The 57,476-nt window shown below is 55.8% G+C and carries 54 protein-coding genes, 1 tRNA gene and 1 pseudogene; 24 read left to right on the top strand and 32 right to left on the bottom strand.

Annotated features, from left to right (window positions below; translation table 11 throughout):
* From ACILP3_RS05695 to msrA, 9 genes and pseudogenes are all read left to right on the top strand, one after another.
* Positions 1-140: pseudogene (locus ACILP3_RS05695) on the top strand (S-(hydroxymethyl)glutathione dehydrogenase); the annotation flags it as partial.
* An 18-nt stretch (positions 141-158) separates the two neighbouring features.
* Positions 159-539 carry a VOC family protein gene (locus tag ACILP3_RS05690; RefSeq protein WP_395615690.1) on the top strand — a complete coding sequence of 127 codons (381 nt, stop codon included), beginning with the start codon at positions 159-161 and terminating at the stop codon, positions 537-539.
* 13 nt (positions 540-552) lie between these two features.
* A complete protein-coding gene (locus ACILP3_RS05685) occupies positions 553-1,059 on the top strand; it encodes a prolyl-tRNA synthetase associated domain-containing protein (protein WP_395615689.1) in 507 nt (168 codons plus the stop codon).
* Positions 1,056-1,901: an S-formylglutathione hydrolase gene (gene fghA, locus ACILP3_RS05680; protein WP_395615688.1), complete on the top strand. Its 846-nt coding sequence runs from the start codon at positions 1,056-1,058 to the stop codon at positions 1,899-1,901. Before ACILP3_RS05685 ends, fghA begins: the two co-directional genes overlap by 4 nt.
* Positions 1,902-1,954: 53 nt before the next feature.
* A tRNA-Gly gene (locus tag ACILP3_RS05675) sits at positions 1,955-2,028 on the top strand.
* Positions 2,029-2,042: 14 nt separating this feature from the next.
* Positions 2,043-3,794: an aminodeoxychorismate synthase component I gene (gene pabB / locus ACILP3_RS05670; RefSeq protein ID WP_395615687.1), complete on the top strand. Its 1,752-nt coding sequence runs from the start codon at positions 2,043-2,045 to the stop codon at positions 3,792-3,794.
* A 67-nt stretch (positions 3,795-3,861) separates the two neighbouring features.
* Positions 3,862-5,064, top strand: a complete 1,203-nt coding sequence (locus ACILP3_RS05665) for a pyridoxal phosphate-dependent aminotransferase (RefSeq protein ID WP_395615693.1) — start codon at positions 3,862-3,864, stop codon at positions 5,062-5,064.
* Positions 5,065-5,159: 95 nt separating this feature from the next.
* Positions 5,160-5,315 (top strand): hypothetical protein, encoded by a 156-nt coding sequence (locus ACILP3_RS05660; protein ID WP_395615686.1) that lies wholly within the window; start codon positions 5,160-5,162, stop codon positions 5,313-5,315.
* Positions 5,312-6,013 (top strand): peptide-methionine (S)-S-oxide reductase MsrA, encoded by a 702-nt coding sequence (msrA, locus tag ACILP3_RS05655; protein WP_395615685.1) that lies wholly within the window; start codon positions 5,312-5,314, stop codon positions 6,011-6,013. Before ACILP3_RS05660 ends, msrA begins: the two co-directional genes overlap by 4 nt.
* On the opposite strand, the gene ACILP3_RS05650 is transcribed toward msrA, so the two are convergent.
* From ACILP3_RS05650 to ACILP3_RS05600, 11 genes are all read right to left on the bottom strand, one after another.
* Positions 6,014-6,607 (bottom strand): trimeric intracellular cation channel family protein, encoded by a 594-nt coding sequence (locus ACILP3_RS05650; protein ID WP_395615684.1) that lies wholly within the window; start codon positions 6,605-6,607, stop codon positions 6,014-6,016. It abuts the gene before it with no gap.
* Positions 6,608-6,639: 32 nt separating this feature from the next.
* Positions 6,640-8,049: a dihydrolipoyl dehydrogenase gene (lpdA, locus tag ACILP3_RS05645; RefSeq protein WP_395615683.1), complete on the bottom strand. Its 1,410-nt coding sequence runs from the start codon at positions 8,047-8,049 to the stop codon at positions 6,640-6,642.
* Between the two features lie 12 nt (positions 8,050-8,061).
* Complete coding sequence (gene odhB, locus ACILP3_RS05640) at positions 8,062-9,294, bottom strand: 2-oxoglutarate dehydrogenase complex dihydrolipoyllysine-residue succinyltransferase (protein WP_395615682.1); 1,233 nt, start codon at positions 9,292-9,294, stop codon at positions 8,062-8,064.
* A 10-nt stretch (positions 9,295-9,304) separates the two neighbouring features.
* Entirely contained in the window at positions 9,305-12,136 is a 2,832-nt protein-coding gene (locus ACILP3_RS05635) for a 2-oxoglutarate dehydrogenase E1 component (protein WP_395615681.1), read from the bottom strand.
* Positions 12,137-12,293: 157 nt separating this feature from the next.
* A complete protein-coding gene (gene sucD / locus ACILP3_RS05630) occupies positions 12,294-13,178 on the bottom strand; it encodes a succinate--CoA ligase subunit alpha (RefSeq protein WP_333568262.1) in 885 nt (294 codons plus the stop codon).
* 29 nt (positions 13,179-13,207) lie between these two features.
* Positions 13,208-14,170, bottom strand: coding sequence for a malate dehydrogenase (mdh, locus tag ACILP3_RS05625; protein ID WP_395615680.1), 963 nt, complete (start codon positions 14,168-14,170; stop codon positions 13,208-13,210).
* A 147-nt stretch (positions 14,171-14,317) separates the two neighbouring features.
* Positions 14,318-15,709, bottom strand: coding sequence for a M20/M25/M40 family metallo-hydrolase (locus ACILP3_RS05620; RefSeq protein ID WP_395615679.1), 1,392 nt, complete (start codon positions 15,707-15,709; stop codon positions 14,318-14,320).
* Positions 15,710-15,733: 24 nt separating this feature from the next.
* Positions 15,734-16,846 (bottom strand): cell division protein ZapE, encoded by a 1,113-nt coding sequence (gene zapE, locus ACILP3_RS05615; protein WP_395615692.1) that lies wholly within the window; start codon positions 16,844-16,846, stop codon positions 15,734-15,736.
* Positions 16,847-16,854: 8 nt separating this feature from the next.
* Entirely contained in the window at positions 16,855-17,307 is a 453-nt protein-coding gene (locus ACILP3_RS05610; protein ID WP_395615678.1) for a PaaI family thioesterase, read from the bottom strand.
* Between the two features lie 44 nt (positions 17,308-17,351).
* On the bottom strand, positions 17,352-18,131 hold the full coding sequence (locus ACILP3_RS05605) for a succinate dehydrogenase iron-sulfur subunit (protein WP_395615677.1): 780 nt from the start codon (positions 18,129-18,131) through the stop codon (positions 17,352-17,354).
* 71 nt (positions 18,132-18,202) lie between these two features.
* On the bottom strand, positions 18,203-19,540 hold the full coding sequence (locus ACILP3_RS05600; protein WP_395615676.1) for a hemolysin family protein: 1,338 nt from the start codon (positions 19,538-19,540) through the stop codon (positions 18,203-18,205).
* Between the two features lie 151 nt (positions 19,541-19,691).
* On the opposite strand from ACILP3_RS05600, the gene ACILP3_RS05595 reads away from it, so the two are divergent.
* The gene (locus ACILP3_RS05595; RefSeq protein ID WP_395615675.1) at positions 19,692-20,357 is read left to right on the top strand and encodes an OmpA family protein; all 666 of its coding nucleotides are present in this window, start codon (positions 19,692-19,694) and stop codon (positions 20,355-20,357) included.
* A gap of 7 nt (positions 20,358-20,364) precedes the next feature.
* Here ACILP3_RS05595 and ACILP3_RS05590 read toward each other — a convergent pair whose 3' ends face one another.
* Positions 20,365-21,588 (bottom strand): FAD-dependent monooxygenase, encoded by a 1,224-nt coding sequence (locus ACILP3_RS05590; RefSeq protein ID WP_395615674.1) that lies wholly within the window; start codon positions 21,586-21,588, stop codon positions 20,365-20,367.
* A 165-nt stretch (positions 21,589-21,753) separates the two neighbouring features.
* On the opposite strand from ACILP3_RS05590, the gene ACILP3_RS05585 reads away from it, so the two are divergent.
* From ACILP3_RS05585 to ribA, 4 genes are all read left to right on the top strand, one after another.
* The gene (locus tag ACILP3_RS05585) at positions 21,754-24,078 is read left to right on the top strand and encodes a DNA translocase FtsK (protein ID WP_395615673.1); all 2,325 of its coding nucleotides are present in this window, start codon (positions 21,754-21,756) and stop codon (positions 24,076-24,078) included.
* 64 nt (positions 24,079-24,142) lie between these two features.
* Positions 24,143-24,766 carry an outer membrane lipoprotein carrier protein LolA gene (locus ACILP3_RS05580; RefSeq protein WP_395615672.1) on the top strand — a complete coding sequence of 208 codons (624 nt, stop codon included), beginning with the start codon at positions 24,143-24,145 and terminating at the stop codon, positions 24,764-24,766.
* Positions 24,767-25,049: 283 nt separating this feature from the next.
* A complete protein-coding gene (gene xth / locus ACILP3_RS05575; protein ID WP_395615671.1) occupies positions 25,050-25,856 on the top strand; it encodes an exodeoxyribonuclease III in 807 nt (268 codons plus the stop codon).
* Positions 25,857-25,897: 41 nt separating this feature from the next.
* Positions 25,898-26,917, top strand: a complete 1,020-nt coding sequence (gene ribA, locus ACILP3_RS05570; RefSeq protein WP_395615691.1) for a GTP cyclohydrolase II — start codon at positions 25,898-25,900, stop codon at positions 26,915-26,917.
* Between the two features lie 41 nt (positions 26,918-26,958).
* Here ribA and ACILP3_RS05565 read toward each other — a convergent pair whose 3' ends face one another.
* The 6 genes from ACILP3_RS05565 to ACILP3_RS05540 all read right to left on the bottom strand — a co-directional run bounded on the left by ACILP3_RS05565 (position 26,959) and on the right by ACILP3_RS05540 (position 33,991).
* Positions 26,959-28,971 carry a transglycosylase domain-containing protein gene (locus ACILP3_RS05565; RefSeq protein ID WP_395615670.1) on the bottom strand — a complete coding sequence of 671 codons (2,013 nt, stop codon included), beginning with the start codon at positions 28,969-28,971 and terminating at the stop codon, positions 26,959-26,961.
* 44 nt (positions 28,972-29,015) lie between these two features.
* Positions 29,016-29,408 carry a peptide-methionine (R)-S-oxide reductase MsrB gene (gene msrB, locus ACILP3_RS05560; protein WP_395615669.1) on the bottom strand — a complete coding sequence of 131 codons (393 nt, stop codon included), beginning with the start codon at positions 29,406-29,408 and terminating at the stop codon, positions 29,016-29,018.
* A 104-nt stretch (positions 29,409-29,512) separates the two neighbouring features.
* Positions 29,513-30,535, bottom strand: coding sequence for a DNA polymerase III subunit delta (gene holA / locus ACILP3_RS05555; RefSeq protein ID WP_395615668.1), 1,023 nt, complete (start codon positions 30,533-30,535; stop codon positions 29,513-29,515).
* Complete coding sequence (gene lptE / locus ACILP3_RS05550) at positions 30,532-31,020, bottom strand: LPS assembly lipoprotein LptE (RefSeq protein ID WP_395615667.1); 489 nt, start codon at positions 31,018-31,020, stop codon at positions 30,532-30,534. The genes holA and lptE overlap by 4 nt, the downstream gene beginning before the upstream one ends.
* Positions 31,017-33,542, bottom strand: a complete 2,526-nt coding sequence (gene leuS / locus ACILP3_RS05545; protein ID WP_395615666.1) for a leucine--tRNA ligase — start codon at positions 33,540-33,542, stop codon at positions 31,017-31,019. Before leuS ends, lptE begins: the two co-directional genes overlap by 4 nt.
* Positions 33,543-33,547: 5 nt before the next feature.
* A complete protein-coding gene (locus tag ACILP3_RS05540) occupies positions 33,548-33,991 on the bottom strand; it encodes a DUF3576 domain-containing protein (protein WP_395615665.1) in 444 nt (147 codons plus the stop codon).
* Positions 33,992-34,241: 250 nt separating this feature from the next.
* On the opposite strand from ACILP3_RS05540, the gene ACILP3_RS05535 reads away from it, so the two are divergent.
* Positions 34,242-34,997 (top strand): hypothetical protein, encoded by a 756-nt coding sequence (locus tag ACILP3_RS05535; RefSeq protein WP_395615664.1) that lies wholly within the window; start codon positions 34,242-34,244, stop codon positions 34,995-34,997.
* Here ACILP3_RS05535 and ACILP3_RS05530 read toward each other — a convergent pair.
* Complete coding sequence (locus ACILP3_RS05530; RefSeq protein WP_395615663.1) at positions 34,994-35,542, bottom strand: thiamine phosphate synthase; 549 nt, start codon at positions 35,540-35,542, stop codon at positions 34,994-34,996. The two genes, ACILP3_RS05535 and ACILP3_RS05530, sit on opposite strands and share 4 nt — an antisense overlap.
* Before the next feature lie 23 nt (positions 35,543-35,565).
* On the opposite strand from ACILP3_RS05530, the gene ACILP3_RS05525 reads away from it, so the two are divergent.
* Positions 35,566-36,252 (top strand): YggS family pyridoxal phosphate-dependent enzyme, encoded by a 687-nt coding sequence (locus ACILP3_RS05525; protein ID WP_395615662.1) that lies wholly within the window; start codon positions 35,566-35,568, stop codon positions 36,250-36,252.
* Here the strand turns inward: ACILP3_RS05525 and pdeM are convergent.
* Positions 36,223-36,918, bottom strand: a complete 696-nt coding sequence (pdeM, locus tag ACILP3_RS05520; RefSeq protein WP_395615661.1) for a ligase-associated DNA damage response endonuclease PdeM — start codon at positions 36,916-36,918, stop codon at positions 36,223-36,225. The two genes, ACILP3_RS05525 and pdeM, sit on opposite strands and share 30 nt — an antisense overlap.
* A gap of 59 nt (positions 36,919-36,977) precedes the next feature.
* The gene (locus tag ACILP3_RS05515; RefSeq protein WP_395615660.1) at positions 36,978-37,910 is read right to left on the bottom strand and encodes a retroviral-like aspartic protease family protein; all 933 of its coding nucleotides are present in this window, start codon (positions 37,908-37,910) and stop codon (positions 36,978-36,980) included.
* Between the two features lie 195 nt (positions 37,911-38,105).
* On the opposite strand from ACILP3_RS05515, the gene ACILP3_RS05510 reads away from it, so the two are divergent.
* On the top strand, positions 38,106-40,022 hold the full coding sequence (locus tag ACILP3_RS05510; protein WP_395615659.1) for a S9 family peptidase: 1,917 nt from the start codon (positions 38,106-38,108) through the stop codon (positions 40,020-40,022).
* A gap of 45 nt (positions 40,023-40,067) precedes the next feature.
* Here ACILP3_RS05510 and ACILP3_RS05505 read toward each other — a convergent pair whose 3' ends face one another.
* Positions 40,068-42,485, bottom strand: a complete 2,418-nt coding sequence (locus ACILP3_RS05505; protein ID WP_395615658.1) for a ligase-associated DNA damage response DEXH box helicase — start codon at positions 42,483-42,485, stop codon at positions 40,068-40,070.
* Between the two features lie 76 nt (positions 42,486-42,561).
* On the opposite strand from ACILP3_RS05505, the gene ACILP3_RS05500 reads away from it, so the two are divergent.
* Positions 42,562-43,746, top strand: a complete 1,185-nt coding sequence (locus tag ACILP3_RS05500) for a Fic family protein (protein WP_395615657.1) — start codon at positions 42,562-42,564, stop codon at positions 43,744-43,746.
* On the opposite strand, the gene pgmG is transcribed toward ACILP3_RS05500, so the two are convergent.
* Genes pgmG through ACILP3_RS05485 form a run of 3 tightly spaced genes read right to left on the bottom strand, consistent with a single transcriptional unit; the run spans position 43,743 to position 46,359 of the window.
* A complete protein-coding gene (gene pgmG / locus ACILP3_RS05495) occupies positions 43,743-45,128 on the bottom strand; it encodes a phosphoglucomutase/phosphomannomutase PgmG (protein WP_395615656.1) in 1,386 nt (461 codons plus the stop codon). The two genes, ACILP3_RS05500 and pgmG, sit on opposite strands and share 4 nt — an antisense overlap.
* Positions 45,129-45,163: 35 nt before the next feature.
* Positions 45,164-45,577: a molecular chaperone DnaJ gene (locus ACILP3_RS05490; RefSeq protein ID WP_395615655.1), complete on the bottom strand. Its 414-nt coding sequence runs from the start codon at positions 45,575-45,577 to the stop codon at positions 45,164-45,166.
* On the bottom strand, positions 45,577-46,359 hold the full coding sequence (locus tag ACILP3_RS05485; protein ID WP_395615654.1) for a division plane positioning ATPase MipZ: 783 nt from the start codon (positions 46,357-46,359) through the stop codon (positions 45,577-45,579). The genes ACILP3_RS05490 and ACILP3_RS05485 overlap by 1 nt, the downstream gene beginning before the upstream one ends.
* A gap of 113 nt (positions 46,360-46,472) precedes the next feature.
* Here ACILP3_RS05485 and panC point away from each other — a divergent pair, with 113 nt between their 5' ends.
* The 4 genes from panC to ACILP3_RS05465 all read left to right on the top strand — a co-directional run bounded on the left by panC (position 46,473) and on the right by ACILP3_RS05465 (position 48,958).
* Complete coding sequence (gene panC, locus ACILP3_RS05480) at positions 46,473-47,312, top strand: pantoate--beta-alanine ligase (protein ID WP_395615653.1); 840 nt, start codon at positions 46,473-46,475, stop codon at positions 47,310-47,312.
* Between the two features lie 93 nt (positions 47,313-47,405).
* Complete coding sequence (locus ACILP3_RS05475) at positions 47,406-47,681, top strand: BrnT family toxin (RefSeq protein ID WP_395615652.1); 276 nt, start codon at positions 47,406-47,408, stop codon at positions 47,679-47,681.
* Entirely contained in the window at positions 47,647-47,934 is a 288-nt protein-coding gene (locus ACILP3_RS05470) for a helix-turn-helix domain-containing protein (protein ID WP_395615651.1), read from the top strand. The genes ACILP3_RS05475 and ACILP3_RS05470 overlap by 35 nt, the downstream gene beginning before the upstream one ends.
* Positions 47,935-47,971: 37 nt before the next feature.
* Positions 47,972-48,958: an NAD-dependent epimerase/dehydratase family protein gene (locus ACILP3_RS05465; protein ID WP_395615650.1), complete on the top strand. Its 987-nt coding sequence runs from the start codon at positions 47,972-47,974 to the stop codon at positions 48,956-48,958.
* Here ACILP3_RS05465 and ACILP3_RS05460 read toward each other — a convergent pair.
* The 4 genes from ACILP3_RS05460 to rplU all read right to left on the bottom strand — a co-directional run bounded on the left by ACILP3_RS05460 (position 48,955) and on the right by rplU (position 51,200).
* The gene (locus ACILP3_RS05460; RefSeq protein ID WP_395615649.1) at positions 48,955-49,587 is read right to left on the bottom strand and encodes a TetR/AcrR family transcriptional regulator; all 633 of its coding nucleotides are present in this window, start codon (positions 49,585-49,587) and stop codon (positions 48,955-48,957) included. The two genes, ACILP3_RS05465 and ACILP3_RS05460, sit on opposite strands and share 4 nt — an antisense overlap.
* Positions 49,588-49,712: 125 nt before the next feature.
* On the bottom strand, positions 49,713-50,303 hold the full coding sequence (locus ACILP3_RS05455; protein ID WP_395615648.1) for a GNAT family N-acetyltransferase: 591 nt from the start codon (positions 50,301-50,303) through the stop codon (positions 49,713-49,715).
* Between the two features lie 200 nt (positions 50,304-50,503).
* Positions 50,504-50,773: a 50S ribosomal protein L27 gene (gene rpmA / locus ACILP3_RS05450; RefSeq protein ID WP_395615647.1), complete on the bottom strand. Its 270-nt coding sequence runs from the start codon at positions 50,771-50,773 to the stop codon at positions 50,504-50,506.
* 31 nt (positions 50,774-50,804) lie between these two features.
* Positions 50,805-51,200, bottom strand: coding sequence for a 50S ribosomal protein L21 (rplU, locus tag ACILP3_RS05445; protein ID WP_125231335.1), 396 nt, complete (start codon positions 51,198-51,200; stop codon positions 50,805-50,807).
* A gap of 227 nt (positions 51,201-51,427) precedes the next feature.
* Between rplU and ACILP3_RS05440 the strand changes: the two genes are divergently transcribed.
* Entirely contained in the window at positions 51,428-51,934 is a 507-nt protein-coding gene (locus tag ACILP3_RS05440) for a hypothetical protein (protein WP_395615646.1), read from the top strand.
* Positions 51,935-52,064: 130 nt separating this feature from the next.
* A complete protein-coding gene (locus ACILP3_RS05435) occupies positions 52,065-53,897 on the top strand; it encodes a DUF885 domain-containing protein (RefSeq protein ID WP_395615645.1) in 1,833 nt (610 codons plus the stop codon).
* 94 nt (positions 53,898-53,991) lie between these two features.
* Here the strand turns inward: ACILP3_RS05435 and ACILP3_RS05430 are convergent, their stop codons facing one another.
* From ACILP3_RS05430 to ACILP3_RS05420, 3 genes are all read right to left on the bottom strand, one after another.
* A complete protein-coding gene (locus ACILP3_RS05430; protein WP_395615644.1) occupies positions 53,992-54,810 on the bottom strand; it encodes a hypothetical protein in 819 nt (272 codons plus the stop codon).
* 7 nt (positions 54,811-54,817) lie between these two features.
* The gene (locus tag ACILP3_RS05425) at positions 54,818-56,185 is read right to left on the bottom strand and encodes a cytochrome P450 (protein WP_395615643.1); all 1,368 of its coding nucleotides are present in this window, start codon (positions 56,183-56,185) and stop codon (positions 54,818-54,820) included.
* Positions 56,186-56,637: 452 nt separating this feature from the next.
* Positions 56,638-57,398 (bottom strand): IS5 family transposase gene (locus ACILP3_RS05420; RefSeq protein WP_395615642.1). Its coding sequence is split into 2 segments (ribosomal slippage): positions 56,638-57,065 and positions 57,065-57,398, totalling 762 coding nucleotides; the frame shifts between segments, so codons are not numbered across the junction.
* Positions 57,399-57,476: the final 78 nt, after the last annotated feature.

The following is a 57,476-nucleotide window of genomic DNA, read 5'->3' as shown; positions in this document are numbered from 1 at the left end:
CCAAGATTGTCGACATGTATATGACCGGCAAGATCGAGATTGACCCCATGATCACCCATGTCATGGGTCTGGAAGAGATCAACAAAGCGTTCGAATTAATGCATGCGGGAACAAGCATCCGCAGCGTGGTGGTGTTTTAATCCAAGGGAGAAAAGAAGATGTTTAGTCACATGATGGTCGGCAGTAATGATATTGCCCGTTCAAAAAAATTCTACGATGCAACCTTTGCCGCCATGGGCGGAAAGCCAGGGGTCCAAGATCCTAAAGGCCGTTTGATCTATATGCACAATGGATCGTTGTTTCTGGTGACAGCACCAATCGACGGCAATCCGGCAACGCATGGCAATGGCTCGACGGTTGGTTTTGCTATGACCCCAGACCAAGCCAATGCATGGCATCAGGCCGGCGTCGACAATGGCGGCGTGGCGATTGAAGATGCGCCCGGCATTCGCGAAGGCGGCGGCATGAAAATGTATCTCGCTTATTTGCGCGACCCCGATGGCAACAAGCTGTGCGCCTTGCATCGCATCACAGACTGATAAGATTAAAGCTATGACCGATGCCGAAGCGCAGCTTTATAATGACCTAGCTGCGCTCGGCGTCGCCCATAAGGTCTATGAACATCCAGCGGTGTTTACCGTGGCCGAAAGTAGCGCGCATAATGATGCAATCCCCGGTGCGCATACCAAGAATCTGTTCCTCAAGGACAAAGCGGGGGATTATTATCTCGTGACCGTTCCAGCAGATGCCCGCGTTGACCTAAAGGCGTTGCCTGCTGCAATCGAGTGCGGCCGCGTCAGCTTTGGCAAGGCGGAGGATATGGAGCGCTTGCTGGGCATCACGCCAGGATCGGTCACGGCATTGGCCGCGATCAATGATTCCGCTGGCGTCGTCCGGTTCGTCCTAGATGAATCGTTGATGGCAGCAGAGCTTATCAATTGCCACCCGCTGCGCAACAATGCGACCCTTGGGCTGGCGCCCGATGACCTTGTTCGGGCGCTGACCTTTTGGCGCCATCCCCCTCTCATAAAATCTATCCCGACATTGGAGTCCGCATGACCATAGAAACTGTGTCCACCAACGTTGCTTTTGGCGGCGTTCAAGGTGTGTATCGCCACGCATCGGCGGTCACGGGTACCGACATGACCTTTTCGGTCTATGTACCCCCACATAAAGAGGGCGCAAAGCTTCCGATCGTTTGGTTTCTGTCGGGCCTAACCTGCACCCACGCTAATGTCACCGAGAAGGGTGAGTTTCGCCGGGCATGTGCCGAACTGGGCTTGATCTTCATCGCGCCGGACACCAGCCCCCGTGGTGAGGGTGTCCCTGACGATGCCGAAGCCGCTTATGATTTCGGTCTTGGCGCGGGCTTTTACGTCAACGCGACGCAAGCGCCATTCGACCAGCACTACCGGATGCAAGATTATATCGAAAATGAACTGCCCACCATCATTGCGGCACATTTTCCCGCCGATATGCAGCGGCAAGCGATTATGGGGCATTCGATGGGCGGACATGGCGCGTTGACCATCAGCCTGCGGAACCCAAAGCGGTTCCGCTCAACATCCGCGCTTGCGCCGATCGTGTCGCCTTTAAACTGCCCTTGGGGTGAAAAAGCGCTGGGCGGCTATATCGGGCAAGACCGAGCGCAGTGGCGCGCGTATGACAGCGTTGCGTTGATTGCCGACGGTGCGCGCCTGCCTGACCTTTTGGTTGACCAAGGCAGCGATGACAATTTCTTGGAGGCACAGCTCAAGACGCATTTGCTTACCGAGCAGTGTGCTGCGGTAGGTCAGCCAGCGACTATCCGCATGCAGCCAGGATATGACCACAGCTATTATTTCATCTCAACCTTCATGGGCGAGCATCTTACTTGGCATGCTGAGCGCTTGAAAGGCTAGGATTTTGGGCATTGGCAAAATCCTATCCGACAGGGTAAAATACCAAATGTTGCGCGGGTGTAGCTCAATGGTAGAGCAGCAGCTTCCCAAGCTGAATACGGGGGTTCGATTCCCCTCACCCGCTCCAAATACCACCACCGCATGATCCCTGCGGAGGGGCCTTTCGTTCTGCTCGATGATGCACGGACGCACGGTGCATCACCTGCGCGGCTTTATATAAATCCGGTCGAAGTTCTAACAGCTTATAATGCTGACGGGCTAAGCGCTTTACTGGACGCGCTTGGGCAAGCGCGAAAAGATGGCCTGCATGCAGCCGGATTTTTCGGCTATGAGGCTGGTGTGCATCTGTTGCCCAACCTGACCCCTGCGCCATCCGGATTGCTGGCATGGTTCGGATTATTTAATGATTTCATAGCGATATCTGCAGATGCTGTGCCACCACTTTTGCCCGACACTGCGGGCATTTGGCTGTCTGAACTGCGTCCGAGCATATCGCGCGCCGACTATAGTCGGGCCTTTGCCACGGTGCAGGAGTATATCTGCGCTGGGGATATCTATCAGGCCAATCTGACCTTCCCGCTGACAGCTGATTATGCTGGCGACCCGTTGGCTTTATACGCCGCATTGCGCGCCCGCGCCCGCGCTGGTTATGGAGGCGTAATCTGGACCGGACACACGCATTATCTGTCGTTCTCTCCAGAGTTGTTTTTTGCGTTGAAAGACCAAAGGATTACAACAAAGCCCATGAAGGGGACGGCGCAGCGGCTGACCGATTCAGTCGCAGATGCACTTGCAGCCGAGCATTTGCGCATGGACCCCAAGCAACGGGCCGAAAATCTGATGATTGTTGATCTGTTGCGTAATGACTTATCGCGCGTCTGCTCGGCGGGCAGCGTGAAGGTACCGGAACTCTTCCATGTTGAAAGCTACCCCACCGTTCACCAGATGACCTCTACGGTCACTGGCGTGCTAGCCGATGGGCGGGATGCCATTGACGTTATAAAGGCGTTGTTTCCCTGCGGCTCCATCACAGGGGCACCAAAAATCCGCGCCATGCAAGTGGTCAAAGAGGTCGAAGCTGCGCCACGTGGCATATATTGCGGCTCCATCGGCCGGATAGATGCCAATGGCGACGCGGCATTCAACGTTGCTATTCGTACATTTACGGTGTGTGAAGAAACAAAGTCCCTCTCGCTTGGCTTAGGATCTGGCGTGGTGGCTGATTCCATCGAAGCAGATGAATGGGCCGAGTGTTTGGCTAAGGGGAATTTCGCCAAAGTCGAAAATCATGGTTTTGACCTTATCGAAACGATGCGGTTTGAACCGATGACAGGTATCTTGCGGTTAGAGGATCATCTGGAACGGATGAAATGCAGTGCGGCGGCCTTTGGTTTTGAATTTGACCGGCACGAACTGCGCAACCGCTTACACGCAAGTATTTTCCACCTCGAGCGTCTCTCCAAAATACGCCTGATGGTATCGCGGCATGGCGCGCAGGCAGTTGAGATTTGGCCGTTGGAAGATGTAACCGAGTGGCGGGTTGGTGTAGTGCCATTGCCCGTCGATGCAGGTGATTATCGGTTGCGGCATAAAATTTCCGACCGAGCCTTTTACGATGAAGCCCGCAAATCACGGCCTGATTGCGATGAAGTGGTTTTTGTGGGCCGCGACGGCTTGCTTACCGAAGGCAGTATCACCGCTGTCTTTGTCGAGCGCGATGGCAAGTTATTGACCCCGCGCTTAGAAACCGGATTGCTGCCTTCCATATTGCGTCGTGAACTGCTTGCGTCGGGAAAAGCGTTCGAAGCCGATCTGAGAATAGAAGATTTGTCTGACGGTTTTTGGGTCGGCAACAGCGTGCGCGGATTGATTAGAGCCAACAGGGTTGCGTAACTTTTGATGAGCCATTAGGGGCAGACACGCAATTTCTGTTCAATAATTCCGCGAAAGTATGATGATGATTGACCATCTGTCGGCTGCCCTCGGGCGGATTGCTCCTTCTGCGACACTTGCCATGTCAGGCCGCGTCATTGACCTGAAATCGCAAGGCATTGATGTCATCGGCCTGTCTGCTGGAGAGCCCGATTTTGACACGCCAGACTTCGTCAAGGATGCTGCCATTCAGGCGATCCGCGATGGGATGACGAAATACACTGCCGTTGACGGCATTGCGCCCCTCAAGCAGGCAATCATCGCCAAGTTCAAGCGCGACAACAATATCGATTATACGCCAAAGCAGATTACTGTAAATTCGGGCGGTAAGCACACTTTGTTCAACGCGCTTGTCGCCACCATTGATGTCGGCGATGAGGTCATCATCCCCGCGCCATATTGGGTGAGCTATCCCGACATTGTGCAATTTGCGGGTGGCACACCAGTCATCATCATGGCCACTGCGGCGCAAAATTATAAAATCACCCCCGATCAGCTTGATGCCGCCATCACGCCAAAGACACGCTGGCTCATCTTGAATTCGCCATCAAACCCCACAGGTGCGGCTTATGATGCGGAGGAACTTAAGGCGCTTGGAGAAGTGCTGCTGAAGCATCCGCACGTCATGCTGTTGTCCGACGATATGTATGAGCATATCTGGTATGCGCCCAAGCCGTTTGCGACGATGCTGCAAGTGTGTCCTGACTTATATGACCGCACGCTGACCATGAATGGCGCATCCAAATCCTATGCGATGACGGGTTGGAGGATTGGCTATGCAGGGGGGCCAGCGTGGCTCATTAAGGCCATGGCCGATTTGCAGTCGCAGTCGACCAGCAACCCTTGCTCGATCAGCCAATATGCAGTGTTGGCGGCGTTGAACGGCCCGCAAGATTTCCTGCGCGAACGTAACATCGCTTTTCGTGAACGCAGGGACCTTGTGGTGGCGATGTTGAACGATGCGCCAGGGTTGAGCTGCCCCACGCCCGAGGGTGCCTTTTACGTATATCCAGACGCATCGGGCGTGATGGGTAAGAAAACGCCCCAAGGTAAAATTATTCAAACAGACGCCGATCTTATCGATTATTTTCTCGACGAATATCGCGTTGCCGCGGTGCATGGCGGGGCTTTTGGTTTATCACCAGGTTTCCGGATTTCTTATGCCACATCAGCGGACATTTTGAAGGAAGCATGCCTGCGTATTCAAGCGGCCTGTGCTGCATTGACCTAAGCGCGCCAAATAGGGGAAATGGATTGCGTTCAGCTGCGTTTAATCCCGCTTCTGCTCTGGACTTCAAATTGGACGGCGGAAAAGAGAGGTAAGAGATGGCCAGCATTTTCAACTTTCTGCGATCAGACCTGTTCCTAAGTCTCTTGGGTGGCTTTGCTCTTGGCATTGTCGGCCTGACGCTCATAAAGCCTGCCGTTGCAAACCATACAGCGGCCGAAGCCGCGCATTCCATTACCATCGACGCATCATGAAAAGTCGGCACAGCGCCGCTAAACATATCATTCACACGTTGAATGCGGCGTTGCTACTTTGCCTCGTGACGGCTTGCGGGTCCGACGCAGGAACGCCAATCGGCAGCGCGCATGCCACTGAGGGCCTTCGCATAGCCGCACCTGTCGCTCGCATTGTCGAACCCAAAACACAACAGGTTGCAATATTCGCCGGTGGCTGTTTTTGGGGCATTGAGGCTGTATTTGAGCGTGTGAAGGGCGTGACCCGCGTTGAGTCCGGCTATTCTGGGGATACCAAAGCGACTGCCGACTACGACCTCGTCAGTGCCGGTCGCACAAAGCACGCGGAATCCGTGCGCATTTATTATAATCCGGCGATTGTCAGCTATGATGATTTACTGCACATTTTCTTTTCGGTGTCGCACGACCCGACCCAATTAAACCGGCAGGGCCCCGACCGTGGCAGCCAATATCGCACGGCCATTTTCCCCGCCAATGCAGCGCAGGAAAATGCGGCACGCGCCTATATCGCGCAATTGGATAAGGCTGCTTATTGGAAGAAGCCTATTGCCACAAAGCTTGAACCTTTCAGCTTCTTTCCTGCCGAAACCTATCATCAGGACTTCATGGCGAAGAACCCGCGGCATCCCTATATTGTCCAATGGGATAAGCCGAAAATCGCCAATCTTAAACGACTATTCGGCAACCGCCTGCGTTAATCATCCGCGGTAGGCGGGGATAGCCCAGCCCTTCCAAATGGCCATGGCGCGTAAGGCAAAGCCTGCCAGCGCGCTAATCCCCGCAGCTGGCAACACGGATATGCCTAGATATATCAATAGCCCGAACAGGCCTGAGGCGAGCGCCGCCGCAGTCACGTAAATTTCAGGTTTAAGTAGAATGGAAGGCTCACCCGCCAAGACATCACGGATGATGCCGCCAACACAAGCGGTGATGACGCCCATCATCATTGCGGGCAATAAAGGCACCCCAAGCGTGAGCGATTTCCAGGTGCCAAACACCGCGTAAATGGCAATCCCTACAGCATCAAACCAATCGAGTGCGCGGGCGTTCCAGACATGGCGCGGTGTGACCCAAACCAACCCTGCCATCAACAGGCATGTTGCGGCAAAACGCCAATCCTGAACCCAGAAAACCGGCGCACCAATCAACAAGTCGCGCACGGTACCGCCGCCAACACCCGTAATCAGCGCAAAGAAGGAGAAGGTCACCAACGTCTGTTGCCGCTGTGCCGCTGCCAGCGCGCCAGATGCCGCAAAAACAGCGATACCAAATAGGTCCAGCCATGAAATCATGGCCGGCGCGATTTGGACCGCTTGCGTTACCATTACATATGGATCGGCTTGCCCGTCACCGCCATGGCCGCTTCCTTCAATGCTTCGGCATGTGTCGGGTGTGCGTGGCAGGTATAAGCAATATCTTCGGATGTTGCGCCAAATTCCATCGCCGTGCACGCTTCGGCAATCATGGCTCCAGCAATTGACGCAATGATGTGGACGCCCAAAACGCGGTCGGTTTTCGCGTCGGCAATGACCTTCACAAAACCGTCGGTGTCACGGTTGGTCTTTGCTCGGCTATTCGCCATCATTGGGAATTTACCGACCTTGATTTCACCACCCGACGCAGCCGCTTTTTCCTTGGCTTCTTCTTCGGTCAAACCAACACTAGCGATTTCAGGATAGGTATAGACCACCCCTGGAATGACGTCATGGTTAACGATTCCGGTCAGGCCAGCGACAAATTCTGCCGCCGCAATACCTTCATCCTCTGCTTTGTGCGCAAGCATTGGGCCAGGGCAGACGTCGCCCACGGCATAAATACCGGGAACGCTCGTTTGGAAATCATGGCCGATCTCAATCTGGCCGCGCGCATTAACGGTAAGCCCAGCCTTATCCAACGCAAGGCCATCGGTGTTCGCGCGGCGACCAATGGCGACTAGGACGCAATCGGCTTCAATTGTTTCGCTAGCGCCGCCCGCAGCGGGTTCAACGGTGAGTGTTGCAGTTCCGCCCTTGATGGTTGCGCCTGTGACCTTTGTACCCGTGCGGATATTGAAGCCTTGCTTCTTGAAAATCTTTGCCGCTTCCTTGCGGACTTCGCCGTCCATACCAGGCAAAATCTGGTCGAGATATTCAACCACGGTGACTTGTGCGCCAAGGCGCAGCCATACGCTGCCAAGCTCAAGGCCAATAACCCCGCCGCCAATGACCACCAAATGCTTTGGCACCTTTGGCAAGGTAAGCGCGCCAGTGGAATCAACAATAACCTTCTGGTCAATCTCGACGCCGGGCAATGGCGTAACCGACGACCCTGTTGCGATCATGATATTTTTTGCGGTGTAGCTTTTACCACCAACATCCAGACTGTTGGCAGAGGTAAACGCCGCATGGCCTTTTAACCAATCGACCTTGTTCTTCTTGAACAGAAACTCAATACCGCCAGTCAACTCACCAACGGCTTTTGCCTTTTCGGCATGCATTTGGTCGAGGTTGAGCGATACGCCCGAAAAATCGATGCCGAATTTCGCCAGCGAACCCGATTGCGCTTCATGAAACATTTCCGACGCATGCAGCAAAGCCTTGGATGGAATGCATCCGACGTTCAGGCAAGTGCCACCCAAGGTCTCGCGGCTTTCCACACAGGCGGTCTTCAGCCCCAATTGGGCGGCGCGGATTGCGGCGACATAGCCACCTGGACCTGCGCCAATAACGATCAGGTCATAATCATGTTCTGCCATGGCTCAGGCTCCTTAAAGGTCGATCAACAACCGGGTCGGGTCTTCAATCGCCTCTTTGACGATCTTCAGGAAGGTAACAGCCTCACGCCCATCGATGAGGCGGTGGTCATAGCTTAACGCCAGATACATCATCGGGCGGACAACAACCTGTCCATCACGGACAACGGCGCGGTCTTCAATACGATGCAGGCCGAGCACTGCCGATTGTGGGGGGTTGATGATGGGCGTCGACATCAGACTGCCGAACACGCCGCCATTTGAAATGGTAAAGGTCCCGCCGGACATGTCATCCATCGTCAAGGTGCCGGCCTTGGCCTTTGCACCGAAGTCACCAATTGCTTTTTCAATCTGCGCAAAGCTCATGGCATCGGCATTGCGCACGACAGGCACCACAAGGCCGTTGGGTGCGCTCACTGCGACAGATACGTCGAGATAATTGTGATAGACGATTTCATCGCCTTCAATCTTCGCATTAACCGCTGGCACATCGCGCGCAGCCAAGGCTACGGCCTTGGTGAAGAAGCCCATGAAGCCCAAGCGGACTCCATGCTTCTTTTCAAACAAATCTTTGTAGGTCGCCCGCGCTTCCATCACCGCTGACATGTCGACATCGTTGAACGTCGTCAGCAAGGCTGCAGTGTCTTGCGCGGACTTCAGGCGCTTGGCGATGGTCTGGCGCAAACGTGTCATTTTCACGCGCTCTTCCTGACGTCCGCTGGTTGCCTGCGTCGTTAGCGCAGCGGCGACGGTTGCGTCGGCAGATGGCGCAGGCGCGCCCTTGGCCGCGGCCAATACATCTTCCTTCGTTAGGCGACCGTCCTTACCCGTGCCTTTGATCTTGCTTGGGTCAATGCCCAGTTCCAACACGAGGCGGCGCACGGCGGGTGAAAGTGGCAGGTCGCTATTTTCTGCATCGGCGGCGGGTGCAGCGGTTGTTGTCACCGCTGGTGCGACTGCCGCTGCGGCTGCAGGGCGTGCTGGGGCAGCAACGGGCGCGGCCGCACCGGTTCCTGCATCAATGGAGCCAATGACTGCGCCCACATTCACGGTCGCGCCTTCTTCGACGGCATAAGCGCCCATGATGCCGGCAACAGGTGACGGCACTTCGACCGCAACCTTGTCGGTTTCAAGGCTGGCAATCGGTTCGTCAACAGCTACCGCTTCGCCCGGTTTCTTCAACCATTGACCAAGCGTTGCTTCAGTGATGGACTCGCCCAATACGGGGACTTTGACTTCAGTGCTCATAATCTAATCCTCACGCGGATGGAGGGGTGATTGGTTTCTTGCCACCGGAACGCTGGCGGCGGATTTCTTCGCGGACATTATGGCCTAACGCTTCAGCAACCAATGCGGCCTGCTCGGCCTGATGGCGCTTCGCAAGACCGGTTGCCGTCGCTGCTGCGGCCCTGCGTCCGGCGTAACGTGCGCGTGTGGGGCCAACATTGGCTTCGATAAGGCATTCTTCCAAATACGGATCAACGAATGACCAGCTTCCGGCGTTGCGCGGCTCTTCTTGTGCCCAAACCAGTTCTTCCAAATTGGTCATACGCTTCAAGCGGACGATCAACGGCTCTGTTGGAAACGGATAAAGCTGCTCAATACGCACAATGCTGGTATTCTTGTCACCTGATGCGTCGCGGGCTTCCATCAGGTCATAGGCGATCTTGCCAGAGCATAAAATCAGCCGCTTCACATCCTTGTCGGCAGGGGCATTCGTATCGGACAATATCCGCATGAAGTGGCTTTCGCCTTGGAAATCCTCTGCCTTGGAAACTGCGAGCTTATGCCGCAAAAGAGACTTTGGCGTCATGACGACAAGTGGCTTGCGGAATGGCCGCGCCATTTGACGGCGCAGCAAATGGAAATAATTGGCTGGCGTGGTGCAATTGGCGACTTGGATATTGTCCTCTGCGCATAATTGCAGAAAGCGTTCCAACCGCGCCGAGCTATGCTCTGGTCCTTGGCCTTCATAGCCATGCGGCAACAGCATCACCAAGCCATTGGCGCGCAGCCATTTGGCTTCACCCGACGCAATAAACTGGTCGATCATTGTCTGCGCGCCATTCACGAAGTCGCCAAATTGCGCTTCCCACAGAACCAATGTTTTAGGCTCAGCGCCTGCATAGCCATATTCAAAACCGAGTACGCCGAATTCGGATAAGGGGCTGTCGAGGATTTCAAACCGGCCATGCGGCAAGGTGGACAGCGGTACATATTTTTCTTCGGTTGTTTGATCCACCCAGACACCGTGCCGCTGGCTGAATGTGCCGCGACCGGAATCCTGACCCGACAAACGCACCCCATAGCCCTCGGAAAGCAGCGACCCGAAGGCAAGCGCTTCGCCCGTTGCCCAATCGAAATTTTCGCCAGAGGTGAACATCGTTTTCTTGGCATCCAGCACACGGTTCAATGTCGGGTGGATGTTGTGGCCTTCGGGCACAGTGGTGAGCGTGCGGCCAAGGCTGTCAAACAATTTGCGCGTGATACCTGTTGGCACGTTACGCCGAGCCGTTTCGGGATCAGCGGGTTTGGATAGGCCAGACCAGCGGCCACCAAACCAATCGGCAGCGTTCGCTTTATAGTCTGCGGCACTGGCAAATTCTTGCTCAAGCGCTTGGACAAAGCGCATCGCGTGTTCATCTGACCAATTGGCGTCGATGACGCCTTCGGCCTGAAGGCGCTGTGCGTAAAGAGTGCTTACCGCAGGATGGTTCTTGATGACTTTGTACATCAATGGTTGCGTGAAACCGGGTTCATCGCCTTCATTATGGCCAAAGCGGCGGTAGCACCACATGTCGATGACGATATCGCGATGGAACGTCTGGCGAAACTCAATCGCAATCTTGCAGGCGAATGTTACCGCCTCGGGATCGTCGCCATTGACGTGGAAAATTGGCGCCTGGACCCCCTTTGCAACGTCGGACGGATAAGGCGATGATCGCGCATATTGCGGGCTGGTGGTAAAACCGACCTGGTTGTTCACGATGAAGTGCAAGCAACCACCGGTATTATATCCACGAATGCCGGAAAAGCCGAGGCATTCCCACACAATGCCTTGTCCAGCAAATGCGGCATCGCCGTGTAGCAGCACGGGCAACACTTGCTCATGCTTGCCCAAATCATCGCGCGCCGTCTGATTGGCGCGTACCTTGCCCAAGACCACGGGATTTACGGCCTCAAGGTGCGACGGGTTCGGCACAAGGCTCATATGCACTTTGATACCGTCAAACTCGCGGTCGGTGCTGGTGCCAAGATGGTATTTCACATCGCCTGAGCCGCCGACATCATCGGGGTTCGCGCTGCCGCCGGAAAATTCGTGAAAAATGATGCGATATGGCTTGGCCATCACGTTGGCGAGCACGTTCAAACGGCCACGATGCGGCATGCCATAGACGATTTCACGCACGCCAAGCTGACCACCATATTTGATAACAGCTTCTAACGCCGGTATCATGGACTCGCCGCCATCAAGACCGAAACGCTTGGTGCCGACATATTTGCGACCAAGGAATTTCTCATACTGCTCGGCTTCGATAACCTTGCCGAGAATGGCTTTTTTGCCTTCGGGTGTGAATTGGATAGCGGCGTCCTTGCCCTCCATCCGTTCCTGCAGGAACCGGCGCTCTTCGACGTCGGAAATATGCATATATTCAAGACCGACAGCGCCGCAATAATTGGCGCGCAGCGTATCGACGAGCTCGCGGACCGTGGTCCATTCCAGCCCAAGCGTGCCGCCAACATAGACCCGTTTATCCAAGTCTGGACCTGAAAAACCATGATATTCTGGCGTTAGATCAGCAGGGATATCCTGTTTTGACAGGCCCAGCGGATCAAGATTGGCGGCCAAATGTCCGCGCACCCTGTATGTGCGCACGAGCATCATCGCGCGAATGGAATCGCTCGCCGCAGCAACGGCGTCGGCCTCTGCCATTGGCTTGCCAGCGGCCTTTGCTGCAGCCTTCACCTCGACCGCCATCTGCGTGGGGTCAAGCGAGGCGGTTAAATCGTCCGTCGCCGACAATGGCCAGTTGGCACGTTCCCAGCTCGGCCCGCGCTCTATTTCGAAATCCTGGTTTTCTACACCCATCCAACTTCTCCAATTCCTCCCCGTGAGCGGGGAGGGGAACCATCCAAAGGATGGTGGAGGGGGTATGCCGCTCTAACCCAGCGTCAGACGGAAGGCCCCCCGTCATCCGGTGCTTGCGCGCCGGTTGCTACCTCCCCGCAAGCGGGGAGGATGAAATTCAACCCTTTAAAACCTCGACCAATGTCTTGCCGAGCAAGGATGGCGATGGCGATACGCGAATGCCTGCGGCTTCCATCGCTGCAATCTTGCTCTCGGCGTCGCCCTTGCCGCCCGATACGATGGCGCCAGCATGGCCCATACGGCGACCTGGAGGCGCGGTGCGTCCGGCGATGAAACCAGCCATTGGCTTTTTACGGCCCTTCTTGGCTTCGTCGATCAGGAACTGCGCAGCTTCTTCTTCCGCGCTGCCGCCAATCTCGCCGATCATGATGATCGACTTGGTGGCATCGTCTGCGAGAAACAGTTCAAGGCAATCAATGAAGTTTGTGCCGTTGACCGGATCACCACCAATGCCGACCGCAGTCGTTTGGCCAAGGCCTTCTGCGGTTGTCTGGAATACGGCTTCATAGGTCAAGGTACCCGAACGCGACACAACGCCAACCGAGCCTGCTGAGAAAATGCTGCCAGGCATGATGCCGATTTTGCATTCGTTCGGTGTCAAAACGCCAGGGCAGTTTGGACCAATCAGGCGCGACTTCGAACCCGAAAGCGCGCGCTTTACCTTCACCATGTCGAGCACAGGAATGCCTTCGGTGATGCAGACGATCAAAGGAATTTCTGCGTCAATGGCTTCAAGGATTGAGTCCGCAGCAAAGGGTGGTGGTACATATACAACCGATGCATCCGCGCCCGTTACTTGCTTGGCTTCAAGCACGGTGTCGAACATTGGCAGGCCGATATGCGTTGTTCCACCCTTACCCGGGGTAACGCCGCCAACCATTTGCGAGCCATAAGCCAGCGCCTGTTCGGTATGGAATGTACCTGTAGCGCCGGTCATGCCCTGCGTGATGATCTTAGTATTTTTATTGACGAGGATGCTCACAAACGTCTCCTGAAATTTATGGGTTGCGCTTAGTTAAGCGACGGGTCGATGGCCTTGCAGGCTACCAGAAGTTCCTTCACCGCATCCACGCTCACGGCGAGGTTGGATTTGGCTTCGTCATCCAGCGCGATTTCGACGACCTTTTCGACGCCGCCTGCGCCGATCATTACAGGAACCCCGACATATAGATTGTCGACGCCGTACTGGCCGGTCAAATGCACTGCCGCTGGAAGGACACGCTTTTGATCGTAAAGATAGGCTTCGGCCATTGCGATGCCGCTGGTTGCGGGCGCGTAATAAGCCGAGCCGGTTTTCAGCAACGCAACGATTTCGCCGCCGCCGCTGCGCGTGCGTTGTACGATGGCGTCAATCCGCTCCTGCGTCGACATGCCCATTGCGATCAGGTCAGGCACTGGAATGCCGGAGACCGTTGAGTATTGAATGACGGGCACCATTGTGTCGCCATGGCCGCCGAGAACGAAGCTGGTCACGTCCTTCACTGACACGTTGAATTCATCCGCGAGGAAATGGCTGAAGCGCGCCGAGTCCAGCACGCCCGCCATACCAACCACCATATGGTGCGGTAGGCCCGAAAATTCGCGCAACGCCCAAACCATCGCGTCGAGCGGGTTGGTGATGCAGATGACAAATGCGTTTGGCGCGTTGGCAGCGATGCCTTCGCCGACGGCCTTCATCACCTTCAGGTTGATGCCAAGCAAATCATCACGGCTCATACCCGGCTTGCGGGCGACACCAGCGGTGACGATGATCACATCTGCGCCGGCGATATCGGCATAATCATTGGCACCCGTGATCGTGGCGTCAAAACCTTCAACGGGGCCGCATTGCGACAGGTCAAGCGCTTTGCCCTGCGGCACACCTTCGACAACGTCGAAAAGGACGACGTCGCCAAGGCCCTTTAATGCTGCGAGATGGGCGAGGGTGCCGCCGATGTTACCGGCGCCAATGAGTGCAATTTTCTTGCGAGCCATGAAAAAACTGTCCTTCCCTTGAGGCTTTAATAGCGGAATTGCAGCGGCGTTACGCCGAATCGCTAGGGATGACAACCCAATAAAGGTTGAAAACAAGGGTTTTTATGATAATAGTTCGCAATAGCGTTAGTGGGTGGAGTGCAGCCTTCAGGTGCCAGCCACCCGTCGCAACATCTCCATCCAGATGGGCACTTGGCCGTGAAAGCCTTCTGCCCAGACGCGTTCATCTAACCCATGGGCGCCTTCCCGCTGACCAACGATGCCCCACAAGCCGCCAAAGCCATAAACGGGGATACCTGCGGCGCGCAAAAATGCGCCATCGGTTGCGCCAGCGGACTGGAATGGCAGCACGGGCGCATCTGGGAAGCGTGTGGCAACCGCCGCGCGGTAAGCCTGCAATATGTCGTCGCGCATGGGCGATGGTGCAGTTTCGGGGGTCTGCGACCCCTCAATGGCGGAAACGGATACATCCGGCCCTGCTAGCAGCTGCAGTTGCTGACGGACCTCTTCGATTTTGACGCTTGGAAAGATGCGACAGTTCACATTGGCTTCGGCCTTTTGCGGTAAGGCATTTGGCGCATGCCCGCCCGACAGCATGGTCGCAACGCAGCGTGTTCGGGTGCTTCCGGGGTCCATCGCTTCTAGCAAATCAGCCGTCTCGCGGTCCTGCGGGTCGGTAAGGAAGCGGCGCACCAGCTCGCCATATTGGCCGCTATCGCCCTTGGCGAGCTTGTCGTAACTGGCGCGGGTGGCATCGTTGATCATGGCCGGAAAGCGGTGGCGTTCAACCGCGGTCAATGCATTGGCAAGTGCATAAATGGCGTTATCAGGGCGTGGAGCGCTGCTATGTCCGCCGCGATTGACTGCCGTCAGACGAAAATCTGCATAGGTTTTTTCGGCAATCTGAATGCCGAAGCCTTCGACGCGCCCATCTGGAAATACCGTGCCGCCACCCGCATCGCCATTCAACGCATATTCGGCGTCAATCAGGTCACGCCATTCATTCACCGCCCGTCGTGCACCGTTGCCGACAGTTTCTTCATCCCCTGTAAACAGGACGATGATGTCGCGCGTTGGCGCAAATTTTTCAGCGCGCAAATATTGCAAGGCGAGGACAATGCCCGTCAACGCCGCCTTATTGTCATTCGATCCGCGTCCCAGATAATAGCCACCCTCTTCGCGGAATTGGAACGGCGGATATTTCCAATCGCTTGCCTTGGCCGCAACGACATCCATGTGCGCCATAAGCAAGATGGGCTTTTTGCCCGACGGCTTGGCCGCGGGCCAGCGGGCAATCAATGTTTGTGTGTTGTCATGATCCTTGACGACAACATTTGTGATTCCGGCTTTGCGGAATTCTGCCGTCAACAGGCTGGTTAGCTTTTTGAACTCTGCAGGTTGCCCCTCTACCGTCGGAATTTCGACAATCTTTGCAAACAGGTCACGCTCGGCGGCATGCTTTGGGTCCGGTGTCTGCGCGTGCCCAGCACTGGCGACGGCCAATAAGCCTGCGAATAACCATGTCTTGTGCCTGATCATGTCTCTCTCCCTTATTTGGGGATGTTAGCGCGGACCATGCCCCTCCGCCAGATAATCTTCGGACTGCATCTCCATCAGGCGGGACACGGTGCGGTCGAATTCAAACCGCCCGTCGCCTTGCGGGTATAGATGGTCCGGCTCCGCATCCGCGCTCGCCAGAAACTTCACCCGATATTCGTATAACGCATCGATCAACGTCACAAAGCGCGCGGCTTCATTTCGATTATGGGGTCCCAAAACGGGTATGCCGACCATGATGACCGTATGAAATCGACGGGCGATGGCAAGATAATCTGCTGCCCCGCGCGCTTCGGCACAGAGGCGCTTGAACGAAAATACCGCGACACCCTTTAACGCCTTGGGCACCTGCAACATCCGCCCGCCGCCAACATCCAATTCTAGGGTTGGGACATGCGCGCGGTCTTCGGGTGGATAATCTGTCATCTTGAAAAAGGTTTCGGACAGCGCGGCGGTGGCATCGGCGCCATTGGGTATTAGCCAAGTTTTGGCTCCCCCCAACCGGTCGCGCCGGTAATCGGTTGGGCCATCCAGCGCCATGATATCGAGGCTTTCCTTCACAAGCGCGATAAAGGGCAGAAACAATTGCCGGTTCAGGCCATCCTTATAGAGATCATCAGGGCGGCGGTTCGACGTGGTCACAACGGTAACACCGGCTGCAATCAAGCCGGAAAAGAGCCGTGACATGATCGCTGCGTCCGCCATATTGTTCACGACCATTTCATCAAAGCACAACAACTGCGCTTCGTCGGCCAGCGCTGCGACGATGGGAGGGATTGGGTCGCCTTTTTCTTTCACACGCTCGGCCTTTAGCCGCGCATGAATGTCGATCATGAATTCATGGAAATGTGCGCGGCGCTTAAGCTGGATTTGCACACTGTCGAAAAACAGGTCCATCAGCATGGATTTACCGCGCCCAACACCGCCCCATAGATAAAGCCCACGGGCAGGGTCGGGCTTGCGCCGCAAGAGCCCCCAAATCCCGCTGCTACGTGGCGGAACCGCCTCCAACTCGGATTGCACCTTGGCAAGCGCGGCGACTGCACTCGCTTGGTCGGCGTCCGCTTTTAGTTCGCCCGCGACGACCAGCGATTCATATCTAGCAATGACGCTAAGCATGCGTGGCTTCATCTTTTTGTCGGCTTACGGATGGTGCCAGAAAATGCGGCAATCCTGCCTTCATTTTGCGTGACAACACCGCGCAGAAAAAGCAGCCTGCCCGTTTCCTTCAGCAGCTCAACCTCTGCTTCAAGCGGTGTTCCAATGACGCCGGCTCCCATGAACTGCACCGAGAGGTCCAAGGTTACGGCGGTACCAGCCTCAATCAGGCCAAACATGCGCGAAGCTGCAAACATCGCCACATCGATAAAGCCAAGCGTGACACCGCCGTGCACAGAGTTTTGGAGGTTAGTATGCCGATGCTCGGGAAACATCCGTAACCGGACATCATTATCACCTTCCCGCCGCACAAGCATTTTGCCAAGCACGGTACCGTTATAGCGGCTGGCATCTGTCATCTGCCATTTTAGCCACCCAGGATTATCAGGGTCAGGGCTGCTGTCAAAGGCTGGTTTATCCAACGGCAATCCTAAACGATCAAAGGCCTTTGATGTAACCTAAGCGCCTAAAGGTGGCGCTCGGCTACCATCTTTTTCGTTTCCGCAATCGCCTTGGCTGGGTTCAGCCCCTTGGGGCATGCGTTCGCGCAGTTCATAATGGTGTGGCAGCGATACAAGCGGAATGGATCTTCCAGCTCGTCCAGGCGCTCACCTGTCATTTCATCGCGACTGTCAGCCAACCAACGATAGGCTTGCAGCAAAATGGCAGGTCCTAAAAACTTGTCGCTGTTCCACCAATAAGAAGGGCAGCTGGTCGAGCAACATGCGCACAATATGCACTCATACAGCCCGTCAAGCTTGGCGCGGTCCTCTGGTGATTGCAGGCGCTCCTTACCCGATGGCTCTGGTGTTACCGTCTGCAGCCATGGTTTAATCGACGCATATTGTGCGTAAAAATGCGTGAAGTCAGGGACAAGATCCTTGATGACTTCCATGTGCGGCAGCGGGGTGATGGTTACTTCGCTTTTGCAGTCTTCAATCGCCGTCGTGCAGGCGAGGCCGTTCTTGCCATCGATGTTCATTGAACATGAACCGCAAATACCTTCGCGGCATGACCGACGGAAGGTCAGCGATGAATCCTGCTCACCCTTCATCTTGATCAGCGCGTCGAGCACCATGGGACCGCAATTTTCGGTATCTACCTCAAACGTGTCGTACCGTGGGTTCTCCCCGCTATCGGGATCATATCGGTAGACCTTAAATTTTTTGGTCTTGCCGCTGGTTTTTGCGGTATGAACAGTGCCCTTCTGGACTTTGCTGTTCTTAGGGAGAAAGAAATCGGCCATATCAATATCCTGTGGACGCTAACAACTTAATATTCCGTGTGATGCAACGCCCTAACCAAGCGATTAAGCAATCACAAGCCCTCAACTGCGTCTTCTCTAATTGCTTTTTCTGCAAGTCGAACACGTAGCTTGTCTATTTTGCGACCATCCATGTCGACAACTTCAAAGTGCCAGCCTTGATCTGTGAACGATTCACCTTCCGACGGCAAATGCCGCAATATGTGCAGGACATGCCCCGCTGCGGTTGCATAATCGCGATCCTCGGGCAGGTCGATTGATAGCGCCTCGGCCATTGCATCGGCCGACATAGAACCTGAAACCAGCATCGATCCGTCATCCAGCGTGATGATATTTGGCGCGCTGCCTTGCGCTTGGTCCGATGCAAATTCGCCTGCAATGGCGGCCAAAAGGTCGTTTGGCGTCACAATCCCCTCGAAATGGCCATATTCGTCATGCACCAAAAGCATTGGGACATCGGATGATCGCAGGATTTCGAGTGCGTCCATGGCATCCAGTTGATCTGGAATAATCTCGGCGCGGCGCATCAATTTACGAATGTCGAGAACTTCGCCGCGAATTTGCGCCGCGACGATGTCACGTGATTGGACTACACCAATGATGTCGTCGCCGTCTTCGCCCGTCACAGGCAGCCGAGTGTGAAGTGAATTCAAGAGCGAATCGCGCACCGCTTCTTCGGATGCATCGGCGGAAATGCGGTCCACATCGGTGCGCGGCGTCATGACCTCACGCACCGGACGGTCCGCAAGGCGGACAACGCCCGCAATGACCTTATGCTCATGTTCCTCAATGATGCCAGCATGCGTGGCTTCTGCAAAGACCATGCGCAATTCTTCGGCGCTCAGCGCGTCGCGCGTGTCGCGGCGAAGACCAAGTGCGCGAAAGATGGTCGCGCTTGATTTGTCGAGTGTCCACACGATGGGAGCCGTTATTCGCGCAAGCAACTCCATTGGGCCAGCCATGATAACTGCGATTCGCTCAGGCGCGATCAGCGCAAATTGCTTGGGCACCAGCTCGCCTATAACCAGCGACGCATAAGTCGTGATGCTGATGACGATCCCGAAACCCATGGTTTCGGACCATTCACGGTCGACACCCCATAAGGCAATGCGATCAGCAACTGGCCCGCCAAGCGTGGATCCTGAATAAGCGCCGGCGATTATACCAATGAGCGTTATGCCGATTTGTACAGTAGACAGGAACTTTCCTGGGTCGCGACCCAACCTAAGTGCCGCCGAAGCGCCCCGCTTTCCGTCTTCCGCCATAGCTTTCAGCTTCGCCGTGCGTGCGGATACGATGGCGAGTTCCGACATGGCGAACACACCGTTTAAGGCGATGAGCGCTAGTATCGTTGCGGCATCAAACCACGGGAAAGGGACAAGAGGTTCCATAAGGACATTTCCGCCATAATGCCAAAAATGGGCCTTTGGCAACAAAATGCACAAAAATAGGTTATGGTTACATGATGCTGCCGGTTTAAATAATCATCGCAGGTTCATCATCGGTGTCGTTTAAACGACGCTTTAGTTGAAAGGGAAAGTTATGAAGAAAAGCCAAATGCTAACGATAGGATTGGTTGTGGCGATGCTCCCGCTGTCGGCTTGTGTGACGGATCCTGAAACCGGGAATCGCACCATTTCTAAAGCTGCCATTGGCGGTATTGGCGGGGCATTAGGTGGCTATCTGCTGGGCGATTTGATCGGCGGGCGCCGTGATCGTACGGAAAAAATTGTTGGTGCTGGTATTGGTGCATTGGCTGGCGCTGGCGTTGGCTATTACATGGATGAGCAAGAAAGAAAGCTGCGTCAGCAAACCGCGGGAACGGGCATCAACGTGATTCGTGACGGAGACAATCTCGTTCTTGATATGCCGTCGGAAGTGACCTTTGGGATCGACAGCGCAAACATCGATACAGGCTTTCGCAGCACGCTAGACCAAGTTGCGTCAACATTGATTCAATATGAAAAAACCTATGTTGATGTCATGGGCCACACCGATTCTACGGGCTCCGATGCATATAACCAGTCATTGTCGGAGCGCCGCGCATCGTCGGTTGCCAATTATTTGTCGTCACGCGGTGTGCAATCCGCGCGATTGGCCACCCGTGGTTATGGCGAGAGCCAGCCAAAGGCGAGCAATCTGGACGCAGCAGGCCGTTCGGCCAACCGCCGCGTCGAAATCCGCCTTGTTCCTGTAACGCAGGGGTAATCCGATTTTATACCGCGACACCCTGTAGCATTTTGGGCAGCGCGCCGCTTTCCCCCCGTGCCTCGGCCATGAAAAACGTCTTGGCCGGCGCGGCGCGCTGAATCAACGCCATCCCGAAACGCCGCACTGCTGATGCCGTTTTACCGGGAATCGAAAACAGCCGGTTCAGCCCATCTGTCGAAACCGCGATCAGCAACGTGTCGATGCTGCGCCACCGGTCATAACGGTCAAGCAACTGCGCATCACCAAAGCCGAGACCAAGACGCATGCCGTCCACGAGGACCTCAGTTAGCGCCGCGACATCGCGCAGGCCCAAATTCAGACCCTGACCCGCAATCGGGTGAATGCCGTGGGCACTATCGCCGATCAACACCATGCGTTCTGCCGTAATCGATGCCGCATGGTGGAAACCCAATTTGTAAGACGACAAAGGCGCGGACAATTCGACCTTACCTAATAATCCGCCCATGCCCTTTTCAAGTTCGGCAGCATAACCGCGCGGCGATAGCTTTAGGTAGCCAGCAGCATCCTTGGATTCAACGGACCAGACAAGCGCCGAACGGTGGCGGCCATGTTCGTCATCCAGCATAGGCAGAACGGCAAAGGGCCCCGTGGGATAAAAGATTTCATAGGCTATATTGTTGTGTGGCCGTTCGTGATAAATAGCGCCAACAATTGCGTGATGCTCATATTGCCATTGCGCAATGTGGATTCCAGCTTCTTCGCGGGTTTCGCTTTTGCGGCCTTCGGCAACGATCATCAGGTCTGCGGTCAATATTTTTCCACCTTCAAGCGTTACTGTCGCTGCGCTGGCATCTCGCGACTTGCTGATGATGTTTGCCGGCATGTGCAGTTGGATTGCCGCATGTTCTTGCGCAGCCTTGTAAAGCACAGCGCGCAAATAACGGCTTTCAAACATCTGACCCAAAAAACCATCATCTTCGGCTGGCGCAAAATCGAGTGATCCTGGTTTGAGCCCGTCGCTGACCCAAATCTTCTCAATGGGGCAACCTTTGCCAGCCAAAGCATCGCCAAGGCCCATGGCCTCAAATAATTTGTAGCTGGAGCTTGAGATTGCAAAAGTCCGGCCATCAAAGCCTGCCTCGAGCATGCTGGCCTGATCCGCACGGTCAATGACATGGCTCGTAATGCCTTGTGACGCCAGCGCCAGAGCTTGCGTGAGACCAATGAGGCCGCCACCGATGATGATTATATCTGCCTTGTTTTCCATGACGCACTTATGCCGCAAGAAAGCGCGGGATTCAAAGGAGGATTTTGACCGTATCAAACCAGTCAGGCCTCCCTTTTGCCCTCTAATACTTGACGAGGAGTCTGCTGACGCCGAAAAGGGACATATTCGTTCCTTTGCGACTTCATACATATCGGCATTCGTAACATGGCTTTGCGCGTTTCAAAATTTAGCCCGAAATCAAACCTCGCCAATTGGCGTCAGATGATGCGTGCGTCATTGATCCGCAGCGGCGCCTTGTTTGGCGCTGCGGCGTTAGGGCTGTTTGCCATATTCTACGGGCTTGCGCTGCTCAGCTATTCCGCAGGCGATGCTGCATATAACAGCGCTGCGGCAGATGTGCAGCACAACTGGATGGGCCAAAGCGGCGCGTATGTTGCAGATGCGATGCTTTTCCTGTTCGGCGTACCAGCGATATTCTTGTTGCCGCTGATGCTGGTATTTGCGCGGCGCTTGTGGCGCGATGTCCCGCAGCCGCAATGGAAACGACAATTATCATTATGCCTGATCGGTATGCTGCTGGTCGGTTTTGGCATGTCCTATTGGCAGCAGGGTAGTGACATCGGGTTTCCAGCGGGATGGGGTGGGTTGATTGCCCTATTATTGGGCAATGCCGCCAGTGCGCTTATAAGCCAAATTCAGGGTATATTCGGAACATTGCTTCGGGTTTCCCTAATACTCGGCGCTTTGGCGGGTGGCGTGGCGCTGGTCATCCGGTCGCTTCAGCTGGAACGGCCATTGTTGCGCATCCCGACACTGACGATGCCTAAATTTGGAGGCGCCAATGCTGTCAATTTGGCCTTAGCGGGCGATGACCTGCCTGCGCCACAGATTGTCGAGCCCAAGCTGCCACGCAAGGCCGTGGAACCAGATCAACGCAAGCCGCCGGTGATTGAGGACCGCACGCTCGCGCCTAAAAAAGCCGCTTTTTCTACCGGCGCGCGGCAAGGTGACTTCTTTGGCAGCTTTACCTTGCCATCGCTTGAGTTGCTCGATCCGCCGTCTTCGATTTCAGTGCCTAAACTCGACAAGGCGGCGTTGGAAGCCAATGCACGGCTGCTGGAATCGGTGCTGGATGACTTCCATGTAAAGGGACAGATTGTCGCTGTTCGCCCTGGCCCTGTCGTGACAATGTACGAACTTGAGCCGGCAGCGGGCATCAAATCTAGCCGCGTCGTTCAGTTGGCCGAAGACATTGCGCGCAACATGTCCGCGCTGTCCGCGCGCGTCTCGACTATCCCTGGCCGGACGGTGATGGGCATTGAACTGCCCAATGCGCACCGAGAGGCTGTAGTCTTTCAAGAGATGGTGGGCTCGGACGCTTTTGCGGAGCAAAAAGGCGCATTGCCGATCATCTTGGGCAAGAATATCTCTGGCGATCCGGTTATTGCCGACCTAGCGCCCATGCCCCATTTGCTGGTCGCGGGAACAACCGGCTCGGGAAAATCGGTTGGCCTGAACTGTATGATCTTGTCGCTGCTTTATCGTCTGACGCCCGACCAATGTCGGATGATCATGATCGATCCCAAGATGCTAGAATTGAGCAGCTATGACGATATTCCGCATCTGCTGTCGCCTGTGGTGACCGAGCCTGCAAAGGCCATCCGCGCACTAAAATGGGCCGTCGAGCAGATGGAGGAGCGGTACCGCATGATGTCCTCGCTTGGCGTGCGTAACCTTGCAAACTTCAACGAAAAGGTGCGCGGTGCAAAAGCAAAGGGTGCGCCATTGGGCCGCAAGGTGCAAATCGGCTACGACCCGATGACGGGCCAACCGCAATATGAAGAAGAAAGCCTCGCTTACGAACCCATGCCGCAAATTGTGATCATCGTTGATGAGTTGGCTGACTTGATGATGACGGCGGGTAAAGAGGTCGAATTCCTGATCCAGCGCCTGGCACAAAAGGCGCGGGCAGCGGGCATCCATTTGATCATGGCAACGCAGCGCCCCTCGGTCGATGTTATCACGGGCGTTATCAAGGCCAACTTACCCACCCGCATTTCCTTCCATGTGACGTCAAAAATCGACAGTCGGACCATTCTTGGGGAACAAGGTGCAGAACAGCTGCTAGGCAAGGGCGACATGCTCTATATGGCAGGAGGTCGCGGATTGACGCGTATTCACGGACCTTTTGTCTCCGACGATGAAGTGCGCCGCGTTGCCGACCATTGGCGTGGCCAAGGGCAGCCTGAATATATTCAGGCCGTGACGGAAGAACCCGAAGATGGCGGTTTCGACTTTGGCGGCATGGGCGGCGATGACAGCGAAGAAGATTCGCAATATCGCAAAGCGTGCCAGATCGTGTTCGAAAGCCAAAAGGCTTCGACAAGTTGGATCCAACGGCAATTGCGCATCGGTTACAATAGTGCCGCACGGTTGATTGATCGGATGGAAGAAGACGGCTTCATCAGTGCGCCGAACCATATTGGCCGCCGCGAAGTATTGCGCGACCGCAACGGCGATCCTGTTTAGCCATTAAGATGCGGTTCAAGGCAGTCCGGATAGGGATCGCTGCCATCCATCCCGAGGAACAAAGATGATTTTTTCAAAATATGCCATGTTGTTCGTGCCGATTGCGCTCGTCGCAACGACGCCTAGCCCTGCGCAGTCATCGTCCGAGCAGATGGCGCGGGTTGTGCAGCATATGAAGGCCGTGGGCACGATGTCGGCGAATTTCACGCAGACAGACCGGAGCGGCGGGACGCTGACCGGCAAGTTGCTGTTGAAACGACCTGGGCAAGTGCGTTTCGAATATCAAAAGGATGTGCCGTTATTGATTGTCGCTGACGGCCGTGCGCTGACCATGGTGGATTATGAGGTGAAGCAAGTGCAACGCTGGCCGATCCGTAACAGTCCGCTGGCCGCCCTCCTTGACCCCGGTCAGGATCTTGCGCGCTTTGGCAAGATACTGCCCACTTCTACGAATGACGTTGTCAGCGTCGAAGTCCGTGACCCAAAGCGCCCCGAATATGGCACCATCACGATGATATTTGTAGACAAACCCGGCGCGCCGGGTGGGTTGACTTTGAATGGCTGGGTCGCACTGGACTCCAAAAACAACCGCACCACCATTCGACTCAGCAACATTACCTATAACGGTACAATCGCAAAAAACGCGTTCACGTGGAGAGATCCGCGACCAGTCAGGCAAAAATCGTAAAATCGGGCGATGAACGGAAGCGCACCGCCGACAAGTTGCGGCGTGCGGTCGTGTTGTTCATCTGAACGACAGGAAGGCCGCTATATATATGTCCCATCAGCGGCCGAATGTTCGTGTGGTTTTCCCCCTGTTGCCCACGAGTTTAATCATCGCTGATTTCCGCGTGACGAACGCAAGCCTAGTCCTCATCCCAAATGCCCCCGGGGTGAGGACTTTGCTTTTTTGAAGCAAATGTCTTCACTGGCTTGCTCCTGACGCTTCAGGCATCTAGGGGTTTTGTCTTATGTCTCAGACCATTCGCATCGCCTCGTGGAATATAAACTCTGTCCGCGCCCGTATCGACATTGTCGAACGCTATTTGAAGGAGGAAGCGCCCGACGTTTTATGCCTTCAGGAAACCAAAGTTATCGACAGTCTGTTTCCCGAAGGATTGTTCCGGCAATTGGGTTATCGTCATTTCGTCGTCAATGGCATGCCCATGCATCATGGCGTTGCAATCGTCAGCAAACTGCCGTTGATTAACCGCAGGGTTGAGGATTGGCAGGCCAATGGGGAGGCGCGTCATGTCGGCGCCGAGTTAAATCTCGACGCAGCTAAGGGCGTGCGCATCGACAATGTCTACATTCCCGCCGGGGGCGAGGTCCCCGACAGCGAGGTTAACTCCAAATTCGGACAGAAACTGGCTTTCCTAAAGCGTATGGCCGAATGGTCGCGGAACGTCACGCAACCGACAGTCCTCACAGGTGACTTCAACGTTGCGCCGCTTGAACAAGATGTCTGGAGCCACAAACAATTGGTCAATGTCGTCAGCCATACCCGCATTGAAATTGAGCATCTGGCGGAAATTCAGGCCGCGGCAGACTGGGTGGATGTTGCGCGGCACTTTGTGGATCCATCGAAAAAGTTATACACATGGTGGAGCTATCGCGCGCAGGATTGGGAGACGTCCGACCGCGGACGTAGGCTAGATCATATGTGGGTTACCCCTGATCTGAAAGAAAAGGCAAAGGCGCATATTGTGCATAAACATGTGCGCGGCTGGGGCAAGCCATCCGACCATGCGCCGATCGTCACGGAATTCAACTTTTGAACGCCGCGCGCGCCGCGTTGGGAGACTCGCGCCGCGCAGCAATGGCGATTGATGCACTGCGTCGTGGTTGGCCGGTTACCGTGCAGCATTTGGACAAAGCGCTGACCGTGCTTGCGGTCGAAACAGCGCAGGATATTTCCGGCGCGCATGCAATATTGCTTTCGGCAAGCCGCGCGGCGACGCTGAAATTAACGAACCAGCGTGCTGCGGCAGGTGGCAACCTTCCGGTGCTTATAAAGGCGCCTGCCGATCTCGACCTGCGGCTCGCTTTGGCGGTCGCGGACCCCAGCCTTGACCTTGCTTATCCCATGAAGGGACCTTTTGCGGCGCTGGCGCTGGATGATGGCCCGTCAGCGACGGCGGCTATCGAACTTGCACGTTTGGCAGGTTTGCTTCCGGCATTTCTGGTTTTGGACGATGCAGGTGAGAGCCCCCTTTACGTTAGCCCTCAAGATGTTGCCGCTTTTGACGATAGCGGCGCCTTGCGCATAGCCGCGCGGGCCAAGCTTCCCGTTGCCGCCAATGCCAATGCTGAAATTATAGCGTTCCGGACAGATGTGGACGCGTCTGACCATGTGGCTTTGTTGATGGGCACGCGCGATTCTTCAGCACCCGTTGTCCGGTTACACAGTGAATGCCTGACCGGCGATGTTCTTGGCAGCCTGAAATGCGATTGCGGCCCGCAATTGCACGAAGCATTGCAACAGATTTCGGACGCAAATTGGGGGATGTTGTTATATTTGCGACAAGAGGGGCGCGGCATTGGCTTGATTAACAAGCTGCGCGCTTATGCGCTCCAGGATCAGGGATTTGATACCGTCGATGCCAATACCCGTTTGGGCTTTGCGATTGATGCCCGCGATTTTTCGGTAGCTGCACGGATGCTGGAATTACTGGGTGTGGAAACGGTACGCCTGCTGACCAATAATCCTGAAAAGGTCGATGGCCTGCAAAAAGCGGGCATCATGGTCGCCGAGCGGCTGCCGCTTAAGATTGCTGCCAATCCACATAATGCCGATTATCTTGAAACCAAGAAAAGCCGGACCGGTCACGCGCTGTAACCTCTTGAGGGACGAAATTTTCGACGCGGATCGCTGCGCCCTTATTCTGGTGCTGGCCGCTGATCTCGCCGACCATTTAGGGCCCTTTCGATAAACGCATCATCCAGCGGCTCCGGCTCTGTCGTCGGCGCTAGGTTCGGGTCTTCCATTAAGGGGTCGCCTTCAATCGGCATGCCATTTTCATCGAACAGCAGCATTTCGTCTTCGCCCAGCAAGGACTCCTCACCTTCAAGGGCTTCTGGGAAAGTCACCTCAGTTGCGAATTTCTCTACGGGGCGTCCGGCCACAGCGACGCGCATATAGGCTGCCCAGGCTTGCGCAGGGGCGCGTCCGCCTTCTAGCCCTCCAATTCGCTTAGCGTCGTCGCGACCCATCCAAACGCCGGTTGTAAGGCCGCTGGAATAGCCCAAGAACCATCCGTCTTTGTTGCTTGATGTCGTTCCCGTTTTGCCCGCTACGGGTCGGCCAATATTTGCGGCTCGCCCAGTGCCCGTGGCGACAGCGGTTTGCAATAAATCAGTCATTGCGCCTGCAACCCAATCATCAACCAACTGCACGGAACTTGATGGCTTTGCCGCATATAGAAGCTCACCATCAATCGTCGTAACCTTTGTAATGCCATAAGGCGTGACACTTCGACCGCCTGCTGCGACTGCGGCGAACGCTTGGGTCATATCGATCACGCGCGTATCCGATGTGCCCAGAACCATCGACGGTTGCGTGTTGACAGGGGTGGTGATTCCGAACCTGCGGGCCATATTGGCGATGCTGCTGGTGCCGACGTCTTGTCCAATTTGGGCGGCGACTGTATTTTTGGAATAGGCAAAGGCGGTGCGAAGCGAAATTGGGCCAGCAAAATTGCCGTTACTATTCTTAGGTTGCCAGCCTTCAATTTCGACCGGCTTGTCTTCCACCATGTCTTCGGGACGGTAGCCCGCTTCCAATGCGGTGAGATACACGAATAATTTCCAGGCCGAGCCTGGTTGGCGAACGGCGGTTACCGCGCGATTGTAATTGCTGGTCACATAATCGGTCCCGCCCACCATCGCCTTTACCGCGCCGTCGCGGTCAATCGACACCAGCGCGCCTTGGGCACCGTTAGGGGCATTACTTGTAATCGCTGCGGTTGCGGCGCGCTGCATGCTCAGGTCTAAAGTCGTCCAGACATCGATAGGCTTTTCAGTTTCATCAATCAGGCCGTCCAACTGCGGCAAAACCCAATCCGTGAAGTACCGCACGCTGTCTTGGGGCGCTTCAGCGGCCAAGCGGACACCGGTCAATTCGACCCCCGCGGCCTCAGCCGCGGTAATCATCCCTGTATCCTGCATGACCGTAACCACCACCTTTGCCCGGTCCAAGGCGGCCTGCGCATCGGCGGTTGGCGCGTAACGTGAGGGCGCCTTTACAAGGCCTGCGATAATGGCCGCCTCGGCAAGGCTGATGTCTTCTGCGCCATGGTCAAAGAAACGGCGACTTGCGGCATCGACCCCATAAGCGCCGCCGCCGAAATATACTTTATTCAAATAGAGTTCCAGGATCTGGTCCTTGGAGAATTTGGTCTCCATGGCCAGCGCAAGAATGACCTCGCGAATTTTGCGCCCAAACTCCTTGTTGCTATTCAGATATATGTTGCGCGCCAATTGTTGCGTGATGGTCGAACCGCCTTGCGTCCAGCGACCTTCAACTGTCCGCACATACACAGATCGCGTAATGCCAATGGGGTCGACGCCGGGGTGCAGATAATATCTACGATCTTCGACGGCGACCATCGCGTCCTTCATTTCGGACGGCAATTGGTCGATGGTCAGCCAACGTCCGAAACTCGGACCAAGCGATTGAATGACAGTGCCGTCTGCGGCACGTATGCGGATCATTTGCCCGTTGGGGGAAGCTTTTAGATCTTCAAAACTGTCAATTTCGCCACGTGCAATCGCGACAAAAATGCCAAGCACCATGACGCCCAGCAATGCAGCGATAACGCTCGCTTTGACGATACGGGCTACCCATGTTCCCATTGGGCCATGTTCTTTCGAAATCTTGCGCGCGGGTGCCATAACCGGTGTGTTACCCAGTCCCGTAACCGCCGACAAGCGACTTGTTATTCAGGATCGAATGCAAGCGCGGCGCTGTTGATGCAGTAACGCAGACCCGTCGGTCCAGGCCCATCTGGGAAAACATGGCCCAAATGCCCCTCACATGCGGCACAGCGCACTTCAATGCGGACCATGCCGTGTGATGTATCGCGGTGCTCTTCGACCGCGTCATTATCTGCGGGCGCGGTAAAGCTTGGCCAACCCGAACCGCTGTCAAATTTCGCGTCTGAAGCAAACAGGGCGGTGCCGCAGCCCGCACAGCGAAATTCGCCTTCGCGCTTTTCATCGGTCAGTTTACCCGCAAAGGCGCGTTCAGTGCCAGCCTCCCGCAAGACATGATATTGAACGGGGTCCAATTCTGCCCGCCATTCTGCATCGGACTTGATAATTTTTTTCATGAAAAGATACCTTTCGTGAGAATGATGTGGGGTCTGCAGCAAAACGGTGCAAGGTGCTGGCGCAACAGTGATGTCTTTAAACATCCGCAAGTCGGCCACGGTGGTTAGCCGCGACGTGCTGCGGCACGGGCAATGCGGACGAGCTCTTCTTCCAATATCGTAACGGCAAGCCCGTCGCGGACGTGCATCAATTTTGACTCAACCTCGAGTAAATGGCTGTTTAGCCCTGCAAGCCGAACGGATGGCCAGCGCATAAGCTGCTGTACGAAGCTGTCGGCATCTTTCCAGAATATCGAACGCGTGGCTTTAACCACTGCGCTTGGATTTGCGCCATTGTCGACTTGTGTCCGCATCGCGGCGAGCATTGTCGCGCGGCGTTGCATGGCGCGGATGATGCGAATGGCATCCACCCCCATGTCACGCGCGGCAGCCAGCTCGCGGCCCGTACCGCGTAAGTCACCGCCCATCACGACATGGACGAGGCCGTTGATGTTTTCCTCGCCAGTTTCCGCCGATAGGGCTTCGAATATAGCTATTTCGACCGTGGCGGGACGCTGCGGTGACGCATCATAATATAAGGATAGTTTTTCGATCTCGGCCTGCGCCAACTTGCGGTCTTGCCCTGTGTAGCGCGCAATACGTGCGGCAAGTGGCCGATCGATCTTCAACCCCGTTGTGGCAGCATAAGACATGACTGCGGCCGCAGCGTCGCCCTCTTCGGGTAAATAACAGATGTGGACCATGGCGCAGGGATGCGCCTCCAGCAACTTCCGCAATTTGCTAGCCTTGGTCAAATTACCGGCGGTGGCGATAACCGGGCTTATGTCGCCTTCAAGCGCGAGCAAATTCTCGACTGCGGCTAAGCCCTCTTCGCGGCGGAAATTGAGGCGGATATGTCTTTTGTCGCCAAACAGCGATAGCGCAGATGCCTCGTCCACCAACAAGGCTGGGTCATTGCGGATACGGTCGCTGTCGATATCAATGCGTTCCGAGCCTGCAAGCTGCGCTGACATTTGCCCGGCAATATCGGCGACAGCCGATTCGTCCTGCCCGAATATGAAAAACAGCCGAACATCAGGGCGTGCACTGATGGCATTGATGAAGCTACGCTCTTTTGCGCTGCTCATTCGCCGCGCGCGTAAATGGAAAGCCGCGTGACAATCTGATCCGCAACCTTTTGTGTCAGGTTTTCAAGCGTACTGTTTTCGCTAGCGATCGTTGCATATTCCGAGCTGACCACGTCAATGCCAGCGTCCGATCCGGCGGTCATATCCAGCACAGTCTCACCTGTCGCGACCGAAACAAGCTGATAGCGGGCACGCAATGTCCGACGTTCGCGCGTGATCGTATCATCCGCGCGCACCCCGAAACCTTCAATTTGGTCATCCAGCACAACAACCAAACGGAATTGGGCAGAATTGCCGTCTTGAGCGCCAAGCCGGTCGGTCAATGCATTGCGCATCAGCCAACCGTTTTTACCCTCGATTGGTGCGACGCTTATTGTTCCCAATGCACGCGCCACCGCCCCTTTTGACCCACCGCTATACAATGGCTGCAAACTGCACGCGGGCAGCAGGAAAGCAAGCATCAAGGGGGCGAAGAAACGGTTCATAAGACGATGTTGACCAGCCTGTCGGGAACGACGATGATTTTTTTAATATCGCCGCCGTCAATGGCATGCTGAACCTTTTGGCTGGCCAGTGCAAGTGCCTCCATTTCGGCCTGCGGCAAGCCCTTGGCGACCGTTAGCGTATCCCGCAATTTGCCCCTTACTTGAATGGCGATGGTAACCTCGTCCTCTTCCAGCAGGGCCGGGTCAACCGCTGGCCATGCAGCGTCAGCGATAAGACCGCCACCAAGCTCCGCGCCAAGCTGTGTCCAGGCTTCTTCGGCCAAATGCGGGACCATGGGAGACGACAGTAATAGGATCGTGCGGATGGCAGAATCGCGGCTGGCCGATGGCGGGGCTTTTTCAATGGCGTTAGCCAGATCATAAATCTTGGCCACGGCCTTGTTAAAGGCCAGCGCCTCGATATCTGCGCCGACGCCAGCGATTGTCTGATGGGTTTTTCGGTCCAAAGCCTTGTCCGCCCCATCCGCACCGCTCACTTGTGATGTCAGCCGCCACAGACGCTGCACAAAACGCCAGCAGCCTTCAATGCCCGCTTCCGACCACTCCAGATCGCGTTCAGGGGGGCTGTCGGACAGCATGAACCAGCGCACGGCATCTGCGCCATATTGATCCACAATGTCATCGGGATCGACGACATTCTTTTTGGACTTGGACATTTTCTCGATCCGGCCAGCAACCGCAGGGGCGCCGCTATCGATGATGGTCCAGATGTCGCCTTCGCGCCGCACCTGATCGGGGCTCAGCCAACTGCCCTTTGCGTCTTGATAGGTTTGGTGCGTGACCATGCCTTGGGTGAACAAGGACGCAAATGGCTCCTGTACGTCAATCAAGCCAATATGGCTCAAGGCGCGCGTCCAAAAACGGGCATAGAGCAAATGTAGAATGGCATGCTCAACGCCGCCAATATATTGGTCTACCGGAAGCCATTTTTCCGCAACCGTGCGATCAAAGGGCTTGTCATGTGGCTGGCTGGCAAAGCGAATGAAATACCAGCTTGAATCCACAAAAGTGTCGAGCGTGTCGGTTTCGCGCCGCGCAGGCTGACCGCAGCTTGGGCAATCGACCTTGCTCCAGCTGGGGTGGCGATCCAGCGGGTTGCCGGGAATGTCGAAGCTGACATCTTCTGGTAAGGTGACCGGTAATTGGTCATCTGGCACCGGTACTATGCCGCAGGTCTGGCAATGGATGATGGGAATGGGCGTGCCCCAGTAACGCTGACGTGAAACGCCCCAGTCGCGTAAGCGATATTGCGTCTGGCCAGTGCCCCAACCCTCGGCCTGCGCGCGTGCAATGACATCAGCCTTCGCCTGGTCAATGGTCATGCCATTCATCCAGCGCGAATTGACGATGGTGCCGGGGCCCGTGAAGGCAATATCGCCGGCAAAGACGCTATCGGTCACATCGCCATCGGCGACAACGCGGGTGACGGGCAAATCATATTTGCGGGCAAAATCAAGGTCGCGTTGGTCATGTGCGGGGCAGCCAAAGACCGCTCCGGTGCCATAATCCATCAGCACGAAATTCGCGACATAGACTGGTAAATGCCAGCTTGCATCCAACGGATGTTCGACGGTCAGTCCTGTATCAAACCCACGTTTTTCGGCGGTTTCAATGTCTGCGGCGGTGGTGCCGCCCTTGCGGCATTCCGCGATAAATGCCTGCAAGTCAGGTGCATTGGTAGCCAGCTTTTGCGCGACTGGATGGTCTGCTGCAACTGCGACAAAGCTTGCGCCGAACATGGTGTCAGGCCGCGTTGTAAAAACGTCGATGCCGCCATCCCCCCCGGGGAATTGGAAGGTGCATTTCAAGCCTTGCGATTTGCCGATCCAGTTTTCCTGCATCAACCGCACCTTGTCGGGCCATTGGTCAAGCGACCCAAGCCCTGTGAGCAGTTCATCTGCAAAGTCGGTGATCTTTAGGAACCACTGGCTCAGCTTGCGGCGTTCAATCGGCGCGCCAGATCGCCAGCCTTTGCCATCGATGACTTGTTCATTGGCAAGCACGGTCATGTCGACCGGGTCCCAGTTCACGGCCGATTCCTTGCGATAGACCAAACCAGCGGCATACAGCTTTAGGAACAGGGCTTGTTCATGGCCATAATATTCGGGCTCGCAGGTCGCTAGCTCGCGTGTCCAGTCAATTGCAAAGCCAAGCCGTTTGAGCTGGGCCTTCATATTTGCGATATTGTCGCGCGTCCAACCGCCAGGGTGGACATTCTTTTCCATCGCCGCATTTTCGGCGGGCATGCCAAAGGCGTCCCATCCCATGGGGTGTAGAACCTCATGCCCCGTCATCCGCTTGTAGCGCGCCAGCACATCGCCCATCGTGTAATTGCGGACATGGCCGATATGGATGCGGCCCGACGGATAAGGAAACATTTCAAGGACATAAGCGCGGGGCTTGGTCGAATTGTCATCCGCAACGAAGCTGTTGCGTTCTTCCCAAATATTCTGCCACCGCGCGTCGGCGACGTGCGGGTTAAAGCGCTCTACATTGGACATAGAAATTACCCGGTGATCGACGACCGACGAAGGTCACGCGCCTTGGTGAGGATAACGGCTTCAAGCTTTTGCACTGTCGCCGCCCGCAATGGTGCGGCGACCCACTGGCCATTTTGCGAGACTTCGCGGCTGCCGGCGACGCGCAGGGCGTCGGCACGCAGGTCTTGGTCAAGGATCGAAATCGTCAACTTTACCCGTTCGCCAGGGCTTTGCGGGTTTACATACCAATCGGTGACGATGACGCCGCCCGATGAGTCGGTTTGCAGCAAGGGCATGAAGGACAATGCATCAAGCGATGCGCGCCACAAATAGCTGTTGACGCCAATGGTATTGACCTGGCTGGCCGCGAGGTCCGCTTTTGGACGTTCCCTGCCGCCGCAGCCGGAAAGCAGGCCTAAGCTTAATAAGCTGCTGGTCGCAATGATGAGTGCCAGGCGGGTGGTGCGCATAAAATGTCCTTGAACAATGGAATATGGGAAACCTCTATAGAGGCTTGCTGTCGGGGGCAAGCTTTCTGGCGGCTGAACGGCGGGGAATTAATGTTGTAGTCAGCTTCCATTCGCTATCCGATTGTGGACATCATGCAACAATCGGCGACAAAACGTGCTATTGGAGTGATTTTGAAATTACGGCCCTTTTGAATCACTCAAATGAGGCGTAAGACTTGACTAAGTAAAAAGAATCGCGCGAAGTGAGGCTATGAACGTGAAGCGGGTACAGAAAGGAAAATTCGCAACCTTTGCAGCAGTGATGCTTGCAACGGCTTCGTTTGCCCTTTCGCCGATGATTGTCCCTGCCTTTGCCGCAAAGGCATCCGGTGCGGAGCAAATGGCTGCACCGTCTTGGATCGCTATGTTTACCCCTGCTGGCGGTGACAGTGGCCTTGCTCAGAAGTTTTCCGCTACGCAAATTGCACCCAATGCGCGCTTTCCATTCACGCCTGCGAGTGCTGGTGAAGGTCGCAATCGCACGATTACCGTCGCTGCGCGGGCCAACTCGCGTTTGACCGCCGGCGCTGTATCGATGCGTAATGTCATTGCACCAAACGAAGTCGGTGCGGGCAAGGGGCTACGTTTGGCCGCAGTCGACTATCGTTTGACTGCCTCAAAGGGTTGGCAGGATTTCACTTTGCCCAAGGCGAACGCGCGTTCGGCAAAGACACCTTTGAGCGATGTTGGCAAGGGCGGCTTCCGGCTTGATGACACAGTTCAGAAGCCAAGCAAGTTCAGCACCAATATTAAACTTGACCAGAATAAAGAAATGGCTCCGCCCGCACGCGGTAGCGGGGCTTCCGGCGACTATAAGCTTGATGTCGGCGGTAGCTTCTCGATCAGCCGCAAGATTGATGTCACTGCTGGTGTACGGTACGCCAGTGAGAATGATCGCGTCATTCCCTTGCCTGACAACCGCAAAGACAGCGAAGCGGTTTATGTCGGAACCAAAATCCGCTTCTAAGCTGTCTTTTTCCTGAAAGCATCAATCGCCGCCCAACCATGGATGCTCCGTGGTCCCAGCATACATGCGGTCTGACGGGTCATGCCGCCCAAGGCGATAATGCGCCTTGGGCCGGCAAGCTTTGCAAGCCGCTGAAACATCAAGGGACCGATGGGCCGCGCGCCGGGGTGGCTGTTGGTATCGAAAAGCGGGGAGAGGAATAAGAGGTCTGGGCGGCCTTGCTTCACGTCTGCGATTTCGCGCGCATTGTGAACAGGGGCGCTATGCAGCAAGCTACTATGACCACGACTGCGTTGATGAAAACCGTCGGCATGCCAGCGTAAGGCGGTCCGCGCATCACCCGCCAACAGCAGTATATGCCCGCGCCGCCGACAAATCCGCAGCACTTGAGCGAACAATGCGCGACGTTGTTGAGTAGCCAAATGATAATGGCGGAAAACCACGCCTGATCGCGCAGGCAGCTGTTGAATAGCGCGCAGCTGGTCATCACCAAAACGCGCATCGGTCATCAGCCAGATTTTCGGCAAGGGGTGGCTTCGCGGCATGCAAGTGCCTATAGCGACCCGTTATGCAGGAAGCGACAACAGAAACATCCGCCGACCGTTTGACGGCCATCCGCACACGTATCAGCGCCGCGGCCAAACTGGCGCGACGTCCGGCGCAGGACATTCACCTCATCGCGGTGTCGAAAACCCGTTCGGCGCAAGACATTGAACCGCTCATCTTAGAAGGCCAAATGCTGTTCGGTGAGAATCGAGTTCAGGAAGCCGCCAGCAAATGGCCAGCGCTGAAGGAACGGCATCCGGGCGTCGAGCTACACCTGATTGGCCAGTTGCAATCAAACAAGGCCGAAGAGGCGGTTGCGTTGTTTGACATGATCCATTCGGTTGATCGGCTGTCGCTTGTCACGACGCTGGGCAAGGCGATGCAAAAGCTGGGGCGTGCGGTGCCGTGCTTCATTCAGGTCAATATTGGCGCAGAAGAGCAAAAGGGCGGGTGTGCCGTGGCGGAACTTCCAGACCTGCTGAAGGCGGCGCAGGATGCGGGCGTTCCGGTGGCTGGGCTGATGTGCATTCCGCCTGCGGAAGTCGAGGCTGCGCCCTTCTTTGCGCTTTTGGCCGAATTGTCCGCGCGGCACGGATCGGCACAATTGAGCATGGGCATGTCCGATGATTTCGAAACCGCCATCATGCTGGGCGCGACCTATATCCGTGTCGGCACCGCCTTATTTGGCGAGCGCCCCCGCATGATGTAAGGAAAAACGTGCATAGCCGCTATGTGTGGCGACCAAGGCCTCAACCCCTTCACCATCGGTCACGTCGCACGCCTTCAATATAGCAGCATCCTGTACATCAAGCCCGCCGGTCAGCGCGCCAAAGGCGGGCATGATCATCTTGCGCGGGGTTTTTACAAAGCAACGCCGCTTCACCATCCGCCCGCGCAGCACTTGCCGGAACTTTGGATGGAAATGGCCGGAGATTTCGGGATTGGGGTCGCCCCGTAACGCCTCATGCCGAAGGGTGATGCCCGACAATGTCACTTCATCAAAGGCCTTGCCGCCCCATATACCCGATACCGCGCGGTCATGGTTTCCGGTGATCCATATCCATTCGGTGTTGCAGGCCAAGTCCGCCAATAATGCCGCAGCGTCTTCCGCCAATCGGTGTTCCCCGTCATCATCGTGGAAATTGTCACCCAGGGATATGATTCTTGCTGGTCGATATGTCCTGCAAAGTGTGGCTATCTCCTCAAGCGTCGATACGCTGTCATAAGGCGGCAGCATTTGGCCAATCAAGGCAAAGGCGCTCGCCTTTTCCAGATGCAGGTCGGACACCAATAACGCCTCTTGCGCGCGCCAATATAACGCCGCCTCTCCAGCTATTTCAAATGTCTGTCCGCCAAATTCGAAGCTTTGTGCCATTGCCACAAGGCTATGGGCACTGCGCCTGCTGCACGCAAGTGGATCTGGGAAAATGCCGTTTATGGCGCGCGCGCGAGACGCGCTTTTTGCTCTCGCGCAACGCCTTTGGGTGGGTCGAACCCGACGCGCCGATTGCCAAAATCAATCAACACGCGGTCAAACAGCTTCAGCGCATCCATCCCGAGTAAAATCGCTGGCCGGTCATCAAGGTTCAGCGCGGTAAAGGCGTAATTATCGGCAAAGGTCATGGGCATGTCCCGGATCGTCAGTCCGCCAATATCGATTTCGCGGATTTGCGTATAATCGCCCTCCAAGATTGTGCCAGTGACGCTTTTCAATTTCACCGGGATGAAAGCAAAATTGCGATGGCGGCGGCGAAGCTTGTCGCGCAGCGCCAGATTGGCCATGCTGCTTTGCGCGCCTGTGTCCAAGATGATGTCGACTTTAATGCCATCAATCTGTGCGCTCGACAGGATCATGCGCCCCGCCTTGCGCCGCGCACGGACGACGATCATGCCGTTTTCCAATTTTGTTTTGCCCCGTGATTTCTGCGATGGCAGCACATCCATCGTCTTTTGCGCAAAATCGAGATACACGCGGCTGTCTTCTAAGCTGTCGATACCCAGCAATCCGAAAGCCCCAAGGTTGGACCGTTCGAGGCCGGGGGCTTCAATATCCAACAAATTAACTGAAGCGGTCGAAATCGAATCGATGAAAAAGCTGTTGACCTGATATCGCCCCGAAATCGTGGCCAGTGTCAGGACCGGACCAGCCTCCAGCGCAAGCTTTCGGGCAAAGTCATTGGCAATGACGGTGCGTTCTGCGCCGGTGTCCACAATGAAGGGCACAGCCTCGCTGCCATTGACGCGGACTTGAACGGTCATGCGGTCGCTGCGGTCAATATCAAATTGTTCGGTAATCGCGGCAACATCTGCGCTGGTTTCGGGTTCGATGTCAGGCGCATTCTGCGCCATCGCTGAGACAGCAGTCATAAAAACAATGAACCCAAAAGCGGGGCGCTGCATCTTCGAAAACTCCTATGGGGCAGTAATACTCCTCTTTACGCCCTGCGGCAATGCATGGCCGATTGAAGAAAGCCTGTGCTTTGTTGCGGCGCGACGAAAGTCCATTGTTGCCTGCCGCTCTTTGCGTTAGCCTCCGCAGCATAGTCGAAAAAGGGGAATTCCATGAAAAAACTGCTTTTGGTAGCGGCGCTCGCCCTGCCGATGGCGCCGTTGTTTGCCGACGCGCCTAAACCCGATGCGTTGGTCGCCGATGGCATGCCGTCGATACCCGATGATCTGCCCGTGCAGACGCGGCCCTATATGGAGTTTCGGACCGCCAGCTTTGCCGGATGGCACCCCGTCGACAAATCGATGCTGGTGGCAACGCGTTTTGCCAACACGACACAGATACATCGCGTTGCGGGCCCGATGATGAGCCGCAAGCAAATGAGCTTTGAGGCAGAGCCGGTTAGCAATGGCCGGTGGGCACCCAAAAAAGGTGACATTTTACTCGTACAGAAGGACGTCGGTGGCGGCGAATTTTTCCAGCTTTATGCCTTAAAAGATGGCAAGCTTGATTTGCTCACTGACGGCAAAAGCCGCAACGGCTTTAACGCATGGAGCAAGGATGGCGAGCTCATCGCGTATAGCTCAACTCGGCGTAATGGCACGGACAGTGACTTATATGTCATGAACCCCCGCGATCCATCGACCAATAAGATGGTGGCACAGGTGAAAGGTGGCGGTTGGGCAGTCGCCGACTTCGCGGCAGACAAGAAAACCGCAATCATCGCGCAATATCGGTCGGTCACCAATGTCGACATGTCTGTGCTTGATCTGGCCAGCGGCCAAATGACAGCTATTGGCGATCATAAAAAAGACATCGCTTATGGCGGCGCGGAATTTGCGCCCGATGGTAGCCTGTGGGTTACATCGGACGAAGGTTCCGATTTCCAGCGGCTTGGGACATTGAACATCAATACAGGCGCGTTCACACCACGCGGTCCATCGGAAAAGTGGGATGTTGATACGTTCGACATTTCGCCGGACGGAAGCTTCATCGTCTATGCGACGAATGAGGCAGGGATGAGTAAGGTCAAAATTCTCGATATCAAAAGCGGCAAGACCCGTGTTGTGGACAATCTTCCTGCGGGCATCGTTGGCGGGTTGGATATAGCAGAATGGGGTGAAATCGGCATTACCTTCACGTCGGCACGCAGCGCCGCAGACGCTTACAGCATTGATCCCCAATCTTTGAAGGTGACGCGCTGGACCGAGAGTGAAACCGGTGGCTTGGACGTATCGAAGAATGTCGAACCGGAATTGATTACCGTGAAAAGCTTTGACGGGCTTTCGGTCTCGGGCTTCCTATATCGGCCTGACACGACCAAATTCCCGGGTAAGCGCCCCATGATCATGAGTGTGCATGGTGGGCCAGAAGGGCAGTCACGCCCCGGCTTTCAAGGCCGCAACAACTATATGCTCAACGAAATGGGCGTTGCCATTTTCTACCCCAATGTGCGGGGCTCAACCGGATATGGCAAAAACTTTGTCAGCTTGGACAATGGCCCGTTCAAGCGTGAAGATTCGGTCAAAGACATGGGCGCATTTTTGACAGCGCTGGGCAAGGATGCATCGCTCGATGCCTCCCGCTTTGGCGTCGCTGGCGGGTCCTATGGGGGCTATATGTGCTACGCCGCTGCGGTTCAGTATAAAGCCCAGTTGCGGGCGACGAACTGCATCGTGGCTATATCCAATTTCGTGACCTTCCTTGAAAACACGCAAAGCTATCGTCGTGACTTGCGCCGCGTTGAATATGGCGATGAGCGTGACCCTGCACAGCGGGCGAAGCTGATCGAGATATCCCCGCTGACGCGCGTGAACGAAATTACAAAGCCGATGTTTGTGGTGACTGGGGGCAACGACCCGCGGGTGCCCGCGTCCGAGGCAGACCAGATCATCAAGGCCATTCGCGACAATGGGGGTGTTGCCTGGCATTTGCTGGGTAAGAATGAAGGGCATGGTTTTGCGAAGAAAGAAAATGTCGATTACCAATTTTGGGCGACGTTGATGTTCTGGAAACAGAATTTGTTGAACTGATGCTTTGGATCCTCCCCATCTGCCGCGGGTGGGGAGGATATTTTTCTAAGGCGTCATTGCAATGCCGGCGAGGCTCTCTGCCTCCATTAATAAAGCGTCGTCCACTGACCCCTGCGCCACACTTTCGCGGCCAATCATCACCAGCAATGGCACGGCCAACGGGCTGACACGCTCCAGCTCGACGTGCAGCATGTTATCGGCGGCGCGGTCCAGCAAATCGCCAAGCCGCCCGACATCGGTCAACCGCGCCCGCGCATCGGCCCATGCCGCCTCCAGCAGCAGATGGTTGGGTTCATATTTACGTAGCACATCGTAAATCAGGTCGGTGGAAAAGGTCACTTGCCTGCCCGTCTTGCGCTTGCCAGGAACTTGCCGTTCGACAAGCCCGCTAATCACCGCCACTTCGCGAAAGGCGCGTTTGAGCAAGTAGCTCTGCTCCACCCAGTCTACAAATTCATCGGCCAATATATCGGCAGAAAATAAAGGCCTTGGGTCTGTGATGGGCTTGAGGCTCCAAACGCCCAAGGCATAATCGCTGGCGACAAAGCCCATGGGCATCAGGCCGCGGCTCTCCATCCGCCGCGTGATTAGCATGCCCAGTGACTGGTGTGCGTTCCACCCTTCAAACGGATATGCCACCATATAAAATCGTTTGTCGTGAGGGAAGGTTTCGACCAGCAATTGCCCCGCTTGCGGCATCTGGCTGCGATAATCTTGCATCTCCAACCATTCGCGCACGTCGTCGGGAAAGCGCGCCCAACCCGGCCTGTCGGTGAGCATCTGCCGCACGCGGCCCGCCAGATGCGTGGTCAGCGGCAAGCGCGTGCCCATATAGCTTGGGATGTTATTCGCGGGCTTGGTCGCGGCGCGGACGATGAGGTCAAGGTCTTTGATCGATTCGACCTCAAGCGCCATGCCGGCAAAGGTGAAGCAGTTGCCAGGGCTTAATGTGGCGGCGAAAGATTCCTCAACCTTGCCCAATTTGCGGCCATTGCGGAACCGGACCTCCAGCATTGGCGCATCAACAATGATCCCTGCATTAAACCGATGCTGCGCAGCAAATTGCGGGTGCGCCAATCGCCATCGGCCATTGGGGTCTTTGACCAATTTCTTAAAGCGGTCATAAGCTTTCAACGCATATCCGCCCGTTGCGATAAAGGCGATGACGCGGGCTAGGGTCGCAGCATCGATGCCCGAATAAGGCAAGGCCGATTGCACCTCGGCCAGTAATGCAGCTTCGTCAAATGGCCCCGCGCAGGCGATCCCCATGACATGTTGCGCCAACACATCATAGCTTCCGGGGCGGAAGGTTTCGCCATCGCGCACGCCTTCTGCCACTGCGTCAAAAGCGGCCTGCGCCTCCAGATATTCAAAGCGATTGCCGGGGACGAGAATAGCCTTGCTGGGTTCGTCCATCCGGTGGTTGGACCGGCCAATACGCTGCAGCAAACGCGACGAACCCTTGGGCGCGCCCATTTGGATCACGCAGTCGACATTGCCCCAGTCGACACCTAAATCAAGGCTGGACGTGCAGACCAAGGCGCGCAATTTGCCCTCGGCCATGGCGCCCTCGACCTTGCGCCGCGCCTCGACCGACAAAGACCCATGGTGGATGCCAATGGCATATTTGGGATCGTTCGCGTCCCATAATTTCTGGAAAATATATTCGGCGAGGAAGCGGGTGTTGCAAAATATCAAAGTGATTTTGTTGCGGCCGATTTCGTCAATCAACTGCGGTATTGCATGCTGCCCGCTATGCCCCGCCCACGGCACGCGGCCCTCTGGCAATAGGATCGTCAGGTCCGGTTCTGCCGCGGCCTCGCCCTCGACCAAGCGCACCTGATCCATGTCGCCATAAGGCGCGAGCCATGCGCGATAGTCATCAGGGTCGGCCACGGTCGCCGAAAGCGCCACACGTTGCAGCGTTGGCGCAAGCGTCTGCAACCGCGCCAGCGACAGGCTGAGCAGATCGCCGCGCTTGCCATTGGCGAAGGCGTGAACCTCATCGACAATGACGCGTTTTAGGGTGGCGAACATGTGCACGCTGTCTTCATGGCTGAGCAGCAGCGACAGCGATTCAGGTGTGGTCAACAATATGTGCGGCGGCTTAACCCGCTGCCGCGCCTTGCGGTCCGACGGTGTGTCGCCTGTCCGCGCCTCAACGCGGATCGGCAAGCCCATTTCCTCGATCGGGATCAGCAGATTTCGGCGCACGTCAGTGGCCAATGCCTTTAGCGGGGAGATATAGAGGGTGTGGAGGCCGTCTGACGGATCGGCAATCAAATCCTTAAGGCTCGGCAAAAATCCGGACAGCGTTTTGCCTGCACCGGTCGCGGCCACCAGCAGGGCATGCCGCCCATCGCGTGCCGCGTCCAGCATCTCCAATTGATGCCGCCGCGGCTGCCATCCGCGCGCGGCGAACCAGCTTGTAACTATGTCTGGAATCAGGGACATTTTGAGCATTATAGCGATATATAAAAAAACCGGTGAACTTTATAGTAAAAAGGCCTAAAGTATAATCTTAGACATTAAACTTATAGTGAGATATGAAGTGAAGAATCAGGATTTCATTTGTCCCGAAGCAGGCAGGCTAGTCCCCACACTTTTCGGGCAACATGCATTTGTCCCCGCCCCATTGCCTCCTATATTTGATAATGCGGCGATCACCATGCAATTGGCGGAGGCGATGATCGCACTTGGTGAGCTTAAAGGTGCGTGCCGCCGTCTGCAAAATCCAGACATACTTATTCGCCCTTTGCAGCGCCAAGAGGCACTTACTTCATCAGCAATGGAAGGCACACATACAACCGCAGATAAGCTAGTTATGGCCGAGGCTGGGGTGGGCAAAGAAATTGACGAGTCGACGCGCGAGGTCCGCAATTATATCACGGCGCTAAATCTGGCCCTCCAAATGGAGAAAAGTTATTCGATTTCCCATCGCGTTATAAAAGCAGCGCATGAAAAACTGCTGGAAGGTTTATCCACAGAGCGCGGGGCAAAAAAACGGCCTGGACAATATAAATCCGACCAGAATTTTATCGGTAGCCCAACCCGAAAAATTGAAGATGCCCGATTTATTCCGCCGCCACCTGCCGAGGCCGAGCAGTGCATGAATGAACTTGAAACATATATAAATCGGGACGTGGCTACTGCAGCAGAACAACTGATCGACATGGCGCTTGTTCACTATCAGATCGAAACAATCCACCCTTTCGGCGACGGCAATGGGCGCTTGGGGCGAATGCTTGTCACTCTTATGGCTGTTACGCATGGTTTGCTTGAGCAGCCGGTCCTTTATGTTAGCCCAGCCATAGAGAAGGATAAGGAACGATATATTGACCTGATGTATAATGTGTCAGCCAAGGGTGCGTGGACGGAATGGTTGAATTTCTTTTTTGAGAAAATTGCAATTTCGTGCCGAGATACGGTCGCAACAATTGACCGTCTTTTGGAAATGCAAACACAGTTGCGTAACAAAGTCGGAGCAGCAAGCCGATCATCAAAAGCGCTCAGCCTGATCGATATGCTTTTCGAGGATCCGGCTATCACGGTGAGCCAAGCTGCATCAAAATTGGGAGTTACTTATGCCGCCGCGAAAAATCTCGTTGATAAGCTCGTAGATTTGGACATTTTGATTGAGGTGCCGGATGTATATCCAAAAACGCTGATAGCTTGGGAGATAATTATCGGTGCGCGGCCCGAGCCTGAACTACGCTATGATTAATGCCCGACAGTTTCCCCGCGTTCTAGCCCTGATGCCGCCAATTGCGCATCAATTTGCGCCATCAGTCGTTCCAGACCTTCTTCGGAAGATGCCTCGGCGCGGGCGACGAGCACGTCTTGCGTGTTCGAAGCGCGCAACAGCCACCAGCCATCGGGCGTGTTGACGCGCGCGCCGTCGGTGTTGTTCACATCCGCGCCGTCCGCCGACAGCCGCGCAAGCACTTCGTCAATCACGGCAAATTTGCGGCTCTCGTCGACTTGGAAGCGCATTTCAGGCGTGTTGATCATCTCCGGCATTTCGCTGCGCAACTCCGCCACGCTTTTGCCCAGCTTGGCCGATGCGCACATCAGCCGCACAGCGGCATAAATCGCATCGTCAAACCCATAATATTCATGTTTAAAGAAGATGTGCCCGCTCATTTCACCCGCGAGCGGCGATCCCGTTTCTTTCATTTTGGACTTAATGAGGCTGTGGCCGGTTTTCCACATCATTGGTTGACCGCCCAAGGCGCTGACGCGGTCGAACAAGGCCTGAGATGCCTTTACATCGGCGATAATCGTGGCGCCGGGCACTTCGCCCAGCACATCGGCAGCATAGATTTGCAGCAATTGGTCGCCCCAGATTACGCGGCCTTCGCCATCAATGGCGCCGATACGGTCGCCATCGCCGTCAAAAGCCACTCCAAAATCGAGCTTCTTTTCCGCGACAAGCCGTTGCAAATCGACCAGATTCGCAGGATCGGTGGGGTCAGGGTGATGATTGGGAAATTGGCCATCCACTTCTGTGAATAAGAGATGATGCTCTCCGGGTAACATCTTGACCAGCTTTTCAATTGCCGGTCCCGCCGCCCCGTTGCCCGCATCCCAACCGATGCGAAATGCCTTTTGTGGTGCGGCTTGCGCCACGCGGGCCACATATTGGTCAAGGATATCGAGATGTTCCGAAGTGCCCGTTCCGCTCACCCAATCCTCGGCCGCCGCCATGCGGCCAATTTTTTGGATATCTGCTCCGAAAAATGGTTTACCCATAAGGACCATTTTGAAGCCGTTATAATTGGCGGGGTTGTGGCTTCCGGTTATTTCTATGCCGCCATCAACGTCATCCAATACGGCCTCAGCATAATATAGCATGGGCGTTGGGCCCATGCCGATGCGCACGACATCGACATTGCTGTCGTTCAGTCCCCTGACCAGAGCTTCCTCAAGCATGGGTGAGCTTACCCGCCCGTCATAACCTATGACCGCCTTTTTACCGCCAGCGCGGACAAGGCAACTCCCGAACCCCCGGCCAATTGCATAGGCGTCGGCCTCCCCCAAAGTTTCGCCGATGATACCGCGAATGTCATATTCACGAAGCGAGGTGGGGTGGAAATGATGGGCCATGGAATGTCCTGTATATGCGGAAAAGAAATTGGCCGTTAGAGCCGTTTATGGTTCAAGTCATCCAACAAAAGGTCGCGCGCTTTGTTCAATTCGGCGGCGCGCTCGGCGCTGCCGCCCGTGTCTGGATGGTTTTGCGCAATCAAGGTGCGGTGACGTTCACGGATGCGCTCTGCATTGTCGAAACGCGACACGCCCAGCAGGAAACGGGCGGCATCTATATCCGAATTCTTGCCGCCTTTGGCGCCAGAACCGGACAGCCGCAATGTTAGGCCGCGATACCAGAAAGCGGCTATCCCGATCGCCGCCACACCGATTATCAGGCTGCCCCGCGATGCAAGAAAGGCGCCGGATAGTCCCAGCAAAATGGGGAGCAATTGCTTCTTTTGCAGCTTGCCCTTCCACACGGCCCAGCCAAGGGCAAGAAAGACCAAGATGACCAGAGCTGTCATTATACCAAAGCTGCTTGCGGTATTTCGGGCAGCGCGAGGCCAGTGACCAGTTCCCGCAATTCCTGTCGCGCGACAATATGGGCGGTCGCCAATTGGCCCAAATGGCCCTTGTCGATCAACGTAAGGCCGGATGGAAACAGTTCACGATAAATGACGCGTTCATTCAGGCCCGGAACCGAACGGAAACCAACCCGCTTGGACAATTCGGCAAGCGCATCGGTCATGCGCTGCTGATTACGCGCCTCCATGTTATGCAGGCGGTTGCGCACCACGACCCAGTCGATGGTGACGCCATCGGCCTTGGCGCGTTCCTTGCGTGCGTCCCAGATAAGCTCCGCGTAGAAGCTTAACTTACGCACTTTAAAGTTTTCGGCGTCCACTTGGCCAATCAGGTCAAAATCAACAAAGCTGTCGTTAATGGGGGTAACCAACGTATTGGCGCGCGTCGCAACAAAGCGCGCATAAGGATCATCGCGCCCCGGCGTGTCGAACACGAGGAAATCATTTTCTGCGCCGAGGCGCTCCACCTGACGCTCCAGCGTGGCCTGCGAATCATGCTCGAACACTTCGAATATCGGCATCGGCAATGTGATTTTGCGCCGCGTCATCGTGTCGCGCCGGTTTTCCAGATAGCGATACAAAGTGCGCTGGCGCGAATCCAAATCGATGCACGCGACCCGCGCGCCGCGTGACGCCAGAGCTATGGCGACATGGACTGCGGTAGTTGACTTGCCTGTCCCGCCCTTTTCATTCGCAAAAACGATGTGATGTGCCTTGGCCATAATTCCCCAAATCTGCCCCAAATATTGTACGCCGCGACATTTGCCTTGAATTGTCGCTGCACCCTCCCGCATAGGCGGGTTCAACAAAGGCCAATAAACAAGGCGACGTGGACGTGCAAACCATCAATCAGCTTGACGCATTGCGGCAGCATATTTCGGCGCTGCGCTCGGTTAAGCGACGCATTGCGTTGGTCCCGACTATGGGCGCGTTGCATGACGGCCATATGACCTTAGTCGAGCAAGCGCGGCAAGCCGCCGATGCGGTGGTGGTGTCGATATTTGTTAACCCCACCCAATTTGGACCGAATGAAGATCTCGACGCCTATCCCCGCACGATGGAACGGGACGCTGAACTGCTGCGCGCTGCTGGGGTCGACATTTTATGGGCGCCGCAAGTGGCTGCGATGTATCCAACGGGCTTTGCAACGCAAGTGCATGTCGATGGCCCAAGCAACGGCTATTGCGGTGCAGCGCGACCCGGGCATTTTGACGGCGTGGCGCTGGTGGTCGCCAAATTGTTTAATCAGGTGCAGCCCGATGTTGCCTTGTTTGGGGAAAAGGATTTTCAACAACTGGCCGTCATCCGGCAGATGGCCCGCGATCTTGATTTCGCGTTGGACATATTAGGCGTTCCGATTGTGCGTGATGCCGATGGCCTCGCGCTGTCGTCGCGTAACGCCTATCTCACAGCAGACGAACGTGCGGCGGCCTTGGCCTTGCCCATTGCCTTGGGCCAAGCCGCAGCGCAGATCCGTGCAGGCGATGATGTCGGTCAAGCGCTCGCCAAGGCCTCGGCCGACCTCCTCGCCGCCGGCTTTGCACAAGTGGATTATTTTGCGCTGGCGGATGTCATGACCTTGGAAGAATTGCAGCATTTCGACGGTAGGCCAGCGCGGCTCTTGGCGGCAGCCAAGATGGGCAAGACGCGGTTGATTGATAATCTGGCGATTTAGCGCGCTCCGCCATATTGAGTGCAGCCTTGATCTCCCTGCGTGGTGAGCGATCCTTTAGTTGACACAACTATGTAAATAACATAGTTTCGGGTTGTGCAAATTGAGTTCGACACTGATAAAGATGCCGCCAACATTGCGCGGCACGGTGTCGCGCTTGCTCTCGGTGCAAAAATATTTGACGATCATGAAGTGCTGATTGTGCCTACAATTAGGGAGCGGGATCGCGAGGAGCGCTATAAGGCGATCGGCCTTATTGGTGACAAGTTGTGGACGGCCATACACGTTTATCGCGGCGATGTGGTCAGGTTTCTGTCGGTACGAAGGAGTAATACCAGTGAACAAAGAAGCTATTATAGCTATTCCAGCTGATCCGACCGATCGCGATGACGGCGCGGTCAGTGGCGCGGGCCTTGAACGGGGTATGATGGGACGGCGCATCAGAAAGCTGCGAACTAGTCTTGGACTTTCGCAGGTAGAGTTTGCCGAGCGTTATTCGATCCCTTTGGCCAATATACGGCAGTACGAAATTGGTAGAACATTGCCGCCGGCAGCAGTGCGTGCATATCTGCGCGTCATTGAAGCTGAACCTGAACATGTAGCTGAATTGCTTCAAGCGGCGTGATAGCGGACAGCCAGAACCTAACCCAATGATCTATTCGATGCGTCAGACCCCCATCCTCGTAACAGGCGCCGCTGGCTTTATTGGCCACGCGGTGGCGCACCGGCTTCTGGCGCGCGGTGAGCGGGTCATTGGCGTCGACATCGTCAATGATTATTACGACCCCGCCTTGAAAGAGGCGCGACTTGCGACTTTTGCAGGGATCAACAGCTTTGCCTTTGAACGCCTCGACATCGCCGATGCCGACAAGATGAAGGCACTAATGCGCGACAATAATATCGTGCGCGTCGTGCATCTCGCGGCGCAGGGGGGTGTCCGCTACAGCATTGAAAACCCCTTCGCCTATGAACGCTCCAACCTGGCGGGGCATTTGTCGGTGATGGAGGCGTGTCGGCACGCCGAGGGCTTTGAACATCTGGTCTACGCCTCGTCGAGTTCGGTCTATGGTGACAAGCCAATGGGCGGCGAAGGTTTTAGGGAGGATGACCCCGCCAACGACCCTGTGTCGCTTTATGGCGCGACCAAGCGTGCTTGCGAATTGATGAGCCAGTCTTATGCCAAGCTTTATGGCTTTCCGCAGACCGGCCTGCGCTTCTTCACCGTCTACGGCCCTTGGGGGCGGCCCGACATGGCCTATTTCAGCTTCACGCAAAAAATACTGCGCGGCGAGGCGATTGAGGTTTACGGCCATGGGCAAATGGCGCGCGATTTCACCTATATCGACGACATTGTTGACGGCATCATCGGATCGCTCGACCACCCGCCTGCACGCGGCGAACACAGAATACTCAACATTGGCGACAGCCATCCCGTTGGCCTGATGGAGATGATCGAGACGCTTGAAAAGGCCATTGGGCGGGACGCGCTCAAGATCATGCGGCCCATGCAACCGGGCGACGTCACTGCGACCTATGCCGACGTGTCGAAGCTACACGCGCTCACGGGTTATAAGCCAAAGATTATGCTGGCCGAAGGTCTGCAAAAGTTCGCCGACTGGTATCGGCAATATTACGGAACCACAGCTTAGGGTTTTAACTGCGCCTGCCATTCGTCGAAGGATGCGGCGAGCTTTCGCCCAGCAATTTGCCGCCCCGCCGCGCGCGGCAAACCAAGCGAGGCCGACAATGGCCCGCCCAGCAAGGCATCGCCCAGCGCCATCAGTACCATCTCAAGCGTCAATTCATGTAGAGAGGCGTCGGCGTGGCCGTCTTCGGCGATTTCATCGACCAGCTTGTGTATGGCTTCCACAATGGGGTCGAGCGCGTCTTCATTGCCCGACAAGAGCATCCACGACGCGAGCGCGCCTGCACCTTCGCGGTCAAACTGGTCAAAGATTAAATCTGCAAGCTCGTGCGGTGTCACCACCCCCCCGCGCATTTGCGCAACGGCCTCAGCGACCTTGCTACAGATATTCTCGCCCATATAGGCCGCCAGCGCCCGCTGAAGCCCCGACGCGGACCCAAAGTGATGCAGCAAATTGGCATGCGTCCGCCCGATTTGTCCGGCGACCGCCTTTAACGTAACCGCCTGCGGCCCTGCCTCAAGCAACAGGCTGCGCGCCGCCTCAAGCGCCGCCATCCGGCTCGCCTCCGGGCTTAATCGCCGCGGCATGCCGACGTCTTTGAAATCTATAATCTTCGACGGCTCAGTTGCCATGTTCGTCGTTACCCCCCGGTTAATTTTGCAACGCTACGCCAATTCCTGGGCATATCCAAGTGTGTTGGAGAACCCAGGGATGGGATCGGTTGTTTCGTGATGCCATCAAAAAATGTTTTGGCACGTTAAGCCGCCTGAAGCCGTTCCATCTGTTCACGCATGCTGAACACCGGAGAGCTTAGTCGCGCGCGCGGTTCTGCGTCTGCCTCATCCAACGCCTTTTCATACAAAGCCGATGTCATGGCCTCGCGGCGGCCGTTGCTGTGCCGTAACGCCGTTTCGCCCGTGTTTTGAAAGCCGAGTTTGCGCAGCACGTTGCCCGAAGCGGGGTTATCGGTGAAGTGACTGGCGATGAGCTTTTTATGGCCAATGGCCTTGGCGATGTTGACCACGGCGCGGGCAGCTTCGGTTGCAAAGCCAAGGCCCCAATAAGGCCGTGCTATCCAATAGCCCAATTCCGCGCTGCCGTCATAATTGCCAATGCCACATGAACCAATCAGGTGCGGTGCACCATGGGTGCGCAGCATCAGCAGAAAGGCGGGGTAAAGCCTATCATGCTCTTGCATTGCAAATTGCGCGGCGTCGGCGGCAGTATAAGGCCACGGTGCGCTTGCAAGGTTGCGGACAATGCCCTCATCGGCAATCGCCTGATGCAATTCGCCTGCATCCTCGGGCCAGCTTGGCCGCAACAATAATCTTTCCGTTCTTGCGAACATCGTTTCTCTCCGGTTCTGCGCCGCCCCTTGCATGACAAAGCGACAGCCATGTTACAGTTCCTCCGCAGGAGGCTGAGAACAGGGAGAATGAGGCAAAAAGAAAGGGAGATCGGTTGACCCGTCTCCCTGTTCAAAGGTGGAAACCACCTGACATGATTTCCGGGTCATCCGTCTGGACAACCCGGTATCGATTGTCCTATTTATTCGGCGGCCATCGCTGGCATATCGACCGACACATATTTGCGGCCAAGTTTGCCAGCATGGAATCGCACGCGGCCTTCGACGAGCGCGAACAAAGTGTGGTCTTTACCAAGGCCGACGCCTGAACCAGGATATACCTTGGTTCCGCGCTGACGGATGATGATGTTACCGCCGATGACGCTTTCGCCACCGAACTTCTTCACGCCAAGGCGACGGCCTGCTGAATCGCGACCGTTGCGTGACGAACCACCTGCTTTTTTATGTGCCATGGTCTAAACTCCTACGTCAGAGCGTTGCCGCTCAAGCTTCCTTAGGGGCTGCAGCCTTTTTGGGCGCAGCGGCTTTCTTGGGTGCGGCTTCCTTTGCAGGAGCGGCAGTTGCGGCAGCCTTCTTATCTTCCTTGCCGACGGCGAGGATGCGCAGAAGCGTCAACGACTGGCGATGACCTTGCTTACGACGATAATTGTGGCGGCGACGCTTTTTGAAGACGATAACCTTTTCACCACGCTCTTGCGCAATGATTTCGGCAGAAACGGTCAAGCCGTTCACGTCCTGCGCCTTGTCACCGTCACCGGCAAGAAGGATGTCACCCAGCGAGATCTTGTCACCCGCTTCACCAGACAGTTTTTCAACTGCGATTTTATCTCCGGCGGCGACGCGATATTGCTTGCCGCCTGTGCGCACGATTGCGAACATGGCTTTAACTCATCCGTTTCTACAGCTTAGCGCCTTATAAGGGCGGGTTGCTCGGGCGCATGACATAGCGGAGACGAATCTCAACAGGGTCACGCAAGAATGGGCGCAGCTAGTGCAAGCAAATATCTATGTCAACGTATAATCCCGCATTTTGGCCCTTAAGATGCCGCCTGCGCCGCCATTGAGATGCGCTTGCATGCGCCTCCAAGCAAGCTTAGACGTCGGATATGTTGAATTTCAAGCTTGCATCCCCGTTGCTTCTTTTCCTGTTCCTTGCCGCATGTGGCACGAAAGAGGGGGGATTTCCCTCACTTGAACCCCGAAGTTATGAAGCCGAAGCGCCGATATCTGCGCCCATCGAATCGGCAGCTGCGCCATCGATATTATCGGGTGAATTCGCTGCAAAAGCTGACGCGCTGCAGGCGCGGCACAAAGCGGCGCATGGCGCATATCTAGGCGCATTGGCAGCGGTTCAGGCCACAGCTTCAAAGGCGGCGGGCGCTTCTGCCGGCAGTGAGCTTTGGGTGAACGCGCATCTTATGCTGTCACGTCTCGATAAGACGCGCGCCGATTCGGTGGCCGCCATGCGTGACTTTGACGGACTGATATTGGAGGCAGGCGCGCGTGACGTGGGCCTTGCGGCGCTTCTGACTGAGGCGCAGCGACCCGTTATTGAAGACGTCGCGCAGCAAAATGCGGAAATCGCGCGGCTGTCGAAGGTGATCGGGGAGTAAAGGCGCGGCCAGTTATAGCTTGCGGCATCGACAAAGACCGTTGTCGTTTCGACAAGCCACGGAAACATAGCTTCCCCTTGCCCGCGCTGCTGATATGATGAAGCTATAATGATATTCAGGAGAGTTTCGAATGCGCCTTAACAAAACCGCGATTTCTGCCCTTGCCCTTATATTGGCGCAATTGGGCGCGCCTGCGATGGCCCAGACCACGGCGCCTGCACCCGCCGCTGTCGCCGAAGTCGACCAGAATGCCGCGATCAAGGCTTTTTTCGAAGAATATGATGCGCAGCAACTGGCGCTTTCGCCGCTGGGCAAATCCTATCGTGGTATCAAGGACAGCGATTATGGCCGCTGGGGGGATTTCTCCAGCGCTGGCGAGATGCGCGCAAATGCGGCCGAGCGCTCTGCGCTCACAGAAATGCGCGCCCGCTTTGACCCTGCCAAGCTTTCGCCGGAAAATCGTCTGTCCTACCGCCTGTTTGAAAAGCGCGCCGAACGTAGCGAAGCTGCCTTTAAATATAATGACTATGGCTATGTCTTTGACCAGATGAATGGCGCGCAAAGCCAATTGCCCGCGTTCCTGATCAACATTCACCGCGTCGACACAAAGTCTGACGCGCGCGCTTACGTCAGCCGCCTCTATGGCCTTGGCCCTGGCATGATGGAGGCCATCGGCCAAGCCAAGGCACGCGCAGCGCAAGGCATTATGCCGCCCAAATGGGTGTATCCTTATGTCATTAATGACGCGCGTAACGTCATCACTGGCGCGCCCTTTGGCGACGGCCCCGATGCGCCTCTGTATGCCGATTTCAAGGCGAAGGTGGCCAAGCTCAAAATCAGCCAGACCGAAAAAGACCTGTTGATCGCGGACGCGGCGCAGGCGCTGAATGCCTCAGTAAAACCTGCGTATGAGGCGTTGATTGCCGAAATGACGGCGCAGGAAAAGGTCGCTGGAACCGACGACGGTGTCTGGCGATTTAAGGATGGCGCGGGCTATTATGCCGAGCGCCTCGCCAATTATACGACGACCGACATGACGCCGGACGAGATCCACAATCTGGGCCTTGCGCAAGTGGCGCGCATTCATAAGGAAATGGGTGTCGTCCAGAAAAAGATGGGCGTGAAGGGCGATCTTCAGGCCTATTTCAACTATATGCGCACCGAACCCAAATTCTATGCGCCTGAAACCGCCGAAGGTCGCGCATTGTATCTTTCGGAAACGCAAAAGGCGCAGGATGCGATCACGCCCTTGCTACCCAAATGGTTTGGCGTTTTGCCCAAGGCACCGTTGGTCGTAAAACCCGTTGAGGCCTTCCGCGAAAAATCGGCAGGCAAGGCATTTTACCAAAGCCCCAGCCCCGACGGCTCGCGCCCCGGCACCTATTACGCCAATTTGTATAAGATGGCGGATATGCCGCTGACCGAGGTCGAGGCGCTATTTTACCATGAGGGCGTTCCCGGCCACCATATGCAGCGCGCAATCCAGACCGAACTTAAAGACGTGCCCGCCTTCCGCCAATTTGGCGGCGTCACCGCTTACTCCGAAGGTTGGGGCCTCTATGCGGAGAAACTGGGTAAGGATATGGGCCTTTATACCGACCCCGCGCGGGATTTTGGCCGGTTACAACTGGAGCTCCACCGCGCCATTCGCTTGGTGGTTGATAGCGGCTTGCACCACAAACGCTGGACCCGCGAACAAGCGATTAAATATGTCGAGGACAATAGCGCCGATGCACCGGGCGGCATCGTGAAGGCGATTGAACGCTACATCATCTATCCGGGCCAAGCGACCGCTTATATGGTTGGCCGCCTGAAAATCAGCGAACTGCGCGACAAGGCACAAAAGGCGCTGGGCAAGAAATTTGACATACGCGGGTTCCACGACACGGTGCTGAAATCAGGTCCGATGCCATTGGATGTACTCGAAGAGCAAGTCGACGCGTGGATTGCGTCGCGTAAGTGATGGCGCGGGGGTGTCGCCCCCCCTTCGTCCGCAAACAGCCTTCTTGCCAACCACAGCCTGCGCTGGGGCGACGGTGCGTTAACGTCGAAGATGTTTATTCGCTTTCCCCATCAACCGCCCGCACCCCGAAATCAAAGCGGATGCGCACCCACACGCCCAATTGCGGTTTGTTGTCGATCCGCGGGGGCTTGACCAGAAATTGCCACGCGGCGAGGCGTAATGCCTTGGCAAGGCCAGTGCCGCGGGGATTTTCGCCGATGATCTGGCAATTTTCCACACGGTTTCGTTCAATCATGCGGCAGGCAATTTCCGCCGACGCGCCGGGCGGGATGCGCCTGACCGCCGCCATATAGGGCGCAAGTTCGCTATCATAAGGCTCGCGCAGCCACGCCACAGGATATAGCTGCGCCCCGCCGGGGCCAAGGCCGGGCCCCATCATACCCTTTGCGCCTTGTCCGCTGCCTTTATTGTCGCCCGCACCCGCCCCGCCGCCGGTTGGCAATTTTGATAAGTCCATCGCATCCAAGTCCGACTTGCTGACTTTGATAAAGTCGGGGTTGGGCGGCGGCGCTTGGACTGGGTTTACGGGTGGCAGCAAGGGTATTGGGATCGGCGGCGTCGGGGTGCTTTTCTGCTCTTTGGTGACGGGTGTTTGCGTTTCGCTCTTCTTGGCAGAAGATGCGGGCTCCGCCTCTGCCTCAAGCGAGAAGGTGCTGAGGCTGCGTGTGCCCGCCGTAGGGCCGCTCGCGCGCATGCTCAGGCTCAATATCGCCAATATGATGATGATCTCAAGCAGCAGCGCGACAGCGAGGCCAAGCCCACGCCGCCGAAGGTCCTCACGGCTCCAATCTGTCTGTTCTGAATAGGCCATGCGTGCAGCGCGCAGCTTTAGTGCGCTGGGCGCTGCTTGCAATCCCGCATTATAGAGGTGTGAACTTGACCTTCAGGCCATCCTTGGGCTTGGGGATAGGCCAAGCCTGCCAATCGGGCGCATAGCCATCGGCAATCTCGACCTTAACCGACGTCAGCAAATGGTGCATGAACAGCTTGGTCTGCATATACGCAAAGTGCAGGCCAAGGCACATATGCGCGCCGCCGCCAAAGGGCACCCACGCATATTTATGCCGCGCCTTCACTTTGGCAGGCATGAAGCGCATGGGATCAAATTCACGCGGATTTGGCCAATATTCTTCCATCATATGGACGAAAGACGGGCTGATGCTGACCGACGTACCCTTGGGAATATGATAACCCATAAAGTCAAAATCACGCAGCGCACGCCGCGGGATCGACGGCACCGGCGAAATCATGCGCAGCGATTCTTTAAACGCATATTCGGTCAGTTCGAACTTATCGAGATCGGCAAAGGCGATGTCCGATCCGGCAGGCGCAATGCTAAGGCACTCATCGCGCAATTTCTGCTGCCATTCGGGATGCTTCGCAAGATACCAGATCATCGATGTCACTGACGAGGTAATCGTGTCATGCGCGGCCATCATCAGGAAGTTCATATGGTCGATCAACTCGCCATCGGACATATATTCGCCGTCTTCGCGCTTTGACCGGCAGAATTGGCTGAACATATCTTGGCGGTTTTCATTGCGGCGACGTTCGGCGATTTGCGGCCCGAAATAATCGATAAGATATTTGCGTCCCGCCACGCCTCTACCCATCGGCGTGAAGGGCAAGGGCGCGCGGATCGGCGCGACGGATGCCTGCACCATGTCGACAAAGGCCTTGTTAATCTTGTCCGCCTCCGGCCCCAGCGGGATGCCTAAGAAACTGCTCGCCGCGACATCAAGCGTCAGTTGTTTGATCGCCGGATAGAAGAGCATGTCGCCACGCCAATCTTTCAACTGCTCGGCAAAGATGCGGTTCATATCTTGCGTATAGGCGCGCATCGGCTCTGGCTTGAACGCGATGCCAAGTGCGCGGCGGTCCATGCGGTGGTGGTCGAAATCCATCAACATCAACCCGCGCGGGAACAATAGGTTTAGAACCGGCCCCCAGCCTTGCTCCGACGAAAACAGCTTTTCACGGTCAAACAGCAGCAGCTCATTGGCCTCCGCGCCGACCAGGGAGACCGTTGGGTTGCCAAAGGCGTTGGTACGGAACACCTTGCCATAAGTTCTGACCATATGTGCGCTATAAGCGGGCGGGTCGCGCAACACGCGAAAGGTCGTGCCAATGATCGGCGGCCCATTTTCGCCAGGGATGTGGGAAAGGTCACCAATTTTCGTGCGCGGCACCCAATGCGGGTTCGCAGCTTCGCTATGGGCAAGGGCCATGGGCTTATTTCCTCATTTAATTGCGCGGTTAAGACTTACTGCCATGGATGTTAATAGCGCGCAAGTGGAGACATTGGCTAGCGGTTCTCCCGCTGAGTGATGGCGCACTGAGGGCGTGTCCGGCGGTTGTGGGCCGCCGAAACCTAGCTGCTGGGTGCGCTAGGGCTCTCCACCCAAATTCCGCGATTATTTTTAATGAGGTGCACGCCGCAGTGCCGGCAGGGCGCGGCAAAGGTTTCGCCATTATGTCGCGCACGGCGCTTGTCACGCTCGTGACGGCCCTTCCGGCAACCAAAAAATCGTTTTACAAAAGAAAACATGACTTTTCATATTAAGAAATAGCTACAATTTCAATATTTGTTTAAAATGCTACTTTAAGTTGTTATAAAATTGCCGCTCCACCATCCACCATTATGCTTGCAAGGTGATGGCTAACCTAGGCTCAGGATTCATTAACTGATCCAGAATGCGCATATTGCGGCGATGGTGATGGCTGCCATGAAGCTATGGGCGCATCGGTCATAGCGTGTGTGGATGCGCCGCCAGTCTTTGAGGCGGGCGAACAGGTTTTCGATTTTATGCCTTTGGCGATAGAGATTTTTGTCGAAATCGGCGGGGACTAGTCGGCCCTTTCTCGGCGGGATGCAGGGCGTAATATTCTTGGCCAGCAACGCGGCCCGATACTCATCGCTGTCGTATCCCTTGTCGCCAATCATGATGCAATTATGGCTGGGAAGCGCGGGATAGAGCAGCTTTGCGCCGATATGGTCGCTCATCTGTCCTTCGGTCAAGCACAGCATCAGTGGCCTACCTTGGCCATCGCATACGACATGAAGTTTGGAGTTCAGCCCGCCTTTGGTGCGTCCGATACGCCTAGGAGCAGGCCCTTTTTTAAAAGGCTGGATGCCGTTCGGTGCGCCTTCAAATGGGTCGCGTCGATCATCAATATATCAGGCGCGCCTGCTTCTTTCACCAGCGCGGCGAATATCCGGTTGAATACACCCAGCTTGCTCCAGCGCACAAAACGGCTGTAAAGCGTCTTATGCGGACCATAGCCGGGCGGCGCATCACACCAGCGCAGACCGTTCTTCAAAACATAGACAATCCCGCTGAGCACCCGTCGATCATCAACCCGCGGCACACCGTGAGAAAGCGGAAAATACGGCTCTATCCGGCGCATCTGCGCCGCACTCAACATCGGTAGATCAATCATCAACTGCTCCTTTATCAGAAGTTCAGTTGAATCAAACTTCGCCCTTACATGCAACTAATTTAATGCATCCTGAGCCTA

The organism is Sphingorhabdus sp. (assembly GCF_044239665.1).
Lineage (GTDB): Bacteria > Pseudomonadota > Alphaproteobacteria > Sphingomonadales > Sphingomonadaceae > Sphingorhabdus_B.
This window is presented reverse-complemented; position numbering and strand designations above follow the sequence as displayed.

Excerpts from the sequence above, each read along its gene's own strand:
- lpdA (WP_395615683.1), bottom strand. The coding sequence starts at position 8,049 with ATGGCAGAACATGATTATGACCTGATCGTTATTGGCGCAGGTCCAGGT.
- ACILP3_RS05490 (WP_395615655.1), bottom strand. The coding sequence starts at position 45,577 with ATGACAGCTCTGGTCATCTTGGTCTTTCTTGCCCTTGGCTGGGCCGTG.
- pabB (WP_395615687.1), top strand. The coding sequence starts at position 2,043 with ATGATCCCTGCGGAGGGGCCTTTCGTTCTGCTCGATGATGCACGGACG.
- lptE (WP_395615667.1), bottom strand. The coding sequence starts at position 31,020 with ATGAACCGTTTCTTCGCCCCCTTGATGCTTGCTTTCCTGCTGCCCGCG.
- ACILP3_RS05505 (WP_395615658.1), bottom strand. The coding sequence starts at position 42,485 with ATGCTCAAAATGTCCCTGATTCCAGACATAGTTACAAGCTGGTTCGCC.
- ACILP3_RS05635 (WP_395615681.1), bottom strand. The coding sequence starts at position 12,136 with ATGGGTGTAGAAAACCAGGATTTCGAAATAGAGCGCGGGCCGAGCTGG.
- zapE (WP_395615692.1), bottom strand. The coding sequence starts at position 16,846 with ATGCTTAGCGTCATTGCTAGATATGAATCGCTGGTCGTCGCGGGCGAA.
- ACILP3_RS05540 (WP_395615665.1), bottom strand. The coding sequence starts at position 33,991 with ATGCGCACCACCCGCCTGGCACTCATCATTGCGACCAGCAGCTTATTA.
- ACILP3_RS05425 (WP_395615643.1), bottom strand. The coding sequence starts at position 56,185 with ATGGCCCTTGCCCATAGCGAAGCTGCGAACCCGCATTGGGTGCCGCGC.
- ACILP3_RS05565 (WP_395615670.1), bottom strand. The coding sequence starts at position 28,971 with ATGGCACCCGCGCGCAAGATTTCGAAAGAACATGGCCCAATGGGAACA.
- ACILP3_RS05455 (WP_395615648.1), bottom strand. The coding sequence starts at position 50,303 with ATGTTCGCAAGAACGGAAAGATTATTGTTGCGGCCAAGCTGGCCCGAG.
- xth (WP_395615671.1), top strand. The coding sequence starts at position 25,050 with ATGTCTCAGACCATTCGCATCGCCTCGTGGAATATAAACTCTGTCCGC.
- pgmG (WP_395615656.1), bottom strand. The coding sequence starts at position 45,128 with ATGGCCCATCATTTCCACCCCACCTCGCTTCGTGAATATGACATTCGC.
- ACILP3_RS05585 (WP_395615673.1), top strand. The coding sequence starts at position 21,754 with ATGGCTTTGCGCGTTTCAAAATTTAGCCCGAAATCAAACCTCGCCAAT.
- ACILP3_RS05515 (WP_395615660.1), bottom strand. The coding sequence starts at position 37,910 with ATGACTGCTGTCTCAGCGATGGCGCAGAATGCGCCTGACATCGAACCC.
- ACILP3_RS05485 (WP_395615654.1), bottom strand. The coding sequence starts at position 46,359 with ATGGCCAAGGCACATCACATCGTTTTTGCGAATGAAAAGGGCGGGACA.
- leuS (WP_395615666.1), bottom strand. The coding sequence starts at position 33,542 with ATGTCCAATGTAGAGCGCTTTAACCCGCACGTCGCCGACGCGCGGTGG.
- ACILP3_RS05460 (WP_395615649.1), bottom strand. The coding sequence starts at position 49,587 with ATGGCAACTGAGCCGTCGAAGATTATAGATTTCAAAGACGTCGGCATG.
- mdh (WP_395615680.1), bottom strand. The coding sequence starts at position 14,170 with ATGGCTCGCAAGAAAATTGCACTCATTGGCGCCGGTAACATCGGCGGC.
- holA (WP_395615668.1), bottom strand. The coding sequence starts at position 30,535 with ATGAGCAGCGCAAAAGAGCGTAGCTTCATCAATGCCATCAGTGCACGC.
- ACILP3_RS05535 (WP_395615664.1), top strand. The coding sequence starts at position 34,242 with ATGAACGTGAAGCGGGTACAGAAAGGAAAATTCGCAACCTTTGCAGCA.
- pdeM (WP_395615661.1), bottom strand. The coding sequence starts at position 36,918 with ATGGCACAAAGCTTCGAATTTGGCGGACAGACATTTGAAATAGCTGGA.
- ACILP3_RS05690 (WP_395615690.1), top strand. The coding sequence starts at position 159 with ATGTTTAGTCACATGATGGTCGGCAGTAATGATATTGCCCGTTCAAAA.
- ACILP3_RS05595 (WP_395615675.1), top strand. The coding sequence starts at position 19,692 with ATGAAGAAAAGCCAAATGCTAACGATAGGATTGGTTGTGGCGATGCTC.
- rpmA (WP_395615647.1), bottom strand. The coding sequence starts at position 50,773 with ATGGCACATAAAAAAGCAGGTGGTTCGTCACGCAACGGTCGCGATTCA.
- fghA (WP_395615688.1), top strand. The coding sequence starts at position 1,056 with ATGACCATAGAAACTGTGTCCACCAACGTTGCTTTTGGCGGCGTTCAA.
- ACILP3_RS05650 (WP_395615684.1), bottom strand. The coding sequence starts at position 6,607 with ATGATTTCATGGCTGGACCTATTTGGTATCGCTGTTTTTGCGGCATCT.
- ACILP3_RS05525 (WP_395615662.1), top strand. The coding sequence starts at position 35,566 with ATGCAGGAAGCGACAACAGAAACATCCGCCGACCGTTTGACGGCCATC.
- rplU (WP_125231335.1), bottom strand. The coding sequence starts at position 51,200 with ATGTTCGCAATCGTGCGCACAGGCGGCAAGCAATATCGCGTCGCCGCC.
- ACILP3_RS05510 (WP_395615659.1), top strand. The coding sequence starts at position 38,106 with ATGAAAAAACTGCTTTTGGTAGCGGCGCTCGCCCTGCCGATGGCGCCG.
- ACILP3_RS05620 (WP_395615679.1), bottom strand. The coding sequence starts at position 15,709 with ATGATCAGGCACAAGACATGGTTATTCGCAGGCTTATTGGCCGTCGCC.
- ACILP3_RS05600 (WP_395615676.1), bottom strand. The coding sequence starts at position 19,540 with ATGGAACCTCTTGTCCCTTTCCCGTGGTTTGATGCCGCAACGATACTA.
- ACILP3_RS05440 (WP_395615646.1), top strand. The coding sequence starts at position 51,428 with ATGTTGAATTTCAAGCTTGCATCCCCGTTGCTTCTTTTCCTGTTCCTT.
- ribA (WP_395615691.1), top strand. The coding sequence starts at position 25,898 with ATGGCGATTGATGCACTGCGTCGTGGTTGGCCGGTTACCGTGCAGCAT.
- ACILP3_RS05605 (WP_395615677.1), bottom strand. The coding sequence starts at position 18,131 with ATGGCCGATTTCTTTCTCCCTAAGAACAGCAAAGTCCAGAAGGGCACT.
- ACILP3_RS05580 (WP_395615672.1), top strand. The coding sequence starts at position 24,143 with ATGATTTTTTCAAAATATGCCATGTTGTTCGTGCCGATTGCGCTCGTC.
- ACILP3_RS05590 (WP_395615674.1), bottom strand. The coding sequence starts at position 21,588 with ATGGAAAACAAGGCAGATATAATCATCATCGGTGGCGGCCTCATTGGT.
- ACILP3_RS05435 (WP_395615645.1), top strand. The coding sequence starts at position 52,065 with ATGCGCCTTAACAAAACCGCGATTTCTGCCCTTGCCCTTATATTGGCG.
- ACILP3_RS05465 (WP_395615650.1), top strand. The coding sequence starts at position 47,972 with ATGCGTCAGACCCCCATCCTCGTAACAGGCGCCGCTGGCTTTATTGGC.
- odhB (WP_395615682.1), bottom strand. The coding sequence starts at position 9,294 with ATGAGCACTGAAGTCAAAGTCCCCGTATTGGGCGAGTCCATCACTGAA.
- msrA (WP_395615685.1), top strand. The coding sequence starts at position 5,312 with ATGAAAAGTCGGCACAGCGCCGCTAAACATATCATTCACACGTTGAAT.
- ACILP3_RS05530 (WP_395615663.1), bottom strand. The coding sequence starts at position 35,542 with ATGCCGCGAAGCCACCCCTTGCCGAAAATCTGGCTGATGACCGATGCG.
- msrB (WP_395615669.1), bottom strand. The coding sequence starts at position 29,408 with ATGAAAAAAATTATCAAGTCCGATGCAGAATGGCGGGCAGAATTGGAC.
- ACILP3_RS05660 (WP_395615686.1), top strand. The coding sequence starts at position 5,160 with ATGGCCAGCATTTTCAACTTTCTGCGATCAGACCTGTTCCTAAGTCTC.
- ACILP3_RS05685 (WP_395615689.1), top strand. The coding sequence starts at position 553 with ATGACCGATGCCGAAGCGCAGCTTTATAATGACCTAGCTGCGCTCGGC.